We start from the raw sequence: 53149 nt of genomic DNA, 5'->3' as shown, positions 1-53149 counted from the left end.
AGATCTTCAGGACACTTCTAGGTCGGTAGGTTGGCAGCTCGGTAGGTCGGCAGCTCGGTAGGTTGGCGCGGTGACCACCGACGAGGAGCTGTCCGCGTCCTTCACCCGCGTTGTCTCGGCTGCCGGCGCGTTGTTCTTCGACGAGCACGGCAATGTGCTGCTGGTCGAGCCGACGTACAAGGACGGCTGGGAGATCCCCGGCGGCATGATCGAGGCCGGTGAGACTCCCTACGAGGCCTGCGTCAGGGAGGTCGAGGAGGAACTCGGCCTCGCCGGGGCGACATGGTGCTGTTCGTCTTCGACGGCGGCACGCTCAACCTGGCGCGGCAGCAGGAGATCGTGCTCGGCTCGGACGAGATCGCGTCGTACGAGTTCGTGGCTCCCGACGCGCTCGCCGACCGGCTCCCGCCGCGCCTGGCTCGCCGCGTCATCGGTGCGGTGGCCGCGCGGGAGGCGGGCCGCCTGCGCTACCTGGAGCACGGCGTGCCGCTCGGGTAGCGGGATCGGTCACGCGCGCAGCGCCTGGGCGAGGAGCGCGTAGGCGACGCCGAACGCGCCGGAGCCGAGCAGTCCGAGCGGCAGCGTGACCCGCAGGGAGCGCAGGTCCCGCACCAACACCGGTACGGCGGCGACAGCCAGTCCCAGCGTGGCCAACAGGTAGAAGGGCGCGGCATCCCCGCCGAGCAGTAGCGCGGTGGGAATGCCGCCGAGCGCCCCGCCCGCGACACCCGCCCACGTTCCGGCGTGACCGCCGTGCCGCGCCGCTCCCGCCACGATGGCGACCAGCACCGCTACCAGCGCCTGCGTGCCGAACCACGCGACGTACTCCGGGTCGACCGTGTGGCCGTGCGAGAGCACGACGAGGAGCACGCCGAGGACACCGAGCCCAAGGCCCACGCCGCCCGCCGCCGCGAGCGACACCGAGACGCTCACCCGCCCGTGCAGCAGCGCGACGGACAGGTGCAGCGCGCCGACCAGTGCGAGATCGGCGAACCCGTCGATGCCGGCCAGCAGGCGCAGTCCCACCAAGCCGACGGCGAGGATCGCCCCGCCGACGACCCACATGGCGAAGACGATCGCGATCGACGCGGCGCGCTGGTTCCGCGTCCACGCGTCGTAGGTCAGGGCACCGCTCGTGTCGATCACGGTCGGTAGGACGTGCCGACGAGTGGTTCGGTTGTGCCCTCATGCGATCCGCGTCGGTTGGCCGGTCGGCGCCTCGGTCGATTCGCGGTCAGGACGACGGAACTCGTTGCGGCCGTTGGCTCGCGCCGGGACGATGGTTCGCCATGAGCACTCCGTCTCCCGAGCAGGAAACCCCGGTGCGACTGACCACCCGGCAGTGGCAGGTCATCGACGCGGTCGTGGACAACGAGGTGAGCACCAGGGCCGAGGAGGGCGACGAGGAGTTCGTCGCGACTGGGCACCTTGTCCGGGAGGCCGGCTGGGACCAGGTGGCGCACTGGACTCCGGGCGTGGCGGGATCCGAGACCTGGCCGCCGGCCGATCAGGTCGTGACGATGACCCTGACGCGCGATCAGTGGGGGCTGGTCCTGTCGTCGCTCGACATCTGGGCCGACATCCACGTGCCGGCCGACGACCTCGACGGCTCGCTGACCCCGGGTGCGCTCAGCGCGTTGGTGTCGGCCCAGGTCGGCGGTCCGCTGCGCGAATGGCCGATGCCCCAGGAAGACTGAGCGCGTCAGCCGCAGATGGGGGCCAGCGAGGCGACGCGGGCGCCGGTCAGCTCGTCGACGCCGAGGTCGCCGACTTCCCAACCCGTGCCGGCGAGGTTCGGCTGGTCGTCGAGGCGCACGGTGCAGCCGAAACCATCGGGCAGCGGGTCGCGGACGGACCGAGGGAAGATCGGCGGCTCGATGTCCTCGGCGTCGGCCAGGGTGAACCAGTCCGAGGTCACGTGCGCGTCGGCGGCGTAGAGCACCCGGCCGGTGCCGTGCGGACCCGCAAAAAGGCAGAGGTAGCCCGGCTCGCAGGTGAGTTCGCGGGCCGCGTCGGCGTGGCCGGCGGCCGCGGTGAGGCCGACGGTCAGCAAGGGCAGGGCCAGGGCGGCTGCGGCCCTGCGCCGCGAGCGTGTCATGACCGCACACATAACCGCAGGTGGCGGACGGTTCGGGGAATGTCGCCCGGACGGTGGCGCGTCGCGGCGGCCGATGCTGCGCGAGGTGGGGCCGACCGGGGCCCGCGTCACCTGACCGGGTGTCTCTGGGCTCGGAATCCCCTCGGCTGGGCCACGATGTGACGCGTCCGGCTCCGTGGCGGTCGGGGGCGCGCCACGGGCCTGCTCGGTGCGCAGGAAGGATCGCGATATGGGTGTCGAGGACGTTGTCGAGGGTTCGGTAACCGCGGTCGAGGATGCTGTCGCCCTCGGCACACGCGACAAGGCCGAGAGCCCCGCCGCACAGGTCGCCGAGAACCGCATACCGGCGCCGGCCGACCGCACGCGGGCCACACGGGTGCACGCGTCGCCCGCCGACGTCGCGCGGGTGCTGCGGCAGCGGCGCGTCGAACACAGTTGAGCCGACGGCCGGCCACCTCACGCGTCGGGGTGGCCGGCCGCCGCCAGAATCACGTTTGCGGAGTTGGCTTCACGAACAGGTCAGCGCTGGAACCGCCACCAGTCAAGGCATTCGCCGACAACGGGGTTGGGCAGGACGCGACGGAGATAGACCTCGTCGAGCGGAGCGACGACCCGCCGCAGTTCGCGCGCGGCGCCGGGCGGGAGTGCCCGGAGCGCCAGTTCCAGCAGACTTCGGCTGTCCATGCAGTCGTGGCCGTAGCAGTCGCATTCTTCGCAACCGACGAAGGTGCCGTAGGAACGGGCGAGCGGGGGCGCGCCTGGCCGGTGGACCAACCACGACCAGCTCCGCACGGCGTTGGCAATGTCGCCCGGTGTGCGGCGTTGGCACTCGAACTCGAGGATCTGGCGTTGCGCCTGGATGGACAGGCCGGGCACGACCGCGGGATGCGCCGGTTCGTACGGGCGGAATGCGCGGGGCAGGTCGCGACGGACCCGCGTTGGCGGCCTACGCGCCATGGGCCTTTCGGAAGGACGTCATGATCGGATCATAGGCCCTGGCGGTCAGTTGTTGTGGCGGGCGGCCCTTTCCAGCGCGAGCAGCTCTGCGCGGATCACCGCGTCCATGGGCTGCGGTAGGCAGGTGGCCGTGTTGAGCAGGGTCACCACGCAGAGGTTGCCGATCCTGGCTCCCGCGTTCGGGCCAACGGGACGCACGCGCAGCTCGATCGTGAGCGCGTCCGGTCGGAGCTGCGACGCGCTGGCCGACGCGACGACCTTGGTCGGCCGGCCGAGCGGCGCGGGATCGAGCGGCGCGTCCAGGCGGAGGTTGAGCGCCAGCGACGGTTCCCGGTGCAGGGACTTGCAGCGGTCGAGGTAGGCGGCGGCGACCGTGGTGAACCAGCGTTCGACGGCGAGGAGGCTGACCGCGCCGTCGGCGGTCAGATCCTCGTCGACGACGGGGATTTCCTGGCGGATGAGCCACTTGGGCGCGGAAACCTGCACTGTGCTCCCGGGATCAGTTCATGTGGCGGGCGGCGTGTTCGAGGGCGATCAGCTCGTCGCGGACGGCGGTGCCCAGCTCGCGGGGCTCGCCGGTGGTGTCGTCAACGAGGGTCATCACGCAGGTGGTGTTGAGCGGGGTGTCGACGTCGCCGCCGAAGGGGCGCAGCCGGAGGGAGACGGTGAAGGAGGCGGGATGGACCTCGGAGGCACCGGCCGACACGTAGACGGTCGTCGGTCGGCCGAACGGGGCGAGGTCGGGAAGTGCGCGCGGGCGGGCGGTGAGGAGACCGGGTTGCTGTTGGAGGAGCGCGCAGTGGTCGAGGTAGGCCGCTCGGGTGGTGTCGAGCCAGCGTTCGACGGCGGCGAGGTCGAGGGTTCCGTCGGTGGTGAGGTCGTGCTCGGTGACGGGGAACTCCTGCGCGGTGACCCAGCGGGTCGCGATGCCGCTCACTGTGCTCCTTGGTGCTTGGTGGTGTTGAGGAAGGCGGTGAAGTTGGTGGCGGGGATGAGGAGGACGGGGCCGGCAGGGTTCTTGGAGTCACGGATGGCGGTGGTACGGCAGGAGAAGGCCACCTCGACGCAGCTGGAATCGGATCCGTTGCCGCCGCTTCGGCTGGACTTGCGCCATCGAGCACTACTTAAGTCCACAGTGGACATTGCCGCCGTCCTCCGCTCAAATCTCAGCGATCAGCCGCTCGATCCAGAGCACCGACTCTTCAGGGTTCAATGCTCGCACCGCCAGCCGCTTGAACAGCATCTTAGCCGCCTGAACGTCTTCTGGATCGTCCACGTACACCGACCTGAAGATGTTCTCCATGTGTATCTGGTCGCCCTCTTCCGGATCAGGAAAAGCGAACACGCGAAAGCTAGCGAGTCGGCCATGGTGAATCCCAGCGGTCCGCGGCATGACCTGCAAGGTAATGTTGGATGCGCTACTCACCGTTACGAGCTGACGCAACTGATCACGCATGTCCTGCCGACTCCCCCACACATTCGTCAGCACGCTCTCATCGATGATGCCGTGATAGCGCAGCGGATTCTCGCCGGTGAACCGCTCCCGCCGACGCAGCCTCAGCGCGACCAGCTTCTCGATCCGCCGACGCGAAAACTCGATGCCTCCGTTGGCGAAGACGGCATGCATGTACGGCACTGACTGAAACGGTCCGGGGATCAGTGCCATTTCAAGTTCACAGAGAAGTTCGGCCGCGTCTTCCATGCTGATCAAACCTTGCTTGATCGCTCCGTAGATTCGCCACCAACCCTTTTCTGCGGCCCGCTCCAGCGCCTTGATGTACGGAGGCCACTCGTCGGCCAGGATCCCGTACCTGTCCAGCAGGGCGAGAAGCTCGTGGTAGGTGGGAAGTTGCCCCAGTTCGATCCGACTCATCTTGGCGACCGAGAACTGGAGATCCCTACCGGCTTCCGCAAGGCCGAACCCCATCTCCTTGCGCAGCCTCCGCAGTTCCCGACCGAACTGCCGCTCCCGAAACGTGTGCTCAGTCATCCTCGGCATGGACGCCTCCCTGGTCGCAAAACCAATACACCGCGCGCCAGGTACCGCACAAACAGAAGGAATCACGCTCTACGCCTTGGATTCACCCGTTCGAATCTCGAACTACGCTCAGAACACCCCGAATCGGGCAATGGACCGATGCATAATCTGACCGTGAAGTTAGACCGACCGGAGGAGCGCAGCCACCGCCGCCGCCTGCGGCGAACCCAGGTCCTGGAGCAGGCTGCTCGCCGTCGCCAACTGCTGCCTGGCCCGGTCGAACTGCCCCAACGCCCGCAGTGCCCGCCCGGCCTCGGCGCTCGCCAGGCCGTTGAGGTGCGCGTCGCCGATCAGCTCGCTCACCTCGCGCGCCTGCTCGGCGCACTCCAGCGCGCGCTGCGCCTGCCCGCACGCGAGATAGGCCTTCGCCAGCTGCGCCAGGTTGTGGCCCTCGCCGAACTTCTGCCCGACTGCCCTACAGCACACCAGCGATTCCTCAAGGCACTCAACGGCCTCCTCGAACCGTTCGAACCTCAGGTGCACGCCGGCGAGCAGGTGCAGCGCCCTGGCCAGGCCGACATGATTACCCAGCCTGCGATAGATCCGCCTGCTTCGCTCGCTCGCCTCGACCGCGCCGTCGAAGTCGCCGCGTTCCGCCCTGGTGCGGCCGATCGTGCTGTGCACGTAGGCCTCCCCCAGTTCGTCGCCCAACTCCCGGTAGATCGTCACGGCCTGGGTGAGGTGGTCCAGCGACTCGTCGAGCCTGTTCTGCCGCCACGCCACCACACCGAGCAGGTCGAGCGTCCTGGCCACGGAGTGGGTGTCGCCGCACTCCCGGCCGGCCTGGAGCGACGCGCGCAGTTCGGCGCGCGCCTCGGGCAGCTCGAACCGCCGCAGGTACGCCTCGCCGACCTTGCGCCTGCCCCACGCCTCGCTGCGGCGGTCGCCTGCCTCGCCGGCGGCCTTGGCGACGAGACCGCCCAGCTCGCCGACCTGCTCGAAGTACGTTCCCCGCACGAGGAACGGGTCGAGCAGCGTGATCAGGTCGACCACCACGGCACTCGGCAGCAGGTTGTCGGTGGCGAACTGCCGCGCGGTGGCCATGAGCGTGGACATCTCGCCGTCCAGCCAGGCGACCGCGTCGTCCTGGTTCGCCGGTGCGGGCCCGGCTGCGCGGCTGGTGTCGTAGCTCGCGTCGACCTCGCCGCCCGGTTGCAGGAAGCGGAACGACTGGCCGACCGTCACCAGGTAGGAATCCGCGAACCGGCGGAGTGCCGCGACGCGGTGCTCCGCCGGGTCGTGCTGCTGGCTGCGCGCCCTGCCGAACAACCGCAGCAGGTCGTGCATCTGGAAGCGGTCGGGCACGGTGCAGGACAACAGGTTCAGGTCGATCAGCCGCTCGACCAGGTCCGAGGCCTCGCCGACGGAGAGGTCGAGCACGGCGGCCGCGGCGGTCAGCGGCATGGACGGGCCCTCGGGCAGCGCGAGCAGCCGGAACGCCCGTGCGGTCACCGGGTCCAGTTGCCGATAGCCGAGATGAAAGCAGGCCTCGACGGCCAGGCTGCCGACGCGTAACTCGTCGAGCCTGCTCTGTTCGTCGCGCAACTTGTCGGCCAGCGTCTGCACAGTCCACTGTGGACGGGCGACCAACCGGGCGGCCGCGATCCGCAGTGCCAGCGGCAGACCGCCGCACGCGGCCACGATGTCCTTGACCGGCCCGGGTTCCGCCGCCGTCCGCTCGGGGCCGACGGTGCGGTGGAACAGGGTCTGCGCCTCCTCGACCGACAGCTTCGGCAGGTCGAACTGTTCCACGCCGGGCAGGTCGATCAGCTGCGTCCGGCTGGTGATGATCAGCCCGCAGGTCGCCGAACCGGGCAGCAGCGGGCGGATCTGCTCGGTGCTGCTCGCCGAGTCGAACACCAGCAGCACCTGCCGGTCGGCCAACACCGAGCGGAACAGGGCGGCGCGCTCGGCCAGGTCGGCTGGCACCGCGCCGGGCGGCACACCGAGGCCGCGCAGCATCGTCGCCAGCACGGCGAGCGGGTCGGCGCCGTGCTCGCCGGTGCCGTGCAGGTCGACGTAGAGCTGTCCGTCGGGGTAGTGCTCGCGCACGAGGTGGGCGACGTGCACGGCGAGGCTGCTCTTGCCGACGCCGCCGATGCCGGAGATCGCCGCGACCGGCGGGGCGCTGCGGTGCGCCCTCGGCTCGAACGTCCTGGTGAGCCGGCGAACCAGCGCGGTCCGACCGGTGAAGTCGGGCAGGTCGGCCGGCAGCTGCGCCGGCACGGTCGCCGGGGCGTGGCCCGCGGTGTCGCCGACGGCGGCGCGCCCGACCCGCGCGGGACGCGCCGGCCGCGGCTCCTCGTCCTCCTCGGCGCTGAGCAGCCTTCGGTGCAGTTCGCGCAGCTCCTGGCCGGGTTCGATGCCGATCTGGTCGATCAGCACGCGGCGGGTGTCCGCGTACACGGCCAGCGCCTCGGCGCGACGCCCGCAGCGGTGCAGCGCCCGCATGTGCAGGACCCTGAGCCGCTCGCGCATCGGGTGCGCCTCGGCGAGGGCGGCCAGCTCGCTGACCACCACGGTGTGCCGGCCGCACTGGAGGTCGGCGTCGAACCGCTCCTCGGTGACGCACAGCCGCTGCTCGGCGAGCCGAGTCCGCTCGGCCTCGGCCAGCGGACCGGGGAGGTCGGCGAGCGCGTCGCCGCTCCACAGGTCGAGCGCGGCGCGGTAGAGGTCCGCCGAGGCGGCGACCTCGGCGGCCTCGAACGTCCTGCGGGCCTGCGCGACCAGCCGGTCGAAGGCCGCGAGGTCGGACTGCGGGCCCGGCGCGGGGATCGAGTATCCGTTGCCGATGGAGCGCAGCACGGGCGGCGGGGCGTCGTCCGACCGCCTGGCCGGATCGAGCACCCGCCGCAGCATACTGACGTGGGTGTGCACGGATCCGAGCGCGGTCAGCGGCGGATCCTCGCCCCACACCGCCTCGATGATCTCGTCAGCGCTGACCACCCGTCCGACGCGCAGCAGCAACACGGCAAGGACCGCCCTGCGCTGGGGAGGCCCCAGCGCAACGAGATCCTCCCCCCGCCAGGCACGCAACGGACCTAGGAGGGAGAACCGGAGTTCCCCACTACTGGCCCCCAGACTCGACACGGAGTGTATTCAAGCCTCTCCGCGCTTGATCTTGGTAAAAAACCACACTGGTGGCCTAGTGGGCGAGGCGTTCGCCACAATCGCGTTATGCCTATCGGACCAATTTTCCGACGGTCGGGTGAGTCCGGACCCCGACCGACGCTTGGTCAGATGAGCCCTTCGCGCAGTGCGTAGGCGACGGCGTGCGGACGGTTGCGTAGCTTCATTCGGGTCATCAGGCCGTGCAACACGTTCTTCACCGTGCGCTCGGAGTACACGAGCTGCTGGGCGATCTGCGCGGTGTCCATGCCGTCGGCCATCAGCCGCAGCACCTCCACCTCGCGGGAGGCGAGCCCGACCGAGGTGAGGCCGCGCGGGCCGAGCACCTCGCGCTGGAGCCGGCTGACGCCGCGCAGCAGCAGCCCGAGCAGGTCCGGCGGCAGCTGGCCGTGGCCGCGCGCGGCGGCGAGCACGGCCGTCACCAGGCGCTCGGCGCTCGCCTCCGAACGCGGGATGACGCAGGTCAGGCCGTATTCGACGGTGGCCATCAGGTCCGCCTGGCGCAGCTGGGTGGTGACCAGCACGAGCCGGCTCCTGTTGCGGGACAGGACTTCTCGCAGGCGGCGAACCACCTCGGCGGTCACCACGTCGACGATCACCAGGAGGACATCGGCCTCCGACGCGCGTTGCTCCGGCACTACTTCGATCTCGGGCCTGCTCTGTAGGTGGCTGACCACCCCGGCCCTTGTGATCGAGTCTCCTGCCTCAACCGCCACCAGCACGTGATCCACGGTCTTGTCCTTCCCAGCGCTGCCAACCAGGGAACGTCAGTGTGGGAAGGCATTCTTCACGATCGCTTCTCGTCCGCTTGTCGTTCGCCGAGCGAACAACAAGCGGACAGCCCCCGACTCCGCCTTGCCGCCCCCAGTCAGGCGGTGAACTGCGGCAATGCTCTTTGTACTGTGCTGAATGCACCGACACTGTTGCGTTTGGCTGACATGGTGCCACGAATGGCCCATCCGGTCACTGGGCTCGCTCCAACGGAGTGCGACGCTGCTCGACCGCCGCGGTGGTCGTCGGGGGCACCAGGAAGCGGACGTCGGCGAACACGCCGGGCAGATTCGTCGCGACGGTCGGGTCCTTGCGGACGGCGAGCACGCCGGCCGTCCACGGGTCCCGACCCTTCGGGCCCGCGATGCCGAGCAGCGCGGCGGCCTGGCCGGTGGCGGCCCGCAGGATCGCGTCGCGCGGGATGCCGGCCCGGTCCCACAGGCCGAGTTCCTCGTGCAGCGCGTACCCCGGGACCAGGGAGATGCCGACGGCGTCGCTGCCGGGCAGCAGCACCACGCCGGCCTCGTACGCGTCGCGCAGGGCGGCCAGCAGCGTGGTCCAGCCCTGCTCGACGGTGCTGCGCGCCTTGCCCCGCAGGTGTTCGTAGCCGAGGTAGTTGCGGGCGAAGCGGCGGCCGAGGTTGAGGCCGGCGCCGCGCATGTCGATCAGGTGCCGGTGGATGGGCGCGATGTTCAGCAGGCGCTCCAGCCTCGGCTCGCCGACCGCGTCGTCCAGCACCGCGGCGCGCCGGGTCGCCAGGACGAGCGGCACCAGGCGGACGCGGCGTTCGGCCAGTTCGGCCAGGGTGCCGGCGAGGTTCTCCAGCACGCCGGGCTCGGCCCAGTCGCGCAGCACCTCGGCCGCGGGGCGGTGCGCGGGTGACTGCCGATTCCTCGGCGGCGCGCACAGCGCGAGGTGCTCGACGGTGTCGACGCCGAGCCGCGCGGCGGTCAGCGCGTCCGTGCGGCCGGGCCGGTGCGCGACGCGCAGGCCGAACCGATCGGCGGCCTGCACGGCGGCGGCGACCAGTTCGGGACGCAGGTTCGCGAACGTCTTCACCCAGCTGGCGCCCTCCTCGGCGGCGACCCGCACCGCCTGGCGCACCTGCTCGGCGTCGGTGACCAGCCGGCAGTGCGCGACCTGCGCTGGCGGCTCGTCCAGCACCGCGCCCGCCGACCTGATCAGCACGGGTGCCGTGTCGGGCAGCCTGGTCAGGTTGGTGATCATCTCCGGGTGGTTGCCGAGGTCCCTGATCGCGCCGACACCGGCCTCGTGCAGCAGCGCGAGGCAGCCGCGCTGCGGCTCGTAGGGGTCGGCGATCTGCACCGGTGTCACGGGTTCCGCGCTGCCGGCCACGTGGCAGTGCGCGTCGATGAGGGCCGGCATCACGCAGACGTGCTCGCCGACGATCTCGCCGTCCGGCGGCACCCCGTTGCCCCAGTCGGCGACCCGGTCACCGGCCAGTTCCAGCCAGGCGTCCGCGTACCAGTGCCGCCCGTCGAACAGGCGCTGCGCGGTGTGCAACAGCACCGGAGCCACCCCCCTTCCGACACCCGCCGGGCCGGACTCGCCGCACCCCGCGAGCGGCGACCTCCTGGCGTTGCCGGCAGCGTCGGCCACGCGCCGGGCGCGCGAGTGGCGCGCCCACCACCTGTTCGCGGAAACGGGCTGTTCACAGGAACGGGTGGCCGTGGCCCGGACGCGATCCCGAGCACGCAGGACAGTCCGGCAGCCGCACCACCCGCTCCGTCGTGACCTCCAAGCGTGCCATATCAAGTCGAATGGCTTTGCCGGCTAGGAAGCTGCTCCCGTCCACGAGATAGGGCAGCGCGGCAGCAACGGCCCAGGAAGCGGCAAGCCCGGCGTGCGAGGGGAGCAGCCTGACGGTCTCGTCGACGGCGATGCGGTCATGGGCCTCCTTGCCGAGCAGGTAGTCGCCGCGCAGGGCGCGCGACACCTCGTGTTGGATCTCGTATTCGTTGTAGCAGGGCGAGACTCCCGGCCACACGAACGGCCCGACGACCATCTCCAGGTCGTCGCTGTCGTCCAGGTAGACCGGCAGCCACGGCTTGCCCGCCGCGATGGCGGCGCCGTTGACCAGGTGCAGCAACGTCGGCGAGTGGGTCTCCACGGCGGCGACGATGAGGTCGACCGAGTCGACCAGCTCGGCGATCCCCGGCTCGTCGAACCCTCCATTGTGGACGGTCACGCGGTCGTCATGCTCGAACCGGTCGGCGAAGGCAGCGCCGATGGTCGGGCCGAGCCTGCCCGCGATCGTCCTCGGGTCCTGGCCGCTGATCCGCGCCACGCCGTAGCGGAGCAACTGGGTGGTGACCTCGGCGCCGATCGCGCCGAGACCGAGCACGCCGACGGTGCGGTCGAGCTGGGCGTCCTGGTGGATGTCGGCCTGCATCCGCAGGCAGGCGGCGGGCATCGTCGAGCAATCCGAGATGATCGGATCGTCGGCGACGAGTCGACGAGCGTCGTCGCTCATTTCTCCACCTCCCTGTCGACGCGGCGGCACAATCGCCCCAACCGGCAGGTCACCAGAGTTACACCAGAGAACAACAACAATTCAGCCGTCGGCGTAGAGGTGTGCCCCCTTCGCCACCGCTTGCTGCCCAAAGATGACCGGCCGCTGAGCAGCAACGATGCGGTTGCCTGTCAACCCGAAAAAGCCGAACGGTCGTCAGGGCCCGGCGGGCGGGCGGCGATGCCGCGAACGGCTCGCGCACCGTCAACGTCGCGAACACGCCAGACCTCGCCCCGCCGCGCCTGGTGCAGTGGACGCATTCCCCCGCAGCGTCCCAGCACACAGGACCGGAGCCATGTCCACAGCAACAGCGCCAACCGACTCCCGAACCACGCCGACAAACTGGTTCGCCGTCATTTTCGTAATGGCCGGGATCTTCTCGATCGTCACCACCGAGATACTCCCGATCGGCCTGCTGACGCCGATCGGGACCAGTTTTCGGATCTCGGACGGCACCGCCGGGCTGATGATGACCATCCCCGGCCTCCTCGCGGCGGTGGCCGCCCCGCTGGTCACCGTCGCGACCGCGCGGCTGGACCGGCGGCTGATGCTGTGCGCGCTGACGCTCCTGCTCGCGCTGGCCGACTTCCTCGCCGCCGCCGCGCCCGCCTACTGGGTGATGCTGGTGTCGCGGGTGTTGGTCGGCCTGGTCATCGGCGCGTTCTGGTCGATCGGCGCCGGGCTCGCCGCGCGACTGGTGCCGCCAGCCAAGGTCGGCACGGCCACCTCGGTGATCTTCGCCTCGGTTCCGCTCGGTTCGGTGCTCGGCGTGCCGGCCGGCACCCTGATCGGAACCCTCGCCGGGTGGCGGGTGGCGTTCGTCGTGTTCGGGGTCCTCACGGTCGGCGTGTTCGTGGCGCTGGTCGCGGTGCTGCCGCCGCTGCCGGCCGAACGGGTCACCAGCCTGGCCGTGTTGCGCGGACTGTTGCGCGGCACCGGTATTCGCGCCGGCCTTGCCGTGACAATCCTCGTCGTCGCCGCGCATTTCGGCACTTACACCTATGTGACGCCGTTTCTGCGCGAGGTCACGCACGCGGACCCCGGCACGATCACCGCGTTTCTGCTCGCCTACGGCGGCGCTGGCATTGTCGGCAATTTCGTCGCCGGCGCGACCGTGACGCGCGGACTGCGCCGCACCTTCGCGGTGAGCGCCGGCCTGCTGGCCGCCGCGACCCTGCTGCTGCCCGTTGTCGGCGGGGGCGAGGTCGGCGCGCTGGGGCTGCTGATCATGTGGGGGCTCGCCTACGGCGCGGTGCCGGTGTGCTCGCAGACCTGGTTCGCGCACGCGGCTCCCGGCGCGACCGAGGCGGCCTCGGTGCTGTTCACCTCGTCGTTCCAGGCGACCCTGTCCGTCGGCGCGCTGCTCGGGGGCGTGGTCGTCGACGCCACCTCGCCGTCGACCGTGCTGACGCTCGGCGGTTCGGTCGCGGTGCTCGCCGTGCTGACGATGTGCCTTTTCGGCCCGGCTCCGGGCACCGCGCGGCGATCATTCGGCCGATAGAGTGACGGACTGCTGAGGGACGGCGGCAACCGAGGGGCGCGGTGGAGTTTCGGATCTTGGGACCGGTCGAGGCGCGCGGGTCGGTCGGCCCGGTCTGGCTGCCCGGCACGAGGCAACCCGCGCTGCTGGCCGCGTTGCTGCTCGACGCCAACCGCGTCGTGCCGGTCGAGCGACTGGCCGAGGCGCTGTGGGATGACGATCCGCCGGTCAACGCCGCCTCCGCCATGCAGACCTACGTGTTCCGGGTCCGGCAGGCGCTGGCCGCCGCGGAACCCGACGGCGACCAGCGCCTCACCTTCGCCGCCGGCTACCGGCTGCGGGTCGAGCCCGGCGAACTAGACCTCGACGCGTTCCGGGAGCTGGCGCGGCGCGGGCGCGCCTGCGCCGAGACGGCAGCGGCCGATTTCGGCGCGGCGCTCGGGTTGTGGCGGGGCGTCGCGCTGCTCGGCGTGCCAGGCAGGAACCTCGCGGCGCACGCGGCCCGCCTCGCCGAGGAACGCCTTGCGGTGCTTGAGGAACGGATCGCCGCCGACCTCGCCGAGGGCCGGCACACCGAGCTGGTCGCGGAGCTGCGGGACCTGGTCGCCGAGCACCCGCTGCGGGAACGCCTGCACGGCCACCTGATGCTCGCGCTGTGCCGGGCGGGCCGGCCGGCCGAGGCGTCGCGGGTGTTCCAGGCGGTGCGCGCGGCGCTCGCCGACGAGCTGGGCATCGACCCCGGCGCGGAGATCGTCGAGCTGCACCAACGGATCCTGCGCGGTGACGTCGGCGCTGCCGCCGCCGAGGGCCGACCGGCCCCCGTCCGCGCCGGCCCGCGCAACGACCTGCCCGGCGACATCCTCGACTTCACCGGCCGCGACGCCGAACTGGCCAGGCTCCTCGCGGCGCTGCCCGACCGGGACGACCCGGCCGGCACGGTGGTCATCGAGGCCATCGACGGAATGGCGGGCGTCGGCAAGACCACCCTGGCCGTGCACGCGGCACACCGGCTGGTCGACCGGTTTCCCGACGCGCAGCTGTTCATCGACCTGCACGGCCACACCACCGAGCGGGAGGCCACCGATCCCGCCGCCGCGCTGGACATCCTGTTGCGCGCCATCGGTGTGTCCGGCGAGCAGGTGCCGCAGGAACTGGACCAGCGGGCCGCGCTGTGGCGGGCCGAACTCGCCGACCGACGCGCCCTGGTGGTGCTGGACAACGCGGCCAGCGCCGCCCAGGTACGTCCGCTGCTGCCCGGCGCGGCCGGCTGTCTCGCGCTGATCACCAGCAGGCGGCGGCTCGCCGACCTCGACGCCGCGCGGACCCTGTCGCTCGACGTGCTGCCGCCGGAGCAGGCGATCGCGCTGTTCGACCGCGTCGCCGGGCCCGACGACGGCACCGGACCTGGCGGCGACACCGGGCCCGACGACCGCACCGGGCCTAGCGGGGACGCCGACGCGGCGGCCGTCGCCGAGGTCGTCGAGCTGTGCGGGTACCTGCCGCTGGCCATCCGGATCGCCGCCGCCCGGCTGCGCACCCGGCCGGCGTGGACGGCCGCGCACCTGGCCGGCCGGCTCCGCGAGGGACGGCGCAGGCTGCGCGAACTCGCCACCGGGGACCGCAGCGTGGCCGCCGCGTTCGCCCTGTCCTACGAACACCTCGACGCGGCTCAGCAACGGATGTTCCAGCTGCTCGGCCTGCATCCCGGCCTCGACTTCGACGCCGCCGCGGCGGCGTCGCTGGCCGCCGTCGACCAGCGGGACGCCGAACTCCTGTTGGAGGGTCTGGTGGACGTCCACCTGCTCGCGGAGCCGGCGCCAGGGCGCTACCGGTTCCACGACCTGCTGCGGCAGCACGCCAACGCGACCGCGCTCGCCGAGGAGCCCGAGGCCGAGCGGCGGCAGGCCCTGCGCCGATTGACCGACTTCTACGTGCACACCGCGCAGATCGGCGACCACACGCTCGAACCGCACCGGCCCCAGCTCCAGCTCGATGAGCCCGCACCCGGCTGCCGCCCGCGCCCCATGACGGACCAGGCCGAGGCGATGGCGTGGTTCGACGCCGAACACGCCTGCCTGCTCGCCGTCCAGCAGGCGGCCCTGGCTCGCGGGGCGCACCCGCCGGTGTGGCAGTTGGCCTGGACGCTGGGCACCTACCACCACCGGCGCGGCCACGCCCACGACCAGCTCGCCACCTGGCAGGCCGGGTTGGCGGCGGCCACCGAGGAGCGCGACCAGGCCGCGCAGCTCCGCGCCCACCGCATGCTCGGCTGGACCCTCTCCCGCAGCGGCCAGCACGCCGAGGCCACGGACCAGCTCCAGCGGGCCCTCGCCCTGGCCGAGGACACCGGGGACCGGCCGGGCCAGGCGCACACGCACGGCGCGCTCGCGGCGTCCTGGGACCAGCGGGAGGGCTACGAACCGGCGCTCAGGCACTCCGCCGCCGCCCTCGACCTGTACCTGGCGCTCGGCGATCCGACCGGCCAGGTGCGGGCGCAGGCGGCGGTCGGCTGGTACCTGACCAAGCTCGGCAACTACGACCGGGCGCAGGCCGCGCTGGACGAGGCGCTGGCCCTGTGCCGCCAACTGGGCATCCAGGACACCGAGGCGAACATCCTGGACAGCCTCGGCCATCTCGCCCACCACACCGGCGAGCACGCGCGGGCTCTTGACCACTACGGGCGGGCCCGCACGCTGCGCCACGACCTCGGCAACACCTACCACGAGGCCAACACCGTGGACCGGCTCGCCGAGACGCGGCTCGCCCTCGGCCGGCCCGACGAGGCCCGCGACGCGTGGCGGCAGGCCCTCGCCCTGTACGAGGCGCAGCGGCGCACGAAGGACGTCGAGCGCGTCCGGTCGAAGCTAGCCGACCTGGACTAGACGCCGACCTGGGCCGGGACACGGCCTAACCCCCGGGGTGTGCGCGCGGGGCCCATCAGGCACGATCAGACCATCATGACGCTCACCGATCGCCTGCCGGCCACCCCCGAGCCCGACACCCTCTTCGACGCCTTCGCGGAGTGGGCGCAGGAGCGTGGGCTCACGCTCTACCCCGCCCAGCAGGACGCGCTGATCGAGATCGTCTCGGGGTCCAACGTCATCCTGAGCACGCCGACCGGCTCCGGCAAGAGCCTCGTGGCCACCGGCGCGCACTTCACCGCGCTGGCGCAGGGCAGGCGCAGCTTCTACACCGCGCCGATCAAGGCGCTGGTCTCGGAGAAGTTCTTCGCGCTGATCGACATCTTCGGCGCGGCCAACGTCGGCATGATGACCGGCGACTCCAGCGTCAACGGGTCCGCGCCGATCATCTGCTGCACGGCCGAGATCCTGGCCAACATCGCGCTGCGCGACGGCGCGGACGCCGACGTCGGCCAGGTCGTCATGGACGAGTTCCACTTCTACGCCGAGCCCGACCGGGGCTGGGCCTGGCAGGTGCCGATCCTCGAACTGCCAGGGGCGCAGTTCGTGCTCATGTCGGCGACGCTCGGCGACGTCAGCTTCTTCGAGAAGGACCTGACCCGCCGCACCGGCCGCACCACCGCCGTCGTGCGCTCGGCGGACCGCCCGGTGCCGCTGCACTACGAGTACGTGACCACGCCGCTGCACGAGACGATCGAGGAGCTGCTGAGCACCAACCAGGCCCCGGTCTACGTCGTGCACTTCACCCAGGCCTCGGCCCTGGAACGCGCGCAGTCGCTGATGAGCATCAACGTGGCCACCCGCGCCGAGAAGGACGCGATCGCCGAGCTGATCGGCAACTTCCGGTTCACCGCTGGCTTCGGCAAGACGCTGTCCCGGCTGGTGCGGCACGGCATCGGCGTGCACCACGCCGGCATGCTGCCCAAGTACCGCAGGCTCGTGGAACTCCTCGCACAGGCCGGCCTGCTGAAGGTCATCTGCGGCACCGACACCCTCGGCGTCGGCATCAACGTGCCGATCCGCACGGTGCTGTTCACGGCCCTGTCCAAGTACGACGGCGTGCGCACCAGGCACCTCAAGGCGCGGGAGTTCCACCAGATCGCGGGCCGCGCTGGCCGCGCGGGCTACGACACCGTCGGCACCGTCATCGTGCAGGCGCCCGACCACGACGTGGAGAACGCGCGGGCGCTGGCCAAGGCGGGCGACGACCCGAAGAAGCGCCGCAAGGTGGTGCGGAAGAAGGCGCCGGAGGGCTTCGTGTCCTGGGGCGAGCCGACCTTCCAGCGGCTGGTCGCCGCCGAGCCGGAGCCGCTGACGTCCAGCTTCCAGGTCAGCCACTCGATGCTGCTCAACGTCATCAACCGGCCGGGCGACGCGTTCGCCGGCATGCGGCACCTGCTGGAGGACAACCACGAGGACCGGCCAGCGCAGCGCAAGCTGATCCGCAGGGCCATCGCGATCTACCGGGGGCTGCTGGCCGCCGGCGTGGTGGAGCGGCTCGACGAGTTGGACGAGCAGAGGCGGCGGGTGCGCGTCACCGTCGACCTCCAGTTCGACTTCGCGCTCAACCAGCCGCTGTCGCCGTTCGCGTTGGCCGCGCTTGACCTGTTGGACCGCGAGTCGCCGAGCTACGCGCTGGACGCGCTGTCGGTCATCGAGTCCACTTTGGACAATCCGCGTCAGGTGCTGTCCGCGCAGCAGTTCAAGGCGCGCGGCGAGGCCGTCAACCAGATGAAGGCCGACGGCATCGAGTACGACCAGCGGCTGGAGCTGCTGGAGTCGGTCACCTACCCCAAGCCGCTCGCCGAGCTGCTCGGCGCCGCGTTCGAGATGTACCGGTCCGGCCACCCCTGGGTCGCCGACCACCAGCTCGAACCGAAGTCCGTCGCCCGCGACATGTACGAGCGCGCCATGACCTTCGTGGAGTACGTCGGCTTCTACAGCCTGACCCGCTCCGAGGGCCTGGTGCTGCGCTACCTCGCCGACGCCTACAAGGCGCTGCGGCAGACCGTGCCGGACGAGGCGAAGACCGAGGAGCTCAACGACCTGGTCGAGTGGCTCGGCGAACTGGTGCGGCAGGTGGACTCCAGCCTGGTGGACGAGTGGGAGAAGCTGCGCAATCCCGATGAGGACACCGCCGACACCGCCGGCGTCGTGGACGAGCGGCCGCCTGCGGTCACCAGGAACGTGCGGGCCTTCCGGGTGCTGGTGCGCAACCAGCTGTTCCGCCGCGTCGAGCTGGCCGCGCTGCGCCGCTACGACGAACTCGGCGAACTCGACGCCGAGGCCGGCTGGGACGCCGACCGGTGGGAGGACGCGCTGGAGCCCTACTACGACTCCTACGACTCGATCGGCACCGGCCCCAACGCGCGCGGCCCCGCGCTGCTGCTCATCGACCAGCAGCCCGACCGGTGGACCGTCCGGCAGATCTTCGACGACCCGGCGGGCGACCACGACTGGGGCATCAGCGCCGAGGTCGACCTGGCCGCCTCCGACGAGGTCGGCAGCGCGGTCGTGCACGTGACCGAGGTGAACCAGCTCGGGACGTGACGAGGTGATTCCTGGTCAGCGCGGTGTGTCCTAAGGTGCGATATTCACCGCTACTGCTTGGTAGACCGCTGCATCAGAGAGGCCGCCGCGATGCTCAGCACGATGCAGGACCAACCGTTGACCATCACCCAGATCCTGCGCCACGGCAGCACCGTGCACGGCGAAGCGCAGGTGGCGACCTGGACCGGCACCGAGGCGCGGCGGCGCAGCTACGCCGAGGTCGGCCGCAGGGCCGCGCGGCTGGCCTGGGCGCTGCGGGGCCTCGGCGTCACCGGTGACGAGCGGGTCGGCACGCTGATGTGGAACAACGCCGAGCACCTCGAGGCGTACCTCGCGGTGCCGTCGATGGGCGCGGTCCTGCACACGCTGAACCTGCGGCTCGCGCCCAACCAGCTCGCCTACGTGATCAACCACGCCGAGGACCAGGTCATCCTGGTCGACGGCAGCGTGCTGCCGCTGCTCACCGCGATCGAGCCGCTGCTGACCACCGTGCGGCACATCGTGGTGGTCGGCACCGGCGACGCGTCCGCGCTGGCCGGATCGGGCCGGACCGTGCACGACTACGAGGAGCTGCTGGCGGCGCAGCCGGACGAGTTCGACTGGCCCGAGCTGGACGAGCGGTCCGCCGCCGCGATGTGTTACACCAGCGGCACCACCGGCGATCCCAAGGGCGTCGCCTACAGCCACCGCTCGACGTACCTGCACTCGATGCAGATCAACACCGCTGAGTCGTTCGGCTTGAGCTGGAGCGACATCGTGCTGCCGGTCGTGCCGATGTTCCACGCCAACGCCTGGGGCCTGGCCTACGCGGCGTTCATGTGCGGGGCGTCGATGCTGATGCCGGACCGCTACCTCCAGCCGGCGCCGCTCGCCGCGATGATCGCCGCCGAGCAGCCGACCGTGGCCGGCGCGGTGCCGACCATCTGGTCCGGCCTGCTCGACGAGCTCGACGCGCGCCCCGTCGACGTGTCCAGCCTGGACCGGGTGGTGGTCGGCGGCTCGGCGTGCCCGCCCGCGTTGATGCGAGCGTTCCAGGAGCGGCACCAGGTGACGATCCTGCACGCCTGGGGCATGACCGAGACGTCCCCGCTCGGCGCGGTGGCGCACCCGCCGGCACGCGTGTCGGAGGAGGACGCCTGGGCGTACCGGTACACGCAGGGGCGGTTCCCCTGTGGCGTGCGGGCCAGGCTGATCGGCCCGGACGGGTCGGTGATGCCGCACGACGGCGACAGCGTCGGCGAACTCGAGGTGCGCGGGCCGTGGGTCGCGGCGGCCTACTACCTCGACCAGGACGCGGAGAAGTTCGACGATGGCTGGCTGCGCACCGGCGACGTCGCCACGATCAGCGCCGACGGCTACCTGACGCTGACCGACCGCGCCAAGGACGTGATCAAGTCCGGCGGCGAGTGGATCTCGTCGGTGGACCTGGAGAACAACCTCATGGCGCATCCCTCGGTCGCCGAGGCCGCCGTCATCGCCGTGCCCGACCCGCAGTGGAGCGAACGCCCGCTGGCCACGGTCGTGCTGCGCGAGGGCGCGACCGCGGGTGTCGAGGAGCTGCGCGACTTCCTCGCCGAGCGGGTGCCGCGCTGGCAGGTGCCCGAGCGCTGGGCGATCATCGCCGAGGTGCCCAAGACGAGCGTCGGCAAGTTCGACAAGAAGCGGCTGCGCGCCAGGTACGCCGACGGCGAGCTGGACGTGCTCACCATCGGGCGCGGCTGAACCGGTAGCGGTCGTTCCTGCTCGATCTCGCCGGTGTCGAACGCGACGCGTATCCGTTGTGAGGCACCAAACCGCAGAACTCGTGCACACCATGGCCCGCCGGACATTTCCGGCGGGCCTTTGTGTTAACACGTCAAGGAGACCCTTCGCGCGGTGGTGTTGGTTGTGGCAGGTCAGCGCGTTGACTGCTCGGTCGGGGCAATTGGGTCGGCATGCCCGGTTGTCTCCCCTGGACAGTCCGAGGTGTCGCTGAGCGTTTACCGAACATCCACTGTCGGTAGCCGGCATCTCGGGCGAAACTCCGTGCTGTTTCGTCACCGAATCTCCCGGGAGGCGTTTGTGCTTCGGCTACACAGCAAGCTCGTCCGATTAGTCGCGCTGTCGGCGATGGCGATCGCGGTCCTCGCCCCAGGCAACGCATCGGCTCAGCCCCAAGGTGCCGACACCGTTGTCCCCCATGCGAACGGGGTGCCAAGGCCCGATCACGTCGTGGTGGTGATCGAGGAGAACCACTCCTACGCCGACATCGTGGGCAGTTCGTCCGCGCCCTACATCAACAACACGCTGGTGCAGGGCGGCGCGTCGTTCAGCCAGTCGTTCGCCGTCAGCCACCCGAGCGAGCCCAACTACCTCGCGTTCTTCTCGGGTTCCACGCAGGGGCTGTCCGACGACTCCTGCCCGCACACCTACTCGGGCGCGAACCTCGGCCAGGAGCTGACGGGAGCGGGACTGACCTTCGGCGGCTACTCCGAGAGCATGCCGTCCAACGGGTACACCGGATGCACGAGCGGCGACTACGCCCGCAAGCACAACCCGTGGGTGAACTTCACCAACGTGTCGTCCAGCGCGAACAAGACGTTCGGGGCGTTCCCGACGGACTACACGACGCTGCCGACCGTGTCGGTCGTGGTGCCCAACCTCATCAACGACATGCACGACGGCACGATCGCGCAGGGCGACACGTGGCTCCAGAGCAACATCGACGGCTACGCGCAGTGGGCCAAGGCGCACAACAGCCTGCTGGTGGTCACCTGGGACGAGGACGACTTCAGCCAGAACAACCAGATTCCGACGATCTTCTACGGTAGTGGCGTCAAGTCGGGGTCCTACGGCGAGAACATCAACCACTACAACGTGTTGCGCACGCTGGAGGACGCGTACGGCCTGCCCTACGCGGGCGCCGCGGCCTCGGCGACGCCGATCACCGACGCATGGAGCACGACCGGGAACGTCACCGTCACGAACCCCGGCGCGCAGACCGGAACCGTGGGCACGGCCGCCAGCCTTCAGATCAACGCCAGTGACACGGCAGGCGGCACGCTCAGCTACTCGGCCACCGGACTCCCCGCGGGGCTGAGCATCAACGCCAGCACCGGCCTTATCACCGGCACACCCACCACCGCCGGCAGCACCAACGTCACCGTCAGGGCCACCGACTCCACCGGACCCTCCGGAACAACCACCTTCGCCTGGACCATCAGCGCAGCCGGCAGCGTCACCGTCACCAACCCCGGCCCACAAACCGGAACCGTCGGCACGGCCGCCAGCCTCCAAATCAACGCCAGTGACACCGCAGGCGGCACACTCACCTACACCGCCACCGGACTCCCCGCGGGGCTGAGCATCAACGCCAGCACCGGGTTGATCTCCGGCACGCCCACGGCGGTCGGCAGCAGCAACGTCACGGTGAAAGCCACCGACTCCACCGGACCGTCCGGAACGACCACCTTCGCCTGGACCATCGGCGCAGCCGGCAGCGTCACCGTCACCAACCCCGGCGCGCAGACCGGAACCGTGGGCACCGCGGCCAGCCTCCAGATCAACGCGAGCGACACCGCGGGCGGCACACTCAGCTACTCGGCAACCGGACTCCCCGCCGGACTCAGCATCAACACCAGCACCGGCCTGATCACCGGCACACCCACCACCGCCGGCGGCAACAACGTCACCGTCAAGGCCACCGACTCCACCGGACCCTCCGGGACGACCTCGTTCACCTGGACCATCAACCCGGGTGGTGGCGGCTGCACCGCCAAGCAGCTGCTCGGCAACCCTGGTTTCGAGACCGGCACCGCCTCGCCGTGGACCGCCACCAGCGGGGTGATCAGCAACGACACCACCGAACCCGCCCACTCGGGCACCTGGGACGCCTGGCTGGACGGTTACGGCAGCAGCCACACCGACACGCTCGCCCAGTCGGTCACGCTGCCGACCGGTTGCACCACCTACGGCCTGAGCTTCTGGCTGCACATCGACACCTCCGAGACCACTACGAGCACGGCCTACGACACCCTCAAGGTGCAGGTGCTCAACAGTTCCGGCACGGTGCTCGGCACGCTGGCCACCTACTCCAACCTCAACGCCGCCACCGGCTACACCCAGCGCACCTTCGACCTGTCCGCCTACGCGGGGCAGGCCGTCACGGTGAAGTTCACCGGCACTGAGGACAGCAGCCAGCAGACCTCGTTCGTCATCGACGACACCGCCGTGAACATCGGCTGATCACATGGGTGGCCGGTGTCCGCCACGCCTTGGCGCGGGGTGGGCACCGGCCGCCGCCATTCGGCCGTGTCCCCAAAGGCCTTTTCGCTCCTAGGCTTGACGGCGCCTCGAACCGACCTTGAGGCGCGACGTACCCGGAGGCGCACTGCGGTTGAACGACATCGGCAAGACCGCGCGGATCGCTCCCGTCCGCCACTCCCCCGGTTCGCCCGCAGGCTCGCCGCAGGAGCCCGGCGATGGCGGTGCGCCCGCAACCGAGTGGGAGGCCATCTACCGGGAGAACGTCAGCTGGGTGTACCGCCTGCTGTTCGCCAGGGTCGGCAACCAGGCCGACGCCGAGGACCTGACCGCCGAGGTGTTCCTCGCCGCGCTGCGTCCACTGCGCACGACGGCCAGCACGCCGCAGATCCGCGCCTACCTGGCGGCCACGGCGCGGACCGTGCTCGCCGCGCACTGGCGCGAGACCTTCAGCCGCGAGATCACCACCATCACGGGCGACACCGAGGACAAACGGGTCGAGACCGGCGGCGACGCGCCGCAGCGCGCGGATCGTATTCTGGCCGAGTTACCGGAGCGCTATCGGCGGATACTGCAACTGCGGTTCCTGCACGCATACTCGATCAGGGAGGCCGCCGCCGAACTCGGGATTACCGTCGCCAACGCGAAGGTCCTCCAGCACCGCGCACTGCGGCAGGCGGCAAGGAACGCGAGCAGGACGGAGGGACGGTCATGAACCGGGTGGACCGCTTCGTCGAGAGCATGCTGCGCGAGCAACAGCCGGAACCGTTCCCCGCCACCGAGGACGAGGCCGAGGAGCTGCGCGTGGCTATCGAGCTGCGCGCCGCCCGCGCCGGCGACCACGAGCCGAGCGAGGAGTTCGTGTCCACGCTGCACCAACGCCTCGCGGTGGCGTTGGCCCGGCCGGTCGGTGTCGCCGAGGCCGGCCCGCCGACGTGGGACACCACGGAATCCCCTGAGGCAGCGGACGACGTGGACCGGTCGGGTGTGGCCGGGCGGGACGTGCGGCGGCGGCGGTTCGTACGGGTCGCCGGCATCGCGGCGGCCTCGCTGGCCGCCGGGGTCACCGCCGACCGGGTGATCGCCGCGACGACCAAACCGGACCCGGACGGCCAGGCATCCGAGACGCTGCAACCCACGGTCGGCGCGTGGCGGACCGTCGCCGCGAGCGCCGAACTCGGCGAGGGCGCGGTGCGCGAGTTCGACCTCGGCTCGGCGTCGGGCTTCCTGGAACGCAGGGACGGCCAGCTGCGGGCCGTGTCCGGGGTGTGCACGCACCAGGGTTGCCGGCTCGCGCTCGACGCGTCCTCGCGGCAGCTCAACTGTCCTTGCCACAACGCGGTTTTCGCGCTGAGCGGGGCGATCGTGCGGTACGAGCTGCCGGTGGAGCTGACGCCGCTGTCGCTGTTCCAGGTGCGCGAGTCCGACGGCGCGGTGCAGGTGTTCGTGCCGCCGAGCACGGGTGTAACCCCGCCGCCTACCTCTAGGTGAGGCCCGCGCCCGCCGGGCCGGACAAGGGGTTTCGATGTCCCGCTATCGGTTGGGTGTCTGCGCGGCTGCGCTGACCGGCGCGCTGATCGCCGTCGCAGGTCAGGCGACCGCGAGCACCACGGGGTGGACACCGGTCTCGGTGCCGCAGTTCCCGCCTGCCGGCACGAACGTCATGCTGAACGGCGTGGCGACGCAGTCGGCCACGGATGCCTGGGCGGTGGGCACGTCCTTCGGCGTGGCCGGCACGAATCCCGCGTTGCCGGTCTACCACTGGAACGGCAACGCCTGGTCGATCGCGCCGACACCGGCGTTCCCGAACGCGGCCGGTCTGCTCGCGGTGAGCGCCGGTTCGGCGACGAACGCGTGGGCGGTCGGGTTCACCAGGACCGGCGGATATCGCGGCAGGCAGGCGATCGCGCTGCACTGGAACGGATCCGCGTGGTCGGCCGACGCGAGCCTCGGCGTCGGAGTGGGTGCTCTCAACGGCGTGGCCGATCTCGGGTCGGCGAACGCGTGGGCGGTCGGCGACGGCGGCGTGGTGACGCACTGGAACGGCAGCGCCTGGTCGACGGTATCCGTGCCGCAGCCGGCGGGCGGCTTCGGTTCGCGGCTCACGTCGGTGTCGGCGCGCAACGCGAGCGATGTCTGGGCGGTCGGCACGTTCCTGACGACGGACAGCCCGCAGACCAGGACCTACGCGCTGCACTTCGACGGCACAGCCTGGAGTCTGGCGACCATGCCGTTGCCCAACGATCCCAACTTCCAGACCACGTTCGCGGTCGACGGGGTCGCGGCGGTCGGCGCGAACGACGCGTGGGCCGTCGGGGACGTCGTCGCGCTCGGCGGGACACCGGTCGGCACGCTGGTCGAGCACTGGGACGGCGTCGCGTGGTCGGTCGTGCCCGCGCCGTCGCCAGCGGTGTACCCGGTGCTGACGGGTGTGACGGCACGGGCGGCCAACGACGTCTGGGCGGTCGGCTACGGCCCAACGCAGGCAGGCGGGCAGTCGCAGGCCGTCACGCTGCACTGGGACGGCACGGCGTGGTCGACGGTGCCCGCCCCCGGCAGCACGGACTTCAGCGAGCTGCTCGCGGTGTCCGGCCGGACCGGCGTCGCCGACACGTGGGCGGTCGGCGTCTCGCGCAACGGTGGGCTCGTGCTGCGGCACCAATGACGGCCCGTCGGGACTGACTGATCGGGTTACTGGGGGTCGCACCGGGCACCGTCATCGGGTGTCCGGTGCGCCGGTTTTCGAGGCTGTGTCTGCGGTTCCGGGATGGCGAGGCGGGGAGGCGGCGAGATGCGCGGGAAGTGGCGGTTGCGGCTCGCCGTCGCGGGGGCGTTGGCCATCGCGGTGTTCGGCGCGGTGTCGCCGGTGTCCGCCGACTGGAGTTGCGTCGGGTGCGCGATAACGGCGCTGGTGAGTGGTTTCCCGGTCGGCTGACGGTCGGGCGTGAGGGTCTTTAGCCGCCGGACTGGTCGGCCAGCGGGAACGGCCACGCGTTGACCTTGCACACCTTGCCGTCGGCCGGGATCTGGGTGCCGCCCTGGATGTTGCGGCCGATGATCTGCGCGAGGTCGTTGTTGGACACGCTGAACGTCTGCTGCATCATCACGTTGGCCAGCCCGCCGTTCTCCGGGCACGCCACGTGGTTGTTGCCGAAGCGGTGCCCCACCTCGTGGTTGATGGCGTACTGGCGGTAGGTGCGCATGTCGCCCTGGAACGAGATCGCGCCCCGCTCCCACCGCGCCGCGTTGATGAACACGTTGTCGCCGATGCGGCAGGACGCGTCGTAGGGCACGTCGAACCCGCACTTGGCCCTGGTGGTCTGCTGGGACGTGAGCCGGACGTGCATGTCGGGCTTGGCGGAACTGGTGGTGTCCACCCGCTGCACGGAGATCTTGCCGCCGCCGATCCAGCTTTTGGGGTTGGCCAGCGTCTCCTGCACCATCGTGGCGAAGTCGGCGTCCAGGCTCTTGTCGACGCCGTCCTCGACCTCCACGGTGTAGTCGTACAGCGTCCCGCCGGTGCCGACCTTGTCGGACACACCGGGCACGACGTGCCAGGTGCCCGCGCCCTGTTCCTGGATCTTGCCGCCGTTGGGCAGCTCGGCCGAGAGGATCTTGCCGTTGAACTTCACGCCGGGCGGGGCCTCGCCGATGGAGACCTCGGACGGGCTCGTGGCCGTCGAGGACGGGGACGCGCCACCGCTCGTGCCGGAGGCCGCGGCGGTCGCGCCGTCGCCTGCCGGTTTCGCGGCGTTCAGGGCCACCAGCACGGTCGCGACCAGCAGCACCGGCAGGGCGTACACCCGCCAGCCGTAGGTGCCGAGGAATCCCCTGCGGCGGCGCTTGGCGGGCGGCGCGCCGGCCTCCGGGGCCCAGGACGCGGCGAGCGGCTGCGCCTTGGTGCGGCGGCTGCCTCGGCGAAGGCGCTCCTGGTACGGACGCCGGGACGTGCCGATTGCACGTCGGGTCACGGAACCGCGTCCTTCATGCGTCGACCGGGTCACGGCGTTAGGGTGCCACATCCCCCGTTCGGGTGCTAACAGCCACTCGTTGTTGTTTGCATTCCCCCAATTGGCTCAGGGTGGCCCCGTTTCCGAACGGCCGCCGCGGTCGACGCGCCCGGGGCACGCGGCCCGGGGTCAGCCTCGGCAGAGGATTTCGCCGTGCAGGACGGCGAACCAGCCGTCGGGCGCCGCTCCCCACTCACGCCAGGCCGCAGAGATCCTGGCCAGGTCCTCGCGCGTCGCGAAGCCGTAGTCGACGGCCTGGTCGGCGATCGCGGAACTCAGGATGCGGTCGGCCCACATCTCGCTCCACCACTCGCGTTCCGCCGGCGTGGCGTAGCACCAGACGGACGCGGTCGACACGATGTCGATGAAGCCGGCCTCGCGCGCCCAGGACAGCAGCCGCCTGCCCGCGTCGGGCTCGCCGCCGTTGCGCCGCGAGGTCCTGTGGTAGAGCGAGAGCCACTCGTCGAGGGCCGGCACCCGAGGGAACCAGGTCATCGCCGTGTAGTCGGCGTCGCGGGCGGCGACCACACCACGGGAGACGCGGCGCATCTCCCGCAGCGCGCGCACGGGATCGTGCACGTGTTGGAGAACCTGGTGCGCGTGCACGACATCGAAGGTGTCGTCGGCGTACTCCAGGGTGTGCACGTCGGCGATGGCCAGCCGGACGTTGGTCAACTGTCGTTCCGCGACAACGCTTTCGGCGACGACCAGCGCCTCGGCGACGGGTTCGACCGCGGTCACCAGGCCCGGCGCGACCAGCTCGGCCAGGTCCGCGGTGATGGTGCCCGGTCCGCAGCCAACGTCCAGAAGGGACATTCCGGAACCCAGCTGCGGCAACAGGTACGCGGCCGAGTTCACCGCGGTGCGCGTCCGGTGTGAGCGGAGCACGGCCTCGTGGTGTCCGTGGGTGTAGATCGGTTGCACGGAAGGAACTCTAGCCGCGCGTCCCGAGATTCGGGAGAGTCTTCCCATGATGTGGGCTGTCGATATCGGCCACGCGCGACTGAGAGAGCCGGGCGGCGGTGTCAGTCTGCGGTCAGTTCGTCGGTGGCCACCCGGCCGGCGTCGGTGGTGCGGCGAAGGAAATCGGCCAGCAGTTCGAGCTCGTCGTCGGTGTACTCGGCGCAGATCCCGTCCATGGCGGTGTTCATCCCCGAGTAGAGGCGGAACAGCTCCCCGTTGCGGTCGCGCACGGCGCGGACGGTGACAGCCCTGCGGTCGGCGGCCTCGGGGTCGCGCTCGCGGACGACCCAGCCGCCGCGCTGGAGCCGGTCGAGGATGCCGGTCATGGTGGCCGGGTGCAGGCCGGCGCGCCTGGCGAGGGCGCTCGGGCTCAGCGGGCCGTGCGCGACGATCAGCTCCAGGCAGTCCAGGTCGACGTCCTTGAGCGCGAGGCGCGCGCCGACCTGATGGTTGAGCAGCGACAGCTGGTTTCGCAGTTCGCGCAGCGACTCCTTCACCGCCACCGTCGAGCGCCGCCGACGCCGCACCGAGTCCGCGCCCGAACCTTTGCCACCAGAAGGTACGGAACTCATATGATATTCTCCTCGTATTATCTGGGCTACAGACAACAGGGTAGCCGCCGAGAGATGTCCACGCAGGCAGGAGGACTTGTCATGATCGTCGTCACCGGGGCAACAGGGGCCGTTGGACGGCCGTTGGTGGAGGTGCTGAGCGGGTTGGGCGCTGGCGTGCGTGCCGTCACCCGCGCACCAGGAGGCGTCCCGCCCGGCGGGGCGCAGGTCGTGGTCGGTGATCCGGCCAGGCCGCAGACGATGGCGGCGGCGCTGGACGGGGCCACCGCGCTGTTTCTGCACCCGCGCGCGGTCGGCGAGGCGGCCGAGGAACTGGTCGCGCTCGCGGCCGAACACGGGGTGCGGCGGGTCGTGGCGTTGGCGGCGGCCAACGTCGACGACGACCTCGCCGCCCAGCCGTCCCGCCATCGCGGCGACCGAAACAAGGAGGCCGAGGACGCGGCCGTCACCAGCGGGCTCGAGTGGGTGAGCCTGCGGGCCAGTTCCTTCGCGCTCAACGCCCTGCACGCGTGGGGCGAGCAGATCCGGGCCGGCGACACCGTCCGCTACGTGTACGGCGACTTCCAGGAGTCGCCGATCCACGAGCGCGATCTCGCCGAGGTCGCCGCCCGCGCGCTGCTCGGCGACGACCTGCTCGGCGAGCGGCTCACGCTCACCGGACCGGAGTCGTTGTCCCACAAGGAGATGGTCGCCATCATCGGCCGGACGCTCGGGCGAACGCTGAACTACGCGGAGGTTCCGCCCGAGGCCGCCACGCAGGGCATGCTGCGGCACGGCTTCCCCGAGCCGTTCGTCACGGCGCTGATGTCCAGGTATGCCACCCATCTGGACCGGCCGCAGCACCCGCCGACCGGCGAGGTGGCGCGGGTCCTCGGCCGCCCTGCGCGCACCTTCGCCGAATGGACAGCCGACAACGCGGCCGTGTTCGGGAGTTGACCAGCGGGGAGGCCAGCGGCCTTCGCGCGCTCCACCGCCGTCACACGCCGATCGTTTTGTTGAACACCGGCAACACTGGTCGCGTCACTGGCCGGCTGAACTCCCGATCCTCGGGTACAGCGCGGGGTGGCGCACCAGCTGGATCGTGGAGCGCATGACCGTCTCCTTGAACAGCGCGGCGGCCCGGCCCGTCAGGATCGGGCCGTGCGGGGTGTCGTCGGCGCGGACGAACTGCACCAGGCCGTCCAGCCGGCCGAGGCTGAGGGACTGCGCCCCGTAGCGGAACCGCAGCGGGCGCGGCTCGCGGCCGGCGAACCCGGCGACGATCGCGTCGGCGGCCTGCCGGCCCATCGGAAGCGCGGTGGCACAGGCCATCCGCAGTTCCCGGCCGCCGGGACCGCGCACCGACGCGGCGTCGCCGACGACGTGCACGTCCGGATGCGACACCGAGCGCAGCGTGCCGTCGACGAGTACGCGTCCCGTCGCGTCGACGGCCAGGCCGGCCACCTCGGCGAGCGGCGACACGCGGAATCCCGTCGTCCACAGCGTGCCGTCCGCCAGGACGCGGCGGCCGTCGGCCAGCACGACCGCGTCCCCGGTCACCTCGACCACCTTCTCGCCGGCGACCACCTCGACCCCGAGCCGGTCGAAGACCCGCCGCAGGTGCGCCCTGGCCCTCGGCGACAGCCAGTCGCCCGGCTCCCCGGCCGAGACCAGGCGCACCAGCAGCCCCCGGTGCGTCTCGGCCAGTTCGGTCGCCGCCTCGATGCCGGTCGAGCCTGCGCCGACCACCGCGATCGCGCCCCCGTCCCCGGCGATCGCCGCGACCCTGGCGCGGAACGCGGTCGCGTCCGCGACCCCGGCGACGGTGTCGGCGTGCTCGGCGACGCCGGGGACCGCGTCGGTGTCGGCCGCGCTGCCCAGCGCGTACACCAGCGCGTCGTAGCCGAGGGCGAGCGAGCCGTCCGCCGTGTCGACGCGCACCTCCCTGGCCGCCGGGTCGATCGCGCCGACCCGACCGACGACCAGCTCGACCCCGGTGCCGCGCGTCAGGTCCGCCAGCGGCAGGTCGGGCAGGTCGCGCCCTGCTCCGACCTCGTGCAGGCGCACCCGATGCACGAAACCGTCGCTCGCGTTGACCAGCGTCACCCGGCCGCTGCGGAGCTGCCGCGCGGCCCGGTTGGCCGCCGAGAGGCCCGCGTAACCCGCGCCGAGCACCACGATTCGATGAGTCACCGACCGACTCCCTTCTTTGCAGGACGTGTCGGTGCTTGAACCGGGCCGGTGGCCGTTTCCTGACAGGACTCGGGTGTGTGCCGCGTCACGGGGTCAGCGCGTGGACAGCTGCGCGGCCAGATAGGCGAGTTTGTCCGGGTTGGCCACGATGTGCACGGCGACGATGCGGCCGTTCTCGGCGACGTCCAGCGCCATGGCCCCGAGCAGCACCCCGGCCAGCGTGCCGACGACGGCCGGCTGGCCGTTGACCTCGGCGAACCCGATCTCCACGCCGGGCAGCGGCTTGGCCGCCAGGCCGGACAGGTAGCGCGCGACGATCTGCCGGCCGGTGATCGGGCGGCGAGCGGCGGTGGCCTTGCCGCCGCCGTCGGCCGTGGCCACGACGTCCTCGGCAAGCAGCTGTTCGAGCGCCGCCAGGTCGCCGGCCCGCGCCGCGGCCAGGAACCGCTCCGCGACGCGCCTGCCGTGCTCGCGGGTCGCGGCGAACCGGCGGCGGTCGGAGGCCACCCGTTGCCTGGCGCGGTGGTGCAGCTGCTGGGAGTTCGCCTCGGTCAGGTCGAGCAGCGCGGCGATCTCGGCGTGCCCGTAGCCGAACGCCTCCCGCAGCACGAACACCGCGCGCTCGGCCGGGGTGAGGCGTTCCAGCAACAGCAACAGTGCCAGCGAGACGGACTCGCGCTGTTCGGCGGTCTCCAGCGGACCGAGGGCCGCGTCCTCGGTGAGCACCGGCTCGGGCAACCACGGGCCGACGTACTCCTCCCGACGCGCCCGCGCGGAGGCGAGCCGGTTGCGGCAGAGATTGGTCACCACGGTGGTGAGCCAGGCGACCGGGGTCCGGATCGCGGCGCGGTCGGCGTCGTGCCAGCGCAGGAAACCGTCCTGCACCGCGTCCTCGGCCTCGCTGGCCGACCCGAGCAGGCGGTAGGCAAGCGCGAACAGGCGCGGGCGGTGCCGCTCGAACTCCAGCGTGTCCGCCTGCTGCCCCTCGGTCGACTCCCCCACGGCACCAGGTTAGATGCGGGCCCAGTCGCGCCGGGCCGAGGGCGGCTGCGCGTGTCCGAACACCGAGCCGGCGAAGTGGCCGCCCGCGATGATCGTGTCGCTGCCCTCCGAGTCGCGCAGCAGTCGCTCCCTGGTGTCCCCGGCCTGCCCGGCGTCGCTGTCGAAGACGAAGCTCCAGTGGCTGCGCACGACCTGCACCTGGCAGTGCATGACGTCGCCGAGGATGAGCACCCGCCGGTCGGTCGACCCGGTCGGGTCGGTGACCACCAGGCTGTGGTGACCGGGAGTGTGCCCCGGCGTCGCCAGCACCCGCACGCCGGGCGCGAGCTCCGTGCCGTCGCCGACGAAGGCGATGCGGTCGGCGAGCGGGGCCTGGACGAGGACGGGGTCGGGGCCGGTCAGCTCGTCCCGGCCCGCCCAGTGCTCCCACTCCGTCCTGCCGACCAGGTGCCTGGCGTTGCCGAAGGTCAGCTCGCCGACCGGGCCGGCCGGCCGCGCCTGCGGACCGGGAGCGGTGCCGGTGGTCCAGCCGACGTGGTCGTGGTGCAGGTGCGTGTAGACGACCGTGTCCACGTCCTGCGGGCGCAGGCCCTCCTCGGCGAGGCTGCGCAGCAGGCCACCGCCCTGGAAGCTGCCGAAGCCGGGCACGTCGAAGGACACGTCGCCGAGCCCGAGGTCCACCAGCATGACCCGGTCGGCCGTGCGGACGAGGAACGAGCCGACGCTGACCGGGAACCTGCCCTCGTCGTCGAGGTAGGCGGCGTGGGTGGCCCACTCCTCCCGGCTGCTGGTCGGGAAGACGCTCTCGGGCGTGAACCAGGCGTGGCCGTCCGGCAGGTAGGTGACCCGGGTGTCGCCGAGCTCGACGGTGGCGCGCGGTGCTGGGCCGATCATCGCTGTTCTCCTTGCTGTCCAACGGGTTGCTGTGATCAACAATCGACGAGGCCGGCCGGGTTGACCAGTACGCACTTGCAAGTGCGGGGCACGCGGACACTCTCCATCGGTTAGCGTCGAGGGATGCCAGCCCCGCGTACCCGCCGCCCGCGTCCCGGCTCGCCTGGGCGGGTGATCACCCGGCTGCCCGACGGGCATCCCGCCAACGTCTACAGCGCGCCGTGTCCGTCGCGGGCCGCGCTGGACCGCATCGCGGACAAGTGGACGGCGCTGTTGGTCGGCGCGCTGGCCACCGGCACGAAGCGGTTCGGCGAGCTGCGCGCCGAGGTCGACGGGATCAGCGAGAAGATGCTCACCCAGACGCTGCGCAGCCTGGAACGGGACGGGCTCGTGCTGCGGCGCGCGCACCCCGTGGTGCCTCCGCACGTGGACTACGAGCTCACCGAACTGGGCCGGACGCTGGAACGGCCGCTCGCGGCGGTGCGGACCTGGGCCGAGCGGTACATCAACGAGGTCGAGACGGCCAGGGCCAGGCACGACGGGGTTGCCGGATCCCCTGAGGATGATCGTTCGCCCGGCTAGTGTCGTGGTAGACGATCATGACGGCAGACGGGAACCACCGTGCACACGCTCACCCGGCCAGGCGCCGAACTCGACTACGACCTCGTCGGCACCGGCCCGCTCGCGGTGTACGCGCACGGCTCGCTGTTCAGCCGCCGCAGCGAGGACCAGCTCGCCCTGGTCGACTGGACGGCCGTGGCGGACGCCGGCCGGCGGTTGCTGCGCTACGACGCCCGCGCGCACGGCCGCTCCACCGGGCGTCCCGTCGAGGCGGACTACGCCTTCCCCTCCCTCGCCGGTGACCTGCTCGCGCTGCTCGACCACGTCGGGGCCGACGGGCGGGTCGACGGCATCGGCGCCTCGATGGGCAGCGGCACCGTGCTGTGGGCCGCGACGCTGGCGCCTGGGCGGTTCCGCAGGCTGGTGCTGACGATGTCGCCTACGGCGTGGGACACCCGGCCCGCGCAGGCCGCCGGCTACCAGGCCGCCGCGACCTTCGTCGAGCAGCAGGGCAAGGCGGCCTGGGTCGCGGCGATGAGCACGATGGCCCCGCCGCCGGTCCTGGCCGACGTGCCCGGTTTCCCGCCCGAGTTCGACGTCGCCGAGAACCTGCTGCCCGCGCTGCTGCGCGGCCTCGCCTCCTCCGACCTGCCCGACCAGGAAACCCTTGCCACGCTTGACCTCCCGGTGCTGGTGCTGAGCTGGGACGGCGACCCTGGGCACCCGGTCAGCACGGCCGAGAAGCTGGCCGAGGTCCTGCCGGACGCCGAGCTGCACGTGTCGCACGACTCCGCCGACGTCCGCACCTGGGCCGACCGCGCGGCCGCGTTCCTCGCCGCCTGACCGGCTACCGTCCGTCGCCGGGTGAGCCGCCGATCCAGTCGAGCACGGCGCGCCACCTGGCGGCGGAGTCCGCGCGGAACCGCCGCGCCGACCGGAGCTGCTTGCGGGACCCCGGCGGGTAGCGGCGCCGCGCCCACCGGGAGCCCGGCCGGGCCAGCCGCGCCGCCGCCCACCAGGCCAGCGGCGGCGCGAGGATGCCGAACAGCGCCAACCGGTACCGGCCCTTGACCGCGGCGAGCACGACGAGCGCGATCTCCACCAGGTAGACCGCGAGCACCACCCACGGCGGCACGTCCTCCAGCGGATCGCCGAACGGCTTGGAACCGAGCACCAGCAGGGCGAGCACACCGGCCGCCAGCACCACGGTGTCCACCGACGCGCGGCCCTCGTCCTGCCAGTAGACGTCCTTGAGGTGCAGCCACAGCGCGAACTCGTCGAAGGTGAGCGCGGCCCCGACGCCGAACGCGACGGCCAGCAGGTGACCGGCGAGGCCCGAGGGCGCGAACGCGACGTAGCCCGCCCCGCCGAGAAACATCAGGAAGATCCCCGGCACCAGGTGGTGCACGTGCAGGCCGCCGACCGACACGTTGCGGAAGGGCCCTCGCCCGGCGCGGATCATCCGCACCACCAGCCGCGTCAGGACAAACGTGCCGACGAACGCGACCAGCATCCACAGCCCGTCGGCCCTGACTACATCCGTCGTCGAGTCCACCGCTCTCCCCACCTCGTGCGGGACCAGTGTCCATTCCGGATCTCCTGCCCGCACGCCGAGCCGGCCGGCCGGTGTAGTAGGAAGGTGACATGCCAAGGCAGGGGCAGAGCGGCGTGGTGATCCCGGTGCCGGCGGCGGCTCCGCTGCTGGCCGACATCGGCGGGCGCTATCCCGGCGCGGTGCGCGCCATCCCGGCGCACGTGTCGGTGCTGTACCCGTTCGTCGACGCGGCCCACCTTGACGGGGACGCGCTCGGCGACCTGGCCGCGATCTTCGCCGGCTGCGCGCCGACCGACGTGGAGTTCCTGACCTGCCAGCGCGACGCGGGCTTCGTGTACCTGCCGCCGGTCGACCGGGGCAGCATCGGCGCGGCGATCTCGGCGGTGCGGGCGCGCTGGCCCGAGGTGCTCCCCTACGGCGGCGCGTACGGCGAGCCGGAGCCGCACCTGACCGTCGCCATGGGCGTCGCCGACGACGTCGCGGCGCGGATCCAGCGGGATGTGTCGGCGCGGCTGCCGCTGCGCGCCGCGATCGACGAGGCCTGGCTGGTCGCGTTCACCGGCGAGTGGCAGGTGCTGCGGCGCTTTCCCTTCGGTGGCTAGGACTTTTCAGTCATGACGCGGACCAGCGCCGAGGACACCAGCGTCAGCCAGGCCGTCTCGGCGACCAGGTCCGACTCGGGCGGGGACTCAACCGGCGTCGCCTCGTCCACCGCAGGGACACCCGCGCGCCGCCGCCGCAGGGCCGTGTCGACGTCGGCGGCCTCCACCGCCGCTGCCAGGTCCCGGCCGGTCAGGCCGGCGCGCTCGGCCCGTTCCCGGTGCGCGGGGGTGGCCTCGGGATCGCGGTACGGGCGCAGCACGAGCAACCCGTCGCTGATCTCGATAACCCTGCGGTAGAGCCGAAATTCCATGTCGCGCCGGGGCACGGAGCCCTGGACCGCCTGCGGGGAGGTCAGCGCGATCTCTGGGACCGCGTCGTAGAGCGCCTCCCACAGCGGGCGAAGTCGCCGGTGCGCGCGCAGCCTGGCCGGCCAGCGCACGGCGGCCTCGATGCGCGGTCCAAGCGGCGGCACGGCCGCGCCGACGATGATGGCGAGCACGGACAACGCCGGCATGCCGACGGAGAAGGTGCAGCCGACGGTCGAGAACGGCCCAGCACACAGCTGTTCGGCCGCGCCGCCGCCGAACAGCTCGGTGAGGATGCTGAGCACCTTCTGCGTCACGTAGCCGAGGGCGAGCAGGCACCCGACCGACACGATGACCATGCCGACGCGCAGATAGCCCCTGACGTGCCGGACGGACCGGAAGCCGAGCCACGCCACGTCGACCACGGCGACGCCGAGATAGGCCGAGTAGACCATCGTGTACACCGCCAGCGTCGGCTGGCTGCGGTACAGCCCGGTGAACACGCCGGTGCCCGACGGCGGATGGCTCGCCAGGAACATCACCGCCATCACGGCAAGCGCGACCACCAGGGCGAGCAGCCGCCACCTCGACCGCGACCTGATCTGCTCCGGCGGGTGGCTCACGTGCAGCATCAGGGTGAGGAAGCCGTAGGCCGCGACGAGCGTGCAGATGTTGGACAGCAGCCGACCGAGGCTCGGCACGATCCGGCTCTCCACGGCCTGGCTCGCCGGGGCGAGGAAGAAGAACGCGGCGCCGAGCGCCGCCAGGATGAGGACCATCGGGAGCTGCGTCGGCTTGCGCCTGCCGTGCTGCCGGCGCCGCAACACCAGTCCCACCAGGGCGAAGGCCACCAGGGCGACGAAGTAGAACAGGGCGTTGACCACCGGTTCGCAGACCCCTCAACGGTTCGGGGCCTTCGAAGCGTTCAGGACCCGAAGATGTCCTCGACTCGGGCAAGGCGCTCCGCCAGGCCGGGCGGCAGTGGGCGGTCGGTCAGTTGCGACCGGCGCCGGCTGGCATACTGCCAGATCAGCGAGGCGATCATCTCCGCCTCCTGCTCCTCCTCGCTGGAATAGGCCGAGCGGGCGAACATGTGCTCGATCAACTCGGGTTTCACGTGCGGTGCCAACAGTTGCGCGTCGCCGACCGTCAGCAGGCACTCGCCCTGGTGGTCCGCGATCATGTGGCCGATCTCGTGCAGGATGATGTGGTCCTGGTGCGGCGTGCTGGTCTGCGCGGCGTAGGCGATGACGTCCCTGTCGCGTTCCCTGATCCACATCCCGCAGGTGCCGCCCGCGGTCCGCGCCGTGGGGTGCAGGTCGATCGGGCGGCCCCGGTAGCTCTCCAGCCGGTCCACCAGGACGTCGATGTCGAACGGGTTGGGCACGCCGACGCGCTCGTCGAGATCGCGGACGAGCGCCTCGCTTCGTTGGCGTAGCTCGTGGTACCGCACGGCGGAGTCACTCCTCCCAACGGCCGGTGCGAGCGGCGGGGCCCAGGTTCGGGCCAACCTCATGCACGACACGCCGTGGGTGCGCCCGTCACGGCGTTGGCTGCCGGACATCATGTCACGTCGCGTCGTCCGGCCGGGCACCCCGCCGCCGTCTGGCCGGTGAACCGGCCGAGCGGTCCTCGTAGCGGCCGAGTTCGTTGATGATGGCGGCGACCGAACGGCGGGCCTCCGGGCTGAGCTGCATGGTCCTGAGCGCGACGTCGCGCACCTCGGCGTCGCGCATCGCCTGGAGGAACTCGATCTCCTCGTCGACGCGCTTGGCCTGGTCGTCGTCGAAGAAGTAGGCGACGGGCACGCCGAAGAATCCGGCGAGCGCCTCGAGGTGGTTCTTGGTGGGGTTGTCGCGCAGTCCCTTGCGCAGCTGCCACACATAGGCGGCGGAAATCGTCGGGCCGCCCTTGGTTCGGATGGCGGCCGCGACCTCCTCGTAGGTATAGGGCCCGCGATCGGCCGGGTGGACGACATCCAGCAGGTGATCGAGCTTCTGTGCCAGCGTTCGCTGCTCAGCCATGCAGTCTCATCCCCTCAGCACCCCGTTGACCGCAGTCGAGAAACCTAGTTTAGGCCATTTACCGTAGTTGATAGGCAGGACCGTACTGGTTTAAGCTCTCGATCGCGCCATTAACTGGCATAAACGGCCGACGGCCGGACTCCCCCTGGGGGTGGGAGTCCGGTCCAGAGCCCGGCCACGGACGCGCCGCAGGTCGGGCGCGATCGGTGTGGCGGGATTGGTCGGGCACGGCTGGTTTGGCGCGATCGGTTTGGCGCGACGGGTTGAGCACGGTCGGCCGGAGGAGGTTCCGCAGGAGGCTGAGGCCCCGGAGGGCGCATCCCGGCGCACACCCCGAAGGGGCGCACCATACTGAGGGATTTGCAGGTGCCGGCCAGGATCACGGCTGGGGGTCCCGAGCCTGACCGGCTACCCGACTATGCGGCTCCGCAAGGGGGAGGCGCGGTCGCCGCAATGCACACCATACGGCATTGGCGACCGCTCTTTCACCCCCTCCCGCGAAATGTCAGGAAAACTGGCATTTTGCTGCAATCGGATCACTCTTTCGGGCCACGACGGATGGCCGGGTCCAGCGCGCGACCGGAGACTCGCGACCGGAGACCGCGGGGGCACGCGGGCGCGACGCGGCGACTCCACCGCCGACCCCGGCCGACCGGCCGCGTGTACTGCCCGAGACGGCCTCCCCGAGGGATCTCCGGCCAGTCTTGACGCGATATTGACGCCGTCGGACCGGGTGCGCGCGCGCAGGGGAAACTGTGTGACGCAGGTCCGCATTCCATGCCTCACTTTCCGTCCGCAGCAACGGTTCCCGGTGGTACAACCGTCCGAACGATCAACGCTTTTCGGTGTGTTGAGGGGCGGCGGCACCGGATGATGACCCAGGACGAGGTCGACCTTGTGTTGACCCGTCTCAGCGCGGACTGCGACGCGATGACGGCCGCGCTGGTCGACCTCGAGGACCACCCAGGGCGGCGGTTGCTCGACGGTGCCCAGCTGTCCGGCGTCACGCTCGCGCGGTGGACGGCGGCCAAGGCGCAGTCCGCGCGGCTGTGGGAGGACTTCGAGCGCTATCGGAGCATCCTCGACCGGGCGAGGCAGGTCCGCGCGCGCCGCGGCCGCCCAGGCAACCCCGAGCTGACGGAGCTGACGGAGCTACTCACCGGCCGGGTCGTCGAGCGGTCCACCGCAGCGATCCCGTTGCCGCAGCGGGCACTCACCGGGCCGGCGACCCGCACCGAGCGGGTCACGCTGCCCGAACTGGTCGAGCTGATGACCTCCAGTTATCACGAGGTCGCCGAGGTGGTGGCCGACTCCGAGGCGATCTGGTCGGCCTTCGCGCGGCGGCTGGACCGCGCGGAGGACACGGCCCGCGCCGCGCGGGCGCTCGCCGACTCGCTAGGCCTGCCAGACAGACTCGCCGCCGTGTCCGCCGAACTGGCCGACACGCGGCTGCTCGCGTTCTCCGATCCGTTGTCGCTCGCGACAAACACGCACCAACCGGACTTCTGTCGGGTCACCCGCGTCGAGGACGACCTCGCCGCGGCGCACACCGAACTGCGCTCGCTCGCCCGGCTGCGCGAGGACCTCGCCGGGCAGCTGGCCCGCGCGACGGCGGCGGTGCGCAAGGTGGCGACGGCCGAGGCGGACGCCGAAGCCGCTCGCGCGGAGACCGAGGCCAGGATCGGCGCGCCGCGGCCGATCCGGTTGGCCAGCGCGCTTCCCGCGCTGCGGCGGCAACTCGACCTCGCCGCGCGGTCCGGCGATCGACACGACTGGCCCGGCGCCGCCGAGCACCTCGCCGGCCTTGCCGGCGCCGCCGGGGCGGCCCTCGACCGGGCCGCCTCGGCGAAGGACAGCGCCACGGCGCTGCTGGACCGCCGGGCCGAGCTGCGCGGCCGGCTCGACGCCTACCGGGCGAAGGCGGCCAGGCTCGGCTTCGCCGAGGACGCCGACCTCTCGTCGCTGCACGCGGAGGCGCGCGCCCTGCTCTGGACCGCGCCCTGCGACCTGCCGGCGGCGACGCGGGCGCTGAACCGCTACCAGAAGACTCTCGCGGACAAGGGATTACAGCGATGACGGACTGCGGCCAACCCGGGTGTGGCGGGCGGATCGAGGACGGGTTCTGCACGGTGTGCGGCATCGCGCCGCCGGCAGGCGGGTCCGGCGCGACACCGGCTCGCGCGGCGAGTTCGCTGTCCGTGTCGGTGTCCAGCCGCAGCACGCGCACCGGGTCGACGCGGTCGAGCAGGTCGAGCAGGTCCAGTAGGCGCGGGCGGCTCGGCGCCGGCCTGGTCGAGGTGCCGCCGGTGCCCTACCGGGACCCGGCGACGGCCGTCATGGCGAACCCGGAAGTCGTCGAGCGCAAGCGGTATTGCAGCAGCTGCAACGAACCGGTTGGGCGCGGCAAGGACGGTCAGCCCGGCCGCACCGAGGGGTTCTGCCGCAAGTGCGGGACGGGCTTCTCCTTCTCCCCCAAGCTGGTCGCCGGCGATCTCGTCGCCGGGCAGTACGAGGTGCTCGGCTGCCTCGCGCACGGCGGGCTCGGCTGGATCTACCTGGCCCGCGACCACAACGTGAACGACCGGTGGGTGGTGCTCAAGGGCCTGTTGGACACCGGGGACGACGACGCAATGGCCGCCGCCATCGCGGAACGGCAGTTCCTCGCCCAGGTCGAGCACCCGAACATCGTCCGGATCTACAACTTCGTGCAGCACCCGGATCCCCGCACCGGCGGGCAGGTCGACTACATCGTGATGGAGTACGTCGGCGGCCAGTCGCTCAAGGAGCTGCGGGCCGCCGAGGGCCCGGACGGCAAGCTCGCTCCCCTGCCGCTCGGCCAGGCCATCGCCTACGCGCTTGAGGTGTTGCCCGCGCTGGGTTATCTGCACAGCCTCGACCTGTTGTACTGCGACTTCAAGCCGGACAACGTGATCCAGAGTGAGGAACAGCTCAAGCTCATCGACCTCGGCGCGGTCCGGCGGATCGACGACGAGGACAGCGCGAGCTACAAGACCGACGGCTACTGCGCGCCCGAGCTGGAGGACGACGGCCCCTCGGTCGGCTCGGACCTGTACACGGTGGCGCGCACGCTCGCCGTGCTCACCTTCAACTTCGACTACACCGGTGTGCACCGCGCGAGCCTGCCGGACGCCGCCGACGAGCCGGTACTGGCCAGGAACCCCTCCTTCCACCAACTGCTGCGCCGGGCCACGGATCGCGACCCGAACAGGCGGTTCGGCTCGGCGCAGGAGATGGTGGAGCAGCTGACCGGCGTGCTGCGCGAGGTGCTCGCCGCCGAGGACGGCCAGCCGAGGCCGGGGCTCTCGCCGCTGTTCAGCCAGGAGCGGCGGGTGTTCGGCGCGGACACCGGCGACTGGCCGGCCGCGCCGCGGCCGGGCGAGGTGGCCGCCGCGCTGCCGGTGCACCAGGTGGACACCGACGACCCGGCCGCTGGCTTCCTGGCCACCTCGGCGGCCGGCCGGCCGGCCGAGGTCATCGCGGCGCTCACCGCGTCCGGACTGTCCACTGTGGAGGTTTCGCTGCGGCTGGCCCGCGCGCAGATCGAGAACGGCGATCAGGAGGGCGCGGCCGCGTCGCTGCGCGCGCTCTCCGCCGAGGACCCCGACGACTGGCGGGTCTCCTGGTACCTGGGCTTCGACGCGCTCGCCTGCGGGGACGCCGGCCGCGCGAGGGCCGCGTTCGGCACGGTGTACCAGCTGCTGCCCGGCGAGGCCGCGCCGAAGCTGGCGCTGGCCGCCACCGAGGAGTGCGCCGGCAACCTGGCCGACGCGGCCCGCCACTACGAGGTGGTGTGGCGCACCGACCACGCGCACGTGAGCGCCGCGTTCGGCCTGGCGCGGGTCCGGCTCGGCCGGCGCGACCTGGCCGGCGCGGTGGCCGCGCTGGAGTCCGTGCCGGCCAGTTCGAGCCACTACGTCGCCGCGCGGGTGGCCGCGGTGTTGGCCAGGGTACGCGACCGCACCGCCGGAGAGCTGACCGTCGCGGACCTGTCCTCGGCCGGTCAGCAGCTCGCCGAACTCGACCTGGACGCGGCGCAGCGCGAGTGGGTGACCGTCGATGTGCTCACCGCGGCCCAGAGCTGGGTGCAGGCCAACCAGTCCGCGCCGCCGCCCCAGGAGCGGGTCCTCGGCTGCGCGCTGACCGACCGCGCGGTGCGGCGCGGGCTGGAACGCGCCTGCCGTGCCCTCGCGCGCCTCTCGGACAGCCGCGCGGAGCGGATCAGGCTGATCGACCTCGCGAACTCGGTTCGCCCGGTCACACTCGTCTGATGACCACGAACCTGCCGTGCCCGGACTGTGGCACGGACGTCAGCCCGGACGACCAGTTCTGCGAGGCCTGCGGCGGTGGGCTCGGCGTCCAGGCGCCCGTCGACGGCTGCGCCGCCTGCGGCGCGACCGAGATCGACCAGGACGGCTTCTGCGCCCGGTGCGGGTTCCGCCGGCCTGCGGCGCGCGACCGGATCGACCTCGACCTCCCCGGGGTCGCCGGAGTCAGCGACCGGGGCCTGCGGCACGAGCACAACGAGGACGCGATCGCGGTGCGCCGGGTCGACGGCTGCGGCGAGGTGGTCGTCGTCGTGTCCGACGGAGTGTCCACTTCGGACAATCCGGAGGACGCGTCGGCGGCGGCCGTCGAGGCGGCGGCGGACACACTTGTCGCCGCGCTGCGGGAGGGCGACGATCCGGCGCGGGCCACCAGGTCGGCCGTTGTCGCGGCGGCGTCGGCGGTCGCGGAGCTGGTGCGGGACAAGCCTTCCGACAACGCACCGGCCTGCACGATCGTCTCGGCCGTGGTGTCCGCCGACCGCGTGACCGTCGGCTGGGTCGGCGACAGCAGGGCCTACTGGCTCGACAGGGATCCCGACGCGCCGTCGTCCTGCCTGACCATCGACGACTCCTGGGCGACGCAGATGGTGGCCGCCGGGCTCGCCGACGAGGAGACGGCCTTCGCCGACAGCAGGGCGCACGCGCTGACCGCGTGGCTTGGCGCGGACGCCGGCGAGGTTCGTCCGCACACCATCACCGTGCGGCCAACCGGACCCGGCGTGGTCCTGGTGTGCAGCGACGGGCTGTGGAACTACCTCTGGGACGCGGACTCCCTTGCCGCGCAGACACTTCCGCTCGCCATGACGGCGCCGCTGGCGAGCGCGCGGGCGCTCACCAGGTTCGCGCTCGAACGCGGCGGACACGACAACATCACCGTCGCGGTGGTTCCTTTCCCACCAAGACCCGCGTCAACCGGGAGCACACAGGAATGAGCACATCCCCCGAATTTCGTGTGGACGTCTACCAGAACGAGTACCTGCCGGTCGGCGGCAGGGAGGTCAACGCCATCGTCACGGTGGCCGCGACCGGCTCGGGCGGCGCTCAGGCGCAGGGCGCGGCGCCGGCCGCCGAGGTGATCATCGTCGACTGCTCCGGCTCGATGAACTACCCGCCGACCAAGCTGCGCGAGGCCAAGCGGGCCACCGCCGCCGCGATCGACACACTGCGCGACGGCGTGCGGTTCGCGGTGATCGCCGGCACCGAACGGGCCGGGATGGTGTATCCCCGGGAGGGCGGGCTGGCCGTCGCCGACGCGCGCACCCGGCAGCGGGCGAAGTCCTCGGTCGCCCAGCTCGTCGCGGACGGCGGCACCGCGATCGGCCGCTGGCTGTCGTTGGCCGACGAGTTGTTCCGTGGCCAGGACGACGCGATCCGGCACGCGATCCTGCTCACCGACGGCCGCAACGAGCACGAGAGCCCCGCCGCGCTGGAGCAGACGCTCGCCGCGTGCCACGGCCGGTTCGTGGTGGACTGCCGGGGCGTCGGCACCGACTGGGTGGTCGACGAGCTGCGCAAGGTCGCGAACGCGATGCTCGGCACCGTGGACATCGTCGCCGACCCGGTCGGCCTCGAGGCCGACTTCCAGGCGATGACGGCGACCGCGATGGGCAAGTCCGTCGGCGACGTGCGGCTGCGGCTGTGGACCCCGCAGGGCGCGACGATCCGCTTCGTGAAGCAGGCCGAGCCGACCGTGCTCGACCTGACCGGGCGGCGGATCGCGACCTCCGCGCAGGTCGGCGACTACCCGACGGGCGCGTGGGGCACCGAGAGCCGCGACTACCACGTGTGCGTCGAGGTCAACCCGGCCAAGGTCGGCGACGTGATGCTCGCCGGGCGGGTCAGCCTGGTGTCGGTCTCGCCGGACGGCCGGGACGAGGTGCTGGGGCAGGGCCTGGTGAAGGCCACCTGGACCGAGGACACCGCGCGGTCGACCAAGATCCACCCCGTGGTGGCGCACTACACCGGGCAGGCCGAGCTGGCCGAGGCCATCCAGGAGGGCCTCGAGGCGCGGCGCGTCGGCGACCTGGACACCGCGACGGCGAAGCTGGGCAGGGCCGTCGCGCTGGCCGCCAGGTCCGGCAACACCGACACGGCAACGCTGCTCGCCAAGGTCGTCGACGTGGACGACCCGGTGACCGGCAGGGTCCGGTTGAAGACGAAGGTGAGCCAGGCGGACGCGATGACGCTGGACACCCGCTCCACCAAGACCTCGCGCGTGCGCAAGAGCTGACGGGAGACCCCGCGCCATGCCTGCCTGTCCTGACGGACACGACTCGACCAGCACGGACTACTGCGATGTGTGCGGTCGGCAGATCTCGGCGGACCCCTTGTCCGCCACCACATCCACGCCTCTCGCCGGTGTCGGGACCGAGCCGTGCCCCGCGTGCGGGGAGCCCCGGACCGGGCGGTTCTGCGAGGGGTGCAGCTACGACTTCGTCGCCGCGCAGCCCGTCACCGCAACGCCGCCGGCCCCGCCGCCCGTTGACCCGCCCATCGACTGTCACACGGGTGGCGAGCCGACCGGCCCGCCGGCCGCCGAGTGGACCGCGGTGGTTCGGGCCGACCGCGCGTACTTCGACGCGGTGCGGGAGCAGGACGGGCCCGACGCGGCGACCATCAGCTTTCCGACGTACTGCCCCAACCGGGTCTTCTCGTTGACGGGTCAGGAGATTCGCATCGGCAGGCGCAGCCGGAGTCAGGGCGTAACGCCCGAGATCGACCTGAGCGGCCCGCCGCAGGACCCCGGCATCTCGCACCTGCACGCCGTGCTGCTTGCGCGGCCGGACGGCGGCTGGATGTTGCTGGATCCCGGTTCCACCAACGGAACCACGGTGAACGCGGACCAGGAGCCCGTGCCGAACGACACGGCGATCCCGGTGCACGACGGCGACGAGATCCACCTCGGCGCCTGGACGACCCTCACGCTCAGGGCAGGCGACCGATGACCGCGACGCTGAACAGACCTTCGGCCCCGACGACGCCGACCGACCAGAGGACGACCGGCCTGCTGGCGAGCGTGCGGCGGCTGTTGTTCAGGTGGCGCACGCCGTCCGTGCTCAGGGCGCTGACCGGGGTCATCCTGGTGCTCGCGGTCGCCTGGGGCGTCGTGGTGGGCGGCGCGTTCGGCGGGGTGCGCGACGGGCTGTCCGTGATCGGGCACCAGGCCGCGCCGCAGGTCGCCGCCAGCGCGGACCTGCGGTTCGCGCTGAGCGACCTGGACGCCCAGGTCGCCAACGTGCTGTTGGTCGGCACCGACGCCGAATTCGCCGGCAACCGGCGGCAGGCGCTGGACACCTACGAGAAGCGGCGTGTCCAGGTGGACGCCGACGTGCAGCAGGTCGCGGCGAACGGTGGGGCCGACCCGTCCACCCAGCGGTCGATCCGGACCGTGCTCGACGACCTCGGCCGCTACGAGGCGCTGGCCGGCGAGGCGTTGCTGCTCAACGAGAACTCGCACGATCCGGTCGGGCGGCCGGGAGCCAAGACGCTCGATCTCTATCGGCAGGCGACCGGCGTGATGGCGCACGCCCTCAAGGCCGCGCAGGAGCTGACCAACGCCAATCACCGGATCCTCGGCGACGCCTACGCCGTGAGCCACGGCGACACGTCCTGGTCGCAATCGCTGGTCATGCTGCTCGGCATCCTGGTGTGCGGGGCCCTGGTGCTCCTCCAGCTGTATCTGCGGTGGCGGTTGCGGCGGCTGGTCAACCCCGCGGTCGCGGTCGCCACGCTGCTCGTCGCGTGCCTGACCGTGGCCGCGATAGTGTTGCTGGTCAACGAGCAGGACAAGCTCAAGGTGGCAAAGAAGGACGCGTTCGACTCGGTGGTCGCGCTGTCCGAGGCGCGGGCGCTGAGCTACGACGCGAACGCCGACGAGAGCCGGTACCTGCTCGACCAGGACCACGCGGCCGACTACGAGCGCGCCTTCCACGAGAAGGCGGAGCAGATCGCCACGCTGCCCGGTGTCAACGACCTTGGGCAGTACGTCCAGGCCCTGGACGACGCAGCGGCGAGGTACCAACGAGATCCCCGCGACGTGCGGTTCGACGGGCTCTTCGGCACCGAGGTACGCAACGTCACCTTCGACGGCGAGCAGGCGGCGGCCGAGCACCTGCTGGCCGCGTACTCGACCTACCAGCGCGACGACCAGGGGCTGCGGTCGCTGTCGCGCAGCGGTCAGCTGCGGCAGGCCGTCGCCTTCGACGTCGGCACCACGTCCGGCACGTCGAACTACGACTTCGGGCGGTACGACGAGGCGCTCCAGTCGGTGATCGCGATCAACAAGCAGGCGTTCGACACGGCGCTGAGCGAAGGCGAGGCCGCGCTCAGCGGCTGGACCTGGCTGATCCCCGGCCTCGCGGTGCTGGTGATGTTGGCGCTGGTGGTCCTCGGCGTGCGGCCGAGGCTCGCCGAATACCGATAGTTCGCTGAATACCGGTTAGTTCGCCGAGTACCGGCGGTTCCCCCAGTACTGGTGGGTTTCAGTCCGCCGGGATCGCCGCGGCCGCCGCGACGGCCGCGGCGAGCTGGCGCGCCAGCGTCTCGGTCAGGGGCGCGTGCCCGATCAGCAGGCGGTACCACATCGGCCCGAACACGAGGTCGACGAGGAACTCGTCGTCGGCTGGGCCGATCTCGCCCCGCGCCCGCGCCCGCGCGAGCAGTTCGCGCACCACGTCGCGACGGAGCTCCACGTGTTCGCGCCGGTACAGCTCGGCGAGCGCCTCGTCGTGCAGCGTCTCGGCGATCACGGCGCGCAGGACGGCGCCGATGCCGGCCGTCAGGCTGTCGAAGGTGTCGCGCAGCAACGCGGCCAGGTCGCCGGCCAGGGTGCCGGTGTCGGGCACGGGGATGTGCCGGGCGCCATGCTCGGTGAGGGCGCCGACCAGCGCCTGCCCCCGCCCGCTGTAGCGGCGGTAGACGGTCTGCTTGGCGACGCCGCTGCGCGCGGCGATGCCCTCCATGGTGACCGCCTGGTAGCCCTGTTCTGCGATGAGCTCGAAGACCGCGAGCCGGATCGCGTCGTCGACGGCGCGGTCGCGTGGTCGGCCTGCTGGCATGTGCGGATCCTAGTTGCCGCACCAGCCACTTGACATACGCACCGTCGCGTATTTTAATTTGTATACGCAACGTGCCGTATTGGAAAGAAGTGCTGCGGTGTCTCCCTCGACCACGATGCCGGCCCTACCGCCCCGACCTCGTCCTCACCTCATGCCGAACCCGGCCGGGAAAGCCGGCCGCGAGCATCGCCCTGCGGTAGGCCTCCAGCGCCCCCGTCGTGTCGCCCGTCTCCTCGCGGAACACCGCGATCCGTTGCCACAGGTGGGGTTTCGCGCGTCGCGACTGGTCGACGGCGTCGAGCAACGCGGCGGCCTCGTCCATCGCGGCGGTCGCGGTCCCCGGGTCGCCGTCCGCGTGCGCGGCCTCGGCGAGCGCGACGACGGCGTACGGCTCCTCGATGCCGCGGAGGCCGCGAACCCGGTCCGCCGCGGCTCTGGCGTAGGTCATCGAGAGCCCGGGATCGCCGAGCAGCAGCGCGGTCTCGGCCATGGCCACCTCGCACCTGGCGACCCCCGTCGGGTTCGCCACCTCGAGGAGCGACCCGTGCGCCTCCCGCAGTATCGCCAACGCCCTGGCCGCCTCCCCCGGCTCGGCGAGGGCGAGGACGCTGCCGTACACGGCGCGCAGCGTGGCGATGTTGCGCTCGTGCCCCGTCTCGCCGATCAACGCCAACGCCCGCTCGGCCAGCAGGCGCGCATCCCCCAGCCTGCCCCGGTCGTACGCGACGAGGGCGGCGTTCCACATGGCCGACCCCCTGGCCAGCGGGCTGCCCATCTCGTCGGCCGCGGCGAGCAGTCTGCGCAGCAGCGCCTCCGCCCGCACCACGTCGCCGCGGCTGCGGTACGCCCCGGCCAGGGTGACGCCGAGCCGGATGGTCTCGTTGGTCCAGTCCAGCCCGAGTTCCTCGACGACGCCGAGCGCGCGCTCCCCGAGCTCGATGGCCGCCGACTCGTCCCCGGCCATGCCGTAGCAGCGGGCCGCGTCCATGTTCCGCTCCGCCCACTCCGCGCCGCCGGGGTCGGCCTGCCGCGCCAGCGCGTCGAACTCGGCGATCGCATCGTCGAAGCGGTTGAGCGACTCGAGCGCGCGCGCCCTGCCGAGGCGGGCTCTGGCGGCGAACGGCGGCGGCCCGCCGGCGAGGACGGCGTCGAAGTCGGCGAGCGCCTGCGCCGAGGAACCGTGGTGCAGGGCGATCTCCGCGAACGCGAGGACGCGTTCGATCTCCTGCCAGGTCGGCGGCTGCTCGCCGGTCTCCAGGTACTCGACCGTGCTGCCCAGCAGCTCGGCCAACCTGGCCACCGTGGCCGAGGTGGCGGCCCGCCGCCCTGACTCGATCATCGACAGCAGCGCGGTGGACAGGCCTGGGCCGGACAGGTACGCCTGAGACAGCCCCCTGGCCAGCCGCAACTCCCGGATGCGGCGTCCCGCCGCGCCGTCGGGTCCCATCTCGACTCCCCTCTCCGTGATCACCCCGATCCTAGCCACGCGAACCGAGATGTGAATTTTGATCTTCACAAGATTTCACAACTGTGCTGGGATATGCCCACCCCCGCCCATCAGCTCGAAAGTGAGCCGTGCCGTGCACACCACCCGATCGACCCCCGCGTTGCTCGCCCTCGCGCTCGGCTACTTCTCGCTCGGCACCGCCTCGCTCGCCGTGGTCGGCCTGAGCGCGCCGATCTCCGCCGACCTGCTGGTCGCACCGGCCACCGTCGGCCTGCTGGTCACGGTCTTCGCGCTGACCTTCGCCGTCGCCGCGCCGCTGGCACCCGTCGTGCTCGGCCGGATGGACCGCAAGCGGCAGCTGCTGCTCGGACTGGCGCTGCTCACCGTCGGCGGCCTCGCGGCTGCGGCCGCGCCCACCTACGCCGCGTTGACCGGCGCGCGGGTGCTCGCCGCGCTCGGCGCCGCGATCTTCGGCCCGGCCGCCTCCGCCGCAGGCTCCCTGCTCGTGCCAGCCGAGCAGCGGCAGCGCGCGCTGACCACGGTGTTCTCCGGCATGGCCGTCGCGACCGTGCTCGGCGTCCCGCTGGCGTCCTTCCTCGGCAACGGTCTCGGCTGGCGGCCCGCCATGCTCGGGGTCGCGGTGCTCGCCGCCGTCGGGCTCGCCTTGGTGGCCGCGATCGTCCCGCCGATCGAGACCGGCACGCGGCCGACAGCGCGGTCCTACCGGACGGTGCTCACCGGCGGGGGCGTGCTGCCCATGGTCGCCACGACGCTGCTGACGCTCGCCGCCCAGTTCACCGTGTACGGCGTCGCCGGGACATACCTCGCCGAGTGCTACGGCGCCGGGCCCGGGCTGGTTTCGGTGACACTGCTGGTGTTCGGCGCGATCGGCGTCGTCGGCAACGCGTCCTCCGCGCGGCTCGGCGTGCGCCTCGGCGGCACCCGCACCGTGACGCTCGCCCTCGCCGGCATGGCCGTGGTCTTCGCCGCGCTGCTCACCACTCCGCCCGCCATGGCCGTCGGCATCGCGGTGTTCGCCGTGTGGGCGTTCTTCAGCCAGCTGTTCGTCGCACCGCAGCAGGCCAGGCTCGTCACCCTGCTGCCCGACCAGCGCGCCATCGTGCTCGCGCTCAACGCCTCGGCGCTGTACCTGGGCATGAGCCTGGGCAGCCTGCTCGGCAGCACCCTGCTGCCACGGACGGGGGCCGCGCTCGTGCCGGCCGTCGCCCTCCTGTTGCTCGCGTCGGCTGGGGCCGCTCACGCGGCGTCGAGCCGGCGCGTTGTCCCCACCGCAGTCCCGATTTCCTGAGGAGAGACCCATGTCCGCCAACACCGATCTCGTGCGCGAGTACCTCCAGCGAGTCTGGAACGAGGGTCGTTCCGACCTCGCCGGCAAGCACCTCGCCGAGGACCTGGTGCAGCACAACCCGAACCTGCCCGACGGCAGCGCGGCGGTGGCTGCCTTCGTCGACGGCTTCCGCCAGCAGGTCCCGCAGGGCCGGTTCGAGATCCGCCGCACGGCGGAGGACGGCGACCTCGTGTTCGCGCACAGCCACTTCACCGCGCACGACGGCGACCTCGGCATGGCCGTCGTCGACATCTTCCGCATCGCCGACGGCCGGATCGCCGAGCACTGGGACGTCAAGGAGTCCGTGCCCGAGACCACCGCGAGCGGCAACAGCGTCGTCTGAGTCACGCCAGCACTGAGTCAGGTAAGCACTGGGGAGTCGAGAAGTGAACGCAGTCAACGGAAAGGTCGCGCTGGTCACCGGCGCGGCGACCGGGCTCGGCGCGGCCACCGCGCGGCGCCTCGCGGCGGACGGGGCCGCGGTGATCGTCAACCACCTGCCAGGACAGGAGGGGGAGGCAGGTGAGCTGGTCGCCAGCGTCGTCGACGGCGGCGGCCGGGCCAGGGCCGTGGCCGCCGACATCGGCGACACCGCACAGCTCGCCGCGCTGTTCGACGCGGCCGACGAGCACTTCGGCGGCCTGGACATCCTGGTGAACAACGCCGTCCTCCCGGTGCTCAAGCCGATCGCGGAGGTCACCGAGGAGGAGTTCGACCGCAGCTTCCGCGTCAACGCTCGCGCGCCGTTCTTCGCCATGCAGCTCGCCGGCGGGCGGCTGCGCGACGGCGGCCGGATCATCAACATCTCCTCGCACACCACCGGGCTGTTCTTCCCGCGCTACGGCCTCTACGACGGGGCCAAGGGCGCGCTCGAGCAGTTCTCCAGGGTGTTCTCGAAGGAGATCGGGCACCGGGGCATCACCGTGAACGTGGTGTCCCCCGGGCCGACCGACACCCCCGAGTTTCGGACCAGGCCGGCGGAGTTCATCGCTGGCCTGGAGAAGATGACCTCGATGGGCCGCATCGGGCAGCCGGACGAGATCGTCAACGTGATCGCGTTCCTCGCCTCCGCCGAGGCGAGCTGGGTCACCGGCCAGAACATCCGCGTCAACGGCGGAGTCGTCTGACTTCCGTTGCCGCACACCAACAGCGAGCCGCGCCGGGCAGTCCACCGCCCGGCGCGGCTCGCGCTGGCAGTGCGCGCGCCGACCGAGGGGTCAACCGTCGGAGGCGGCCGTCTCGCGGTGCCGCAACCGGTCGCGCAGCTCGGTCTTGAGCACCTTGTTGGTGGAGGACAACGGCAGCGAGTCGACGAACTCCACGCTGCGCGGGCACTTGTAGCCCGCGATGGTCAGCCTGGCGTGCTCGCGAATCGCGTCCTCGGTGACCGAGGTGCCCTCGCGCAGCACCACGACGGCGTGCACGCGTTCGCCCCACCGGTCGTCCGGCACGCCGATCACCGCGCAGCCCGCGACGGCGGGATGCGTCGCGATCGCGTTCTCCACCTCGGCCGAGTACACGTTCTCGCCGCCGCTGACGATCATGTCCTTGAGCCGGTCCACCACGTGCAGATAGCCGTCGCCGTCGAGGAAACCGAGGTCGCCGGTGTGCATCCAGCCGTTGCGCAGCACCGCAGCGGTCTCCGCCGGCCGGTTCCAGTAGCCGAGCATCACGTGCGGTCCCCGGCAGACGATCTCGCCGATCGTCCCGCCGGGCACCGGCGCGTCCTGCTCGTCCACTACCCGGACGTCGGCGTGCACGCACGGCCGGCCAGCCGACCGCAGCCTGGCCGCGTCGTGATGGTCGGCCGGCAGCAGCAGGGTGGCCAGCGGGGACAGCTCGGTCATCCCGTACGCCTGGGTCAGCTGCACACCCGGCAGCCCGGCGATCGCCCTGCGCAGCAACGACTCCGGCATCGGGGCAGCGCCGTAGTTGACGTTGACGAGGCAGGTCAGGTCGTGCTCGGCGAAGTCGGGCTGGTCGAGCAGCAGCTGAATCATGATCGGCGCGAGCGCCGTCTCGTTGATCCGCAGCTCCGCGATCACCCGCAGCACCTGCGGCGGGTTGAAGAACGGGATCAGCACGTGCGTGCCGCCGCGAATCAGCGCGACCAGGAACAGGCCGATGCCGGCCAGGTGGAACATCGGCATCGCGTGCAGGTACCGGTAGTCCTCGACCATCGGCTCCGCGTGCCGGGTGAGCAGCCCGCCCATCGCCGAGGAGAACAGGTTGGTGTGACTGAGCATCACGCCCTTGGGGAAGCCGGTGGTGCCGCCGGTGTAGAAGACGCCGGCCAGCTCGTCCGCGTCGGGCTCGACCGCCTCCACCGGTTCGGCCGCGGCGATCAGCGCCTCGAAGCCTGCCATGCCATCGGGTGTCGGCCCGTCGCCGCAGTGGATGACCGTGTGCAGCGACGGGCAGGCGCGCAGCAGGCCGGGCACCAGCGCGGCGAACGCGTCGTCGACGATCAGCAGCGCGGTGTCGGAGTCGGCCAGCGAGTAGGCGATCTCCTCGGCGTTCCACCGGATGTTCACCGGGTTCAACGCCGCGCCCGCCCACAGCACCCCGAGCATGCTCTCCAGAAAGCGGTCGGAATTCAGCCCGAGGATCGCCACCCGCTGCCCCGGCCCGGCGCCGAGCGTGCCGAGCGCCGAGCCGAGGCGGGCGGTGCGGTCGAGCAGTTCGGCGTAGGTGCGCGTCCGCGCCCCGTCGATGGTGGCGACCCGATCAGGGTGCTGCGTGGCGGTTCGGTGCAGCGCCTGCGTGATGTTCATGGGCAGCCTCCGGAGGGGGTCCGAGCACGACGCGCCCTCCAGCATCACACGAACCTCGTGCGCCGCAACGGGTCCGTGCCCCGTTTGACCCTATTCGCCCCAGCCGCTACCCGGATGCGGGCCAGTGCTTCGCCCTTGAGGACGGGGGTGAAGGCCCGTGCTGGGCGGGCCGTCAAGGCCCGGGCAGTGCCTGACACTGGGCGGTTGTGCTGCTCGAGGTGGGCGTGCCACAGTGCCGGGGTGTGGGAGTCACTCGAACGTGATCTTGCGTGGGTTCGCACACGTGTTCGATGCTGGTGGTGTGCAGCTCCGTTACAACTTCCGCGTGTGCCCGACACCCGCCCAGCAGCAGTCGCTGGCGCGGGCGTTCGGGTGTGCGCGGGTGGTGTTCAACGACGGGCTGCGCGCACGGCAGCGGGCACGCGAGAACGGCGAGACCTACATCTCCGACGGGGACCTGTCCAAGCTGGTCATCACCGCGGCCAAACGGACGCCTGATCGTGCCTGACTGGGTGAGGTGTCCGCAGTCGTGCTGCAACAGGCCCTCGCGGACCTGAACACGGCCTACCGCAACTTCTTCGCCTCACTCTCGGGCACACGCAAGGGCCGCAAGGTCGCTCCGCCCCGGTTCCGGTCCCACAAAGACCACCGGCAAGCCATTCGCTTCACCCGCAACGCCCGGTTCGCGATCCTGGACAACGGGAAGCTGCGGTTGCCGAAGGTCGGTGACCTGCGGGTGCGCTGGTCGCGGCCCCTGCCCTCGGACCCGTCCTCGGTCACGATCGTGAAGGACGCGG

At 71.6% G+C, this 53149-nt stretch carries 50 protein-coding genes and 2 pseudogenes; 28 read left to right on the top strand and 24 right to left on the bottom strand.

Annotated elements, in window-relative coordinates:
* Positions 1–70: 70 nt before the first annotated feature.
* Both F0L68_RS44935 and F0L68_RS43755 read left to right on the top strand, forming a co-directional pair.
* A pseudogene (locus F0L68_RS44935) lies at positions 71–265 on the top strand (NUDIX domain-containing protein); the annotation flags it as partial.
* A 17-nt stretch (positions 266–282) separates the two neighbouring features.
* Complete coding sequence (locus F0L68_RS43755; protein WP_223199227.1) at positions 283–498, top strand: NUDIX hydrolase; 216 nt, start codon at positions 283–285, stop codon at positions 496–498.
* A 9-nt stretch (positions 499–507) separates the two neighbouring features.
* Here the strand turns inward: F0L68_RS43755 and F0L68_RS28940 are convergent, their stop codons facing one another.
* Positions 508–1146 carry a hypothetical protein gene (locus tag F0L68_RS28940; RefSeq protein WP_149853002.1) on the bottom strand — a complete coding sequence of 213 codons (639 nt, stop codon included), beginning with the start codon at positions 1144–1146 and terminating at the stop codon, positions 508–510.
* Positions 1147–1289: 143 nt separating this feature from the next.
* Between F0L68_RS28940 and F0L68_RS28935 the strand changes: the two genes are divergently transcribed.
* Positions 1290–1697, top strand: coding sequence for a hypothetical protein (locus F0L68_RS28935; protein WP_149853001.1), 408 nt, complete (start codon positions 1290–1292; stop codon positions 1695–1697).
* Positions 1698–1702: 5 nt separating this feature from the next.
* Here the strand turns inward: F0L68_RS28935 and F0L68_RS28930 are convergent, their stop codons facing one another.
* On the bottom strand, positions 1703–2098 hold the full coding sequence (locus F0L68_RS28930) for a hypothetical protein (protein ID WP_149853000.1): 396 nt from the start codon (positions 2096–2098) through the stop codon (positions 1703–1705).
* Between the two features lie 229 nt (positions 2099–2327).
* Between F0L68_RS28930 and F0L68_RS28925 the strand changes: the two genes are divergently transcribed.
* Positions 2328–2537 carry a hypothetical protein gene (locus F0L68_RS28925; RefSeq protein WP_149852999.1) on the top strand — a complete coding sequence of 70 codons (210 nt, stop codon included), beginning with the start codon at positions 2328–2330 and terminating at the stop codon, positions 2535–2537.
* Between the two features lie 80 nt (positions 2538–2617).
* Here the strand turns inward: F0L68_RS28925 and F0L68_RS28920 are convergent, their stop codons facing one another.
* From F0L68_RS28920 to F0L68_RS28880, 9 genes are all read right to left on the bottom strand, one after another.
* The gene (locus tag F0L68_RS28920) at positions 2618–2974 is read right to left on the bottom strand and encodes a hypothetical protein (RefSeq protein WP_149852998.1); all 357 of its coding nucleotides are present in this window, start codon (positions 2972–2974) and stop codon (positions 2618–2620) included.
* A 126-nt stretch (positions 2975–3100) separates the two neighbouring features.
* Positions 3101–3541 carry a hypothetical protein gene (locus F0L68_RS28915; protein ID WP_149852997.1) on the bottom strand — a complete coding sequence of 147 codons (441 nt, stop codon included), beginning with the start codon at positions 3539–3541 and terminating at the stop codon, positions 3101–3103.
* Positions 3542–3554: 13 nt separating this feature from the next.
* Positions 3555–3992, bottom strand: a complete 438-nt coding sequence (locus F0L68_RS28910; RefSeq protein WP_149852996.1) for a hypothetical protein — start codon at positions 3990–3992, stop codon at positions 3555–3557.
* Positions 3989–4198, bottom strand: a complete 210-nt coding sequence (locus tag F0L68_RS28905; RefSeq protein WP_149852995.1) for a DUF397 domain-containing protein — start codon at positions 4196–4198, stop codon at positions 3989–3991. The genes F0L68_RS28910 and F0L68_RS28905 overlap by 4 nt, the downstream gene beginning before the upstream one ends.
* 16 nt (positions 4199–4214) lie before the next feature.
* Positions 4215–5054: a helix-turn-helix domain-containing protein gene (locus F0L68_RS28900; RefSeq protein ID WP_149852994.1), complete on the bottom strand. Its 840-nt coding sequence runs from the start codon at positions 5052–5054 to the stop codon at positions 4215–4217.
* Between the two features lie 159 nt (positions 5055–5213).
* Entirely contained in the window at positions 5214–8129 is a 2916-nt protein-coding gene (locus F0L68_RS28895; protein ID WP_223199226.1) for an AfsR/SARP family transcriptional regulator, read from the bottom strand.
* Between the two features lie 200 nt (positions 8130–8329).
* On the bottom strand, positions 8330–8953 hold the full coding sequence (locus F0L68_RS28890) for a helix-turn-helix transcriptional regulator (protein WP_149852992.1): 624 nt from the start codon (positions 8951–8953) through the stop codon (positions 8330–8332).
* 232 nt (positions 8954–9185) lie between these two features.
* A complete protein-coding gene (locus F0L68_RS28885) occupies positions 9186–10523 on the bottom strand; it encodes an amidohydrolase family protein (protein ID WP_149852991.1) in 1338 nt (445 codons plus the stop codon).
* Positions 10524–10665: 142 nt separating this feature from the next.
* Positions 10666–11487, bottom strand: a complete 822-nt coding sequence (locus F0L68_RS28880; RefSeq protein WP_149852990.1) for a TOMM precursor leader peptide-binding protein — start codon at positions 11485–11487, stop codon at positions 10666–10668.
* A gap of 403 nt (positions 11488–11890) precedes the next feature.
* Between F0L68_RS28880 and F0L68_RS28875 the strand changes: the two genes are divergently transcribed.
* From F0L68_RS28875 to F0L68_RS42715, 9 genes are all read left to right on the top strand, one after another.
* A complete protein-coding gene (locus tag F0L68_RS28875; protein WP_223199225.1) occupies positions 11891–13027 on the top strand; it encodes an MFS transporter in 1137 nt (378 codons plus the stop codon).
* Positions 13028–13068: 41 nt separating this feature from the next.
* Positions 13069–15888 (top strand): AfsR/SARP family transcriptional regulator, encoded by a 2820-nt coding sequence (locus F0L68_RS28870; RefSeq protein ID WP_149852988.1) that lies wholly within the window; start codon positions 13069–13071, stop codon positions 15886–15888.
* Between the two features lie 75 nt (positions 15889–15963).
* Entirely contained in the window at positions 15964–18477 is a 2514-nt protein-coding gene (locus tag F0L68_RS28865; protein ID WP_149852987.1) for a DEAD/DEAH box helicase, read from the top strand.
* A 90-nt stretch (positions 18478–18567) separates the two neighbouring features.
* Complete coding sequence (locus F0L68_RS28860; RefSeq protein ID WP_149852986.1) at positions 18568–20199, top strand: long-chain fatty acid--CoA ligase; 1632 nt, start codon at positions 18568–18570, stop codon at positions 20197–20199.
* Between the two features lie 468 nt (positions 20200–20667).
* Positions 20668–22701 carry a putative Ig domain-containing protein gene (locus F0L68_RS43750; protein WP_223199224.1) on the top strand — a complete coding sequence of 678 codons (2034 nt, stop codon included), beginning with the start codon at positions 20668–20670 and terminating at the stop codon, positions 22699–22701.
* Between the two features lie 151 nt (positions 22702–22852).
* Positions 22853–23434, top strand: coding sequence for an RNA polymerase sigma factor (locus F0L68_RS28845; protein WP_223199223.1), 582 nt, complete (start codon positions 22853–22855; stop codon positions 23432–23434).
* A complete protein-coding gene (locus tag F0L68_RS28840) occupies positions 23431–24210 on the top strand; it encodes a Rieske (2Fe-2S) protein (protein ID WP_149852985.1) in 780 nt (259 codons plus the stop codon). Before F0L68_RS28845 ends, F0L68_RS28840 begins: the two co-directional genes overlap by 4 nt.
* Positions 24211–24244: 34 nt before the next feature.
* Positions 24245–25384 (top strand): hypothetical protein, encoded by a 1140-nt coding sequence (locus F0L68_RS28835; RefSeq protein WP_149852984.1) that lies wholly within the window; start codon positions 24245–24247, stop codon positions 25382–25384.
* 102 nt (positions 25385–25486) lie between these two features.
* A complete protein-coding gene (locus F0L68_RS42715; RefSeq protein WP_188316887.1) occupies positions 25487–25654 on the top strand; it encodes a hypothetical protein in 168 nt (55 codons plus the stop codon).
* Between the two features lie 19 nt (positions 25655–25673).
* Here the strand turns inward: F0L68_RS42715 and F0L68_RS28830 are convergent, their stop codons facing one another.
* From F0L68_RS28830 to F0L68_RS28820, 3 genes are all read right to left on the bottom strand, one after another.
* Entirely contained in the window at positions 25674–26690 is a 1017-nt protein-coding gene (locus tag F0L68_RS28830; RefSeq protein ID WP_223199222.1) for a DUF3152 domain-containing protein, read from the bottom strand.
* Positions 26691–26858: 168 nt separating this feature from the next.
* Entirely contained in the window at positions 26859–27653 is a 795-nt protein-coding gene (locus F0L68_RS28825; protein ID WP_223199221.1) for a class I SAM-dependent methyltransferase, read from the bottom strand.
* Positions 27654–27754: 101 nt separating this feature from the next.
* Positions 27755–28264, bottom strand: a complete 510-nt coding sequence (locus F0L68_RS28820) for a MarR family transcriptional regulator (protein WP_149852981.1) — start codon at positions 28262–28264, stop codon at positions 27755–27757.
* A gap of 81 nt (positions 28265–28345) precedes the next feature.
* Here F0L68_RS28820 and F0L68_RS28815 point away from each other — a divergent pair, with 81 nt between their 5' ends.
* Positions 28346–29200 carry an NAD(P)H-binding protein gene (locus F0L68_RS28815; protein WP_149852980.1) on the top strand — a complete coding sequence of 285 codons (855 nt, stop codon included), beginning with the start codon at positions 28346–28348 and terminating at the stop codon, positions 29198–29200.
* An 84-nt stretch (positions 29201–29284) separates the two neighbouring features.
* Here F0L68_RS28815 and F0L68_RS28810 read toward each other — a convergent pair whose 3' ends face one another.
* From F0L68_RS28810 to F0L68_RS28800, 3 genes are all read right to left on the bottom strand, one after another.
* Positions 29285–30436 (bottom strand): NAD(P)/FAD-dependent oxidoreductase, encoded by a 1152-nt coding sequence (locus F0L68_RS28810; RefSeq protein WP_149852979.1) that lies wholly within the window; start codon positions 30434–30436, stop codon positions 29285–29287.
* Between the two features lie 93 nt (positions 30437–30529).
* Complete coding sequence (locus F0L68_RS28805; protein WP_149852978.1) at positions 30530–31438, bottom strand: RNA polymerase sigma-70 factor; 909 nt, start codon at positions 31436–31438, stop codon at positions 30530–30532.
* Between the two features lie 9 nt (positions 31439–31447).
* The gene (locus F0L68_RS28800) at positions 31448–32332 is read right to left on the bottom strand and encodes an MBL fold metallo-hydrolase (protein ID WP_149852977.1); all 885 of its coding nucleotides are present in this window, start codon (positions 32330–32332) and stop codon (positions 31448–31450) included.
* Positions 32333–32455: 123 nt separating this feature from the next.
* On the opposite strand from F0L68_RS28800, the gene F0L68_RS28795 reads away from it, so the two are divergent.
* Both F0L68_RS28795 and F0L68_RS28790 read left to right on the top strand, forming a co-directional pair.
* Positions 32456–32914 carry a winged helix-turn-helix transcriptional regulator gene (locus F0L68_RS28795; protein WP_149852976.1) on the top strand — a complete coding sequence of 153 codons (459 nt, stop codon included), beginning with the start codon at positions 32456–32458 and terminating at the stop codon, positions 32912–32914.
* 39 nt (positions 32915–32953) lie between these two features.
* Entirely contained in the window at positions 32954–33736 is a 783-nt protein-coding gene (locus F0L68_RS28790; RefSeq protein ID WP_149852975.1) for an alpha/beta fold hydrolase, read from the top strand.
* A 4-nt stretch (positions 33737–33740) separates the two neighbouring features.
* Here the strand turns inward: F0L68_RS28790 and F0L68_RS28785 are convergent, their stop codons facing one another.
* A complete protein-coding gene (locus tag F0L68_RS28785; protein ID WP_223199220.1) occupies positions 33741–34448 on the bottom strand; it encodes a hypothetical protein in 708 nt (235 codons plus the stop codon).
* Positions 34449–34537: 89 nt separating this feature from the next.
* Between F0L68_RS28785 and F0L68_RS28780 the strand changes: the two genes are divergently transcribed.
* Positions 34538–35050 carry a 2'-5' RNA ligase family protein gene (locus F0L68_RS28780; protein ID WP_149852974.1) on the top strand — a complete coding sequence of 171 codons (513 nt, stop codon included), beginning with the start codon at positions 34538–34540 and terminating at the stop codon, positions 35048–35050.
* Here the strand turns inward: F0L68_RS28780 and F0L68_RS28775 are convergent.
* The 3 genes from F0L68_RS28775 to F0L68_RS28765 all read right to left on the bottom strand — a co-directional run bounded on the left by F0L68_RS28775 (position 35047) and on the right by F0L68_RS28765 (position 37380).
* Positions 35047–36240 (bottom strand): MAB_1171c family putative transporter, encoded by a 1194-nt coding sequence (locus F0L68_RS28775; RefSeq protein WP_149852973.1) that lies wholly within the window; start codon positions 36238–36240, stop codon positions 35047–35049. The two genes, F0L68_RS28780 and F0L68_RS28775, sit on opposite strands and share 4 nt — an antisense overlap.
* 41 nt (positions 36241–36281) lie before the next feature.
* Complete coding sequence (locus F0L68_RS28770; RefSeq protein ID WP_149852972.1) at positions 36282–36809, bottom strand: hypothetical protein; 528 nt, start codon at positions 36807–36809, stop codon at positions 36282–36284.
* 115 nt (positions 36810–36924) lie between these two features.
* Positions 36925–37380, bottom strand: coding sequence for a helix-turn-helix domain-containing protein (locus F0L68_RS28765; protein WP_149852971.1), 456 nt, complete (start codon positions 37378–37380; stop codon positions 36925–36927).
* An 870-nt stretch (positions 37381–38250) separates the two neighbouring features.
* Between F0L68_RS28765 and F0L68_RS28760 the strand changes: the two genes are divergently transcribed.
* From F0L68_RS28760 to F0L68_RS28735, 6 genes are read left to right on the top strand one after another with little or no spacing between them, the layout of a single operon-like run.
* A complete protein-coding gene (locus F0L68_RS28760; protein ID WP_149852970.1) occupies positions 38251–39456 on the top strand; it encodes a hypothetical protein in 1206 nt (401 codons plus the stop codon).
* Positions 39453–41669 carry a serine/threonine-protein kinase gene (locus F0L68_RS28755; protein WP_149852969.1) on the top strand — a complete coding sequence of 739 codons (2217 nt, stop codon included), beginning with the start codon at positions 39453–39455 and terminating at the stop codon, positions 41667–41669. Before F0L68_RS28760 ends, F0L68_RS28755 begins: the two co-directional genes overlap by 4 nt.
* Entirely contained in the window at positions 41669–42658 is a 990-nt protein-coding gene (locus F0L68_RS28750; protein ID WP_149852968.1) for a PP2C family protein-serine/threonine phosphatase, read from the top strand. Before F0L68_RS28755 ends, F0L68_RS28750 begins: the two co-directional genes overlap by 1 nt.
* The gene (locus F0L68_RS28745) at positions 42655–43956 is read left to right on the top strand and encodes a vWA domain-containing protein (RefSeq protein ID WP_149852967.1); all 1302 of its coding nucleotides are present in this window, start codon (positions 42655–42657) and stop codon (positions 43954–43956) included. The genes F0L68_RS28750 and F0L68_RS28745 overlap by 4 nt, the downstream gene beginning before the upstream one ends.
* A 16-nt stretch (positions 43957–43972) precedes the next feature.
* A complete protein-coding gene (locus F0L68_RS28740) occupies positions 43973–44671 on the top strand; it encodes an FHA domain-containing protein (RefSeq protein WP_149852966.1) in 699 nt (232 codons plus the stop codon).
* Positions 44668–46149 (top strand): GlnX family signal transduction membrane protein, encoded by a 1482-nt coding sequence (locus F0L68_RS28735; protein ID WP_149852965.1) that lies wholly within the window; start codon positions 44668–44670, stop codon positions 46147–46149. The genes F0L68_RS28740 and F0L68_RS28735 overlap by 4 nt, the downstream gene beginning before the upstream one ends.
* Positions 46150–46207: 58 nt before the next feature.
* On the opposite strand, the gene F0L68_RS28730 is transcribed toward F0L68_RS28735, so the two are convergent.
* Both F0L68_RS28730 and F0L68_RS28725 read right to left on the bottom strand, forming a co-directional pair.
* On the bottom strand, positions 46208–46783 hold the full coding sequence (locus tag F0L68_RS28730; RefSeq protein ID WP_149852964.1) for a TetR/AcrR family transcriptional regulator: 576 nt from the start codon (positions 46781–46783) through the stop codon (positions 46208–46210).
* A 124-nt stretch (positions 46784–46907) separates the two neighbouring features.
* On the bottom strand, positions 46908–48230 hold the full coding sequence (locus F0L68_RS28725; protein ID WP_149852963.1) for a helix-turn-helix domain-containing protein: 1323 nt from the start codon (positions 48228–48230) through the stop codon (positions 46908–46910).
* Positions 48231–48363: 133 nt separating this feature from the next.
* On the opposite strand from F0L68_RS28725, the gene F0L68_RS28720 reads away from it, so the two are divergent.
* Genes F0L68_RS28720 through F0L68_RS28710 form a run of 3 tightly spaced genes read left to right on the top strand, consistent with a single transcriptional unit; the run spans position 48364 to position 50705 of the window.
* Positions 48364–49539 (top strand): MFS transporter, encoded by a 1176-nt coding sequence (locus F0L68_RS28720; RefSeq protein WP_149852962.1) that lies wholly within the window; start codon positions 48364–48366, stop codon positions 49537–49539.
* Between the two features lie 10 nt (positions 49540–49549).
* Positions 49550–49921: a nuclear transport factor 2 family protein gene (locus F0L68_RS28715; RefSeq protein WP_149852961.1), complete on the top strand. Its 372-nt coding sequence runs from the start codon at positions 49550–49552 to the stop codon at positions 49919–49921.
* 43 nt (positions 49922–49964) lie between these two features.
* Positions 49965–50705 carry an SDR family oxidoreductase gene (locus tag F0L68_RS28710; RefSeq protein WP_149852960.1) on the top strand — a complete coding sequence of 247 codons (741 nt, stop codon included), beginning with the start codon at positions 49965–49967 and terminating at the stop codon, positions 50703–50705.
* Positions 50706–50795: 90 nt separating this feature from the next.
* Here F0L68_RS28710 and F0L68_RS28705 read toward each other — a convergent pair whose 3' ends face one another.
* Positions 50796–52352, bottom strand: a complete 1557-nt coding sequence (locus F0L68_RS28705) for a long-chain-fatty-acid--CoA ligase (protein ID WP_149852959.1) — start codon at positions 52350–52352, stop codon at positions 50796–50798.
* A gap of 301 nt (positions 52353–52653) precedes the next feature.
* Here F0L68_RS28705 and F0L68_RS43745 point away from each other — a divergent pair, with 301 nt between their 5' ends.
* Positions 52654–52860 (top strand): helix-turn-helix domain-containing protein, encoded by a 207-nt coding sequence (locus F0L68_RS43745; protein ID WP_223199219.1) that lies wholly within the window; start codon positions 52654–52656, stop codon positions 52858–52860.
* A gap of 21 nt (positions 52861–52881) precedes the next feature.
* Positions 52882–53149: pseudogene (locus F0L68_RS43740) on the top strand (RNA-guided endonuclease TnpB family protein); the annotation flags it as partial.

The sequence above is a fragment of the Solihabitans fulvus genome (genome assembly GCF_008386585.1).
In the GTDB taxonomy this organism is placed as follows: domain Bacteria; phylum Actinomycetota; class Actinomycetes; order Mycobacteriales; family Pseudonocardiaceae; genus Solihabitans; species Solihabitans fulvus.
This window is presented reverse-complemented; position numbering and strand designations above follow the sequence as displayed.

Bases quoted from the DNA above. Each gene is read 5' to 3' on its own strand.
- F0L68_RS28925 (WP_149852999.1), top strand. From the start codon at position 2,328: ATGGGTGTCGAGGACGTTGTCGAGGGTTCGGTAACCGCGGTCGAGGAT.
- F0L68_RS28865 (WP_149852987.1), top strand. From the start codon at position 15,964: ATGACGCTCACCGATCGCCTGCCGGCCACCCCCGAGCCCGACACCCTC.
- F0L68_RS43755 (WP_223199227.1), top strand. From the start codon at position 283: ATGGTGCTGTTCGTCTTCGACGGCGGCACGCTCAACCTGGCGCGGCAG.
- F0L68_RS28730 (WP_149852964.1), bottom strand. From the start codon at position 46,783: ATGCCAGCAGGCCGACCACGCGACCGCGCCGTCGACGACGCGATCCGG.
- F0L68_RS28740 (WP_149852966.1), top strand. From the start codon at position 43,973: ATGCCTGCCTGTCCTGACGGACACGACTCGACCAGCACGGACTACTGC.
- F0L68_RS28745 (WP_149852967.1), top strand. From the start codon at position 42,655: ATGAGCACATCCCCCGAATTTCGTGTGGACGTCTACCAGAACGAGTAC.
- F0L68_RS28875 (WP_223199225.1), top strand. From the start codon at position 11,891: ATGGCCGGGATCTTCTCGATCGTCACCACCGAGATACTCCCGATCGGC.
- F0L68_RS28800 (WP_149852977.1), bottom strand. From the start codon at position 32,332: ATGATCGGCCCAGCACCGCGCGCCACCGTCGAGCTCGGCGACACCCGG.
- F0L68_RS28905 (WP_149852995.1), bottom strand. From the start codon at position 4,198: ATGTCCACTGTGGACTTAAGTAGTGCTCGATGGCGCAAGTCCAGCCGA.
- F0L68_RS28860 (WP_149852986.1), top strand. From the start codon at position 18,568: ATGCTCAGCACGATGCAGGACCAACCGTTGACCATCACCCAGATCCTG.
- F0L68_RS28835 (WP_149852984.1), top strand. From the start codon at position 24,245: ATGTCCCGCTATCGGTTGGGTGTCTGCGCGGCTGCGCTGACCGGCGCG.
- F0L68_RS28755 (WP_149852969.1), top strand. From the start codon at position 39,453: ATGACGGACTGCGGCCAACCCGGGTGTGGCGGGCGGATCGAGGACGGG.
- F0L68_RS42715 (WP_188316887.1), top strand. From the start codon at position 25,487: ATGGCGAGGCGGGGAGGCGGCGAGATGCGCGGGAAGTGGCGGTTGCGG.
- F0L68_RS28760 (WP_149852970.1), top strand. From the start codon at position 38,251: ATGATGACCCAGGACGAGGTCGACCTTGTGTTGACCCGTCTCAGCGCG.
- F0L68_RS28735 (WP_149852965.1), top strand. From the start codon at position 44,668: ATGACCGCGACGCTGAACAGACCTTCGGCCCCGACGACGCCGACCGAC.
- F0L68_RS28725 (WP_149852963.1), bottom strand. From the start codon at position 48,230: ATGGGACCCGACGGCGCGGCGGGACGCCGCATCCGGGAGTTGCGGCTG.
- F0L68_RS28780 (WP_149852974.1), top strand. From the start codon at position 34,538: ATGCCAAGGCAGGGGCAGAGCGGCGTGGTGATCCCGGTGCCGGCGGCG.
- F0L68_RS28900 (WP_149852994.1), bottom strand. From the start codon at position 5,054: ATGCCGAGGATGACTGAGCACACGTTTCGGGAGCGGCAGTTCGGTCGG.
- F0L68_RS28935 (WP_149853001.1), top strand. From the start codon at position 1,290: ATGAGCACTCCGTCTCCCGAGCAGGAAACCCCGGTGCGACTGACCACC.
- F0L68_RS28930 (WP_149853000.1), bottom strand. From the start codon at position 2,098: ATGACACGCTCGCGGCGCAGGGCCGCAGCCGCCCTGGCCCTGCCCTTG.
- F0L68_RS28750 (WP_149852968.1), top strand. From the start codon at position 41,669: ATGACCACGAACCTGCCGTGCCCGGACTGTGGCACGGACGTCAGCCCG.
- F0L68_RS28840 (WP_149852985.1), top strand. From the start codon at position 23,431: ATGAACCGGGTGGACCGCTTCGTCGAGAGCATGCTGCGCGAGCAACAG.
- F0L68_RS28795 (WP_149852976.1), top strand. From the start codon at position 32,456: ATGCCAGCCCCGCGTACCCGCCGCCCGCGTCCCGGCTCGCCTGGGCGG.
- F0L68_RS28815 (WP_149852980.1), top strand. From the start codon at position 28,346: ATGATCGTCGTCACCGGGGCAACAGGGGCCGTTGGACGGCCGTTGGTG.
- F0L68_RS28765 (WP_149852971.1), bottom strand. From the start codon at position 37,380: ATGGCTGAGCAGCGAACGCTGGCACAGAAGCTCGATCACCTGCTGGAT.
- F0L68_RS28715 (WP_149852961.1), top strand. From the start codon at position 49,550: ATGTCCGCCAACACCGATCTCGTGCGCGAGTACCTCCAGCGAGTCTGG.
- F0L68_RS28705 (WP_149852959.1), bottom strand. From the start codon at position 52,352: ATGAACATCACGCAGGCGCTGCACCGAACCGCCACGCAGCACCCTGAT.
- F0L68_RS28880 (WP_149852990.1), bottom strand. From the start codon at position 11,487: ATGAGCGACGACGCTCGTCGACTCGTCGCCGACGATCCGATCATCTCG.
- F0L68_RS28820 (WP_149852981.1), bottom strand. From the start codon at position 28,264: ATGAGTTCCGTACCTTCTGGTGGCAAAGGTTCGGGCGCGGACTCGGTG.